Source organism: Streptomyces sp. NPDC005483 (assembly GCF_040606035.1).
GTDB lineage: Bacteria > Actinomycetota > Actinomycetes > Streptomycetales > Streptomycetaceae > Streptomyces.
Window position 1 is genome coordinate 169,853 of sequence record NZ_JBEXEA010000013.1, and the last position, 56,865, is coordinate 226,717.

A 56,865-nucleotide genomic window follows, 5' to 3' on the forward strand; every position below is an offset into this window, starting at 1 on the left:
CCGCCGCCCGGGTGCAGGCCCACCCCTGCTCGGTCAGCACGACCAGCCGGGCCCGCGCGTCCCCGGGATGCGGCCGCCGCTCGGCGTACCCCTTGCGCACGATCTCGTCGACCAGCTGACTCGCGGCCTGCTTGGTCACCCCCAGATGACCGGCGAGCTCCGTGACCGTGGCCCCGTCCGGCGCGAGCCGCGTGAACGCGAAACCCCAGGCGGGCCGCGCCTCGAACCCGCGGGCGACCACCCCGTCGTTGATGCGCTGGGTCAGGTCACCGGCGGCGGCGAGCAGGGCGGCGGCCAGGGCGAGGGCTTCGGAGTTCTGCACGCAGGCATTGAAACACCCTTGACGGATTGGTCAAGCAGCTTGACTATGGATGCATATAGTCAAGCTGCTTGACCATCTACGGTCCGGAGGTCCCGCATGCCCGTCGTCCGCTCGTCCGATGCCGTCACCCACGAGATCCACGGCGCCCGTTTCGTCTCGTACGCCACTCCCCTCACCGGCGCCCAGGAGCTCTGCGCCTGGCGCGGCGAGATCCCCGCGGGGACGAAGGCGCCGGCGCACACCGTCAACCGTGAGGAGATCTTTCACCTGCTCATCGGCGAACTCCTGATCACCCTCGACGACAGCACCCATCGGATCACCGCGGGCGACACGGTGATCGTCAATCCCGGGGTGACCTTCGCCGTCGAGAACCCCACCGAGCACACCGCGCTCACCTGGGTCACCACCTCCATCGGCCTGGAGGCGGAACTGGCCGACGGCACCCGCATCACTCCCCCGTGGGCCAACTGACCCCTACGCCGCCAGCGTCCCCGGCAGCACCGCGAGCGGTCCGAACCGGGCCCGGGCGCGGTCCGCGGCCTCCTCGATGCGGCGGAGCTTCTCGCCGGTGGGGTCGAAGAAGAGCTGGCGGGAGGCCTGTTCGGCGGGGCCGAGCCCCTCGGCGCGCAGGCAGACGGAGCGAACTCTGGCGCGCTGGAGACCGAGGGCCTCGTACATGCCGTAGGCCGCCCTGGTGAGGGCCGCCGAGTGGGCGGTGGGTTCGCCGAGGGTGCGACTGCGGGTGGCCGCGGTGCGGTCGGCGTAGCGGACGGTGAGGGTCAGGGTGCGGCAGACCTTGTCGAGGGCGCGCAGCCTGGAGCCCAGTTCCTCGGCGGCGGAGAGCAGGGCGCGGCGGTGCCGGTCGGGGTCCGACTCGTCGCGGGTGAAGGGGCGTTCGGTGGCGAGGATGGGGGTCCCTCCGCTCGAGCGAAGCCGAGAGTGGGGGAGGGAGACGCCGTTCGGGACGACCCGGCCGCGGTCCACGCCGTTCGCCTTCTCGTGCAGTTCGCGGCCGGCCTGGGCGCCGACCAGGCGCTGGAGCGTGGCCAGGGGTGCGGCGGCGACCCGGCCCAGGGTGTCGAGGCCGTACTCGCACAGGACGCGGGCGGTCGTGGCGCCGACGCCGGGGAGTACGGCGACGGGCCGGGCGGCGAGGAAGTCCGCCACCGTGCCCTCGGGAACCGCGCAGGTCACCCCGGGCCGGGCGTCCCTCAGTGCCATGCGGGCCAGCATCGGTCCGGGTCCGGCGCCGATCGCGCAGTCGACGCCGTGCAGGGCGAGGGCGCGGACCCGGATCACCGAGGCCAGTTCGACGGCGTCCCGCTTGAAGTACCGTTCGCCGCCCCGCAGATCGGCCGAGCGCGCGGTCCGGCGGCAGCGCCTCGACGACCGGGGTGAACTCCTCCAGGAGGCCGAGCAGTTCGGGCAGGGCCGTCTCCCGCGTCGGCGCAGCTGGAAACGTACGCAGAGGATGGTCATCCCGCACTCCCCGGACTCCGGTGCCACAACTTCCTTACCTGTGAGGTCTCTTGATCCGCCGATCGCAGTTCGGCCCACGGATGCAGTTCGTATCCCGTCGGCATTTGGATCTGCCGGCCGCCGGTCGGATCGCCACTCGCGTCACCAGCTCCGGTCGGCACCGGCTCGGCCGGCCGTGCCGCCACCGCGTCGAGGCCTTCGCCGTCCCGCGGTTCGACCAGTTCGGCACGGTTCCAGGCGGCAAGGAAATGCCGTACGCCATCCGTCGTCGATGCTCTGCTGCTCCGGCCGAGGAGCGGGTACGGCTGCCGGAAGCCCTGCGGGACATCCGGGCGGGAGCGTCTGGTCATGTGACAGGGATCGCCACCACCCCTGCTGCCCGCACCGCCTCCGTACCGAACCGGTCCCGGGCGCGATCGGCGGCGGCCTCGATACGGCGCGCCTTCTCGTCGGCCGACTCCAAGAGCAGTTGACGGGAGGCCCGTTCGGCGGCGATCAGATCGTCCGCTCGCAGGGGGACTGTTCGGACGCGGGCGCGCTGAAGAGCGAGTCGGCCATGGAGGTCATAGGCGAGTCAGGTGCTGGATGTCGCGGGCACGTCGGCCGCCGACGGCGCCGGCTCATCCAGGGTCTGCTGAGCACCGACAGCACGCAGGGCTCGACGCTCGTCCAGCAGCAGGACAGCGGCGGCGACAACCAGCGGTGGAAGCTGGTCCCGTCGGCCGAAAAGCGGCTTCTACGCGGACGTCGCGGGCGGGTCGACGGAAGACCGTGCGCGGTCATCCAGTGGCCGGTGGCGCCAACCAGGACTGACAACTCGTAGCTCTGTGACCCGCGTTCGAAGGGCCCGTACCGAGGCGGGTACGAGCCCTTCGGCATGTCCTGGTGGGAGGTCAGCCGAACAGGCGCCGCTGGATCTCCCGCCGGTAGTCCTCCAGCGTCCGGTCGAGGTGTACGGCCGTGGCCTCTGCGGCCTCGTCGGGCCGGCCGTCGCGAATGGCGCGGTAGATCGCCTCGTGCTCCTCGACCGCGGCCGCGGTGCCCTCGCCGAAGGTGTTGTGTATGCCGATCGCGCTGGACTGGCGCTGCAACCGGCGGGCATCGCGCACCGCGCTGCCGAGGAAGGTGTTGTGCGAGGCCGCGGCCAGTGCCGCGTGGAAGTCGTCGTCCGCCTGGTTGAAGACGTCGACCTCACCATGGAGGTACCCGTGCCGGCACTGCTGCATGGCGACCTCGATGGTGCGCAGTTCGGCGGGCGTGGCGCGGGTGGCCGCGAGTCTGCTGGCGGCCATCTCCTGAACCCTGCGGAACTCGAACAACATGAGCACGTGATCGAGGTCAACGGGCCGGAAGAAGCCCCCCCAGCGGCTGGTGATCAGCATGCCGTCGTCGTCCGCGACGAACAGCCCGCGCCCCTTGTGCGCCCGGACCCGGCCCAGCGCCGAAAGGATCTTCACGGCTTCCCGGACCACCGCGCGGCTGGTGTCCAGCTGCTGGGCGAGGTCGTTCTCCGTGGGCATCCGATCGCCGGGGACCAGGCGCGACTCGGCGATGAACTCGAGGATCCGCTCGGCCACGATCTCGTAACCGGGTCGGTAGTCACGCCGCTCGTCCGCGCCGTTCACCACTGCCGTCACGGCGGGCGTGTCCTTCATGTGTCCTGCCTCCGGGTGACTGCGACGACGGTGACCGATCGGCCCTGAAGCCGTGGTCATCGTACCCCAGGCCCAAATGAGTCGTACTCATTAGGGGGCCCTCGATCGCAAACTCAGAGGCAGATTGTCCGGTAAATGACTGTTTACCTGGGCTTATGACCCACAACTGTCGCCTTGACATGCACGCCATCCTCCGAAAAAAGACCTACACACCCCCTTGACTCATCCTTCGATATGGCGGCTAATTTCACCGCAGCGGTAACGCCAGAGCCGTCAGAAGCCCTCACGCACACCCAGTGGAGTCGCTCATGTCCGTCTACAAGCCTTCGGCCGCCCAGGAGACAGGGACCAGCGGGAGACGAGCCGCGTTGCTGGCCGGCTGTGCCGCCACCGTGCTCCTCATGACCGCCTGTGGCGGCGGTGGCGGCACCGCCGGCACGACGACCAAGGACGGATTCGCCCAAGCCACACAGAACGACGGGGCGTTGACGGTCTGGGTGGACGCGACCCGCATGGACGCCGCGAAGCTGTACCAGTCGCAGCACCCGGGCGTGAAGATGGACATCGTCAGCTACGACGGCGACGCCAACGGCTCCAACTACCTCCAGACGAAGGTCCAGCTGTTCAACCGCACGGGCAAGGGCTGGCCGGACGTCGTCTTCAGCTCCCAGAACAACGAGGCGAGCTGGGCCGTCGACGCGGGCTTCGCGGCGCCGCTGAACAAGGGTCTGATCCCTGACGCGACCCTGGGCGGGTTCGCCAAGGGCGCCAACGACGTCTGCACGGTCGACGGAACCCTGTACTGCCTGCGCAACGACCTCTCCCAGGCGGTGCTCTGGTACAACGCGCCGCTGCTGAAGAAGTTCGGCTACACGGTCCCGACGACCTGGGAGGAGTACCAGGCGCTCGGCGAGAAGGTCGCCAAGGAGCACCCCGGCTACCTCGTCGGCGACGCGGGCGACTCCTTCACCCCCGAGATCTACCTGTGGGCGAGCAAGTGCGGCGCCAACCACATCACCGGCCCCAAGGCCGTGTCGGTCAACACCACCAGCGAGGCCTGCACCAAGATGGCCAAGCTGATGGACGTGCTGATCAAGAACAAGTCGATGTCGATCAGCGGCGTCTTCAGCACCGACTTCGCCAAGAACGAGGCCGACAAGGTCCTGCTCATGCCCGGCCCGGCCTGGTACGGCGGCGCGGTGTTCAAGGACGGCCTCAAGACCCCTGCCAAGCAGATCGCGGCGGCGCCCATACCGCAGTGGCAGGGCGACGCCGCGCCGTCCACCGGCAACGTCGGCGGCGGCACCTGGCTGCTGTCCAAGCACTCCAGCCACCTCAAGGCGGCCACCGACTTCCTGAAGTGGGTCACCACCGACAACGCCTACCAGGGCGAGAAGGCCCCCGGCTTCCCGGCGTACGCGCCCGCCGCCGAGAACTGGCTGAAGGCGCAGGCCGCCTCCGGGTACTTCAACGGTGACCTCACCGCCCTCAAGGACGCCTCCTCGCAGGTGTGGTCCGACTGGGGCTCGGGCCAGTTCAGCCAGGAGGCGATCTGGGCCGCCACCGTCAAGCCCGGCCTGACGCAGGGCAAGACCGTCGAGTCGCTGCTGCCCGCGTGGCAGGACTCGATCGTCAAGTACGCCAAGTCCAATGGCTACAAGGTCTCCCAGTGACTGTCGCGCACTCCTCGGCCGGCTCTGTCCGGGGGCGCCCTCGTGGCACCTCCCGGCAGAGCCGGGCCGGCGTGGCTTTCGTCGCCGGTTACGTACTGCTGCTGATCGCCTTCGGCGTCCTTCCGACCTGCTACGCGATCTACTTCGCGTTCACCAACGCCGGAGGCGCCTTCACCGGCTTCTCCAACTTCGTCACCACGGCACAGGACTTCCGCTTCGTCGACTCCCTGGGCCACGTGGCCCTGTACCTGGTCTTCTGGCTCCTGTCGCTCGTGGTGTTCGTGGTGGTCCTGGCGCTGCTCCTGCACCGGCTGTCCGCCGGGCCGCTCAGCCAGGCACTGCGCTTCCTCTACTACATCCCCGGAGCCCTCGCCGGCGCCGCGAGCGTGCTGGTGTGGCTGTTCATGCTCGACCCGACGGTGAGCCCGGTCAGCTCCCTGCTGGAGGCGCTGGGGTTCCACACCTTCGGCGAGGTCATCGCTCCGGGCAACCTGGCGCTGCTGTTCACGATCGTCGCGTTCTGGACGGGGGCGGGCGGCTGGATCGTGGTCATGTACGGCGCGCTCAACAACATCCCCAAGGACGTCATGGAGGCCGCCCGCATCGACGGTGCGAACGGCTGGCAGACCGCCTGGCGGGTGCAGATCCCGATGCTCCGCAAGTGGATCGTGTACATGGTCATCCTGGCCTTCGCGGGCGGCGCGCAGCTCTTCGTCGAGCCGCAGCTGCTCTCCCTCGCCAGCACGGGCGTGGCCGGACGCGACTACTCGCTCAACCAGCTGACGTACGACTTCGCCTTCCAGATGAACAACATCAACGGGGCCGCCGCGGTCTCGGTCGAGCTCCTGGTCGTCAGCGTGTCGGTCGCCGGTGTCTTCGTCGCACGGTCGGGGTTCTTCGATGCCGACTGAGACACGACCGACTGAGAGTCGACCCACTGCCCTTGCCACCGCCCCACGCACGGAACGGGAAAAGAACGTCATGAGCCGAAGCCGGCACGGGGAACCGCGCCAGCGCCGCCGGCCCCCGCGGCACATGGCCTCTCGGCTGCTGGCGGGCTCGGTGCTCACCGTCTTCGTGGTGTTCTTCGTGCTGCCGGTGGTCTGGCTGCTGCTCGCGGCGACCAAGACCGACCAGCAGTTGGTCCACGACAACCCCTTGTCCTTCGGGTCCTGGCACGCGCTGACGGCAAACTGGCACGCGCTCACGGCCTTCCAGGACGACGCGATCCTGGTGTGGCTGCGCAACTCCGCCGTCTATGCCTCGATCTCGCTGGTCATCACGCTCTGCCTGGCCATTCCGGCCGGATACGCGCTGGCGATGACCGAGTTCCGCGGCCGGCACACGCTGCTGATCGCGACCCTGGTCGTGATGCTGATGCCGAACGCGACGCTGGTGGTGCCGCTCTTCCTGGAGATCAACGCGGTGCATCTGATCGGCACGATGTGGTCGATCATCCTGCCGTACTCGTTCTACCCGTTCGGGGTGTACCTGACGTACATCTACTTCACCACCGCCGTGCCCAGGGACCTCCTGGCCGCGGCACGGATCGACGGCTGCTCCGAGTTCGGCGTCTTCCGCCATGTGGCCCTGCCGCTGGCGACCCCCGTCATCGCACTGGTCGGGTTCTTCAGCTTCGTCGCCAACTGGACGAACTACTTCCTGCCGTACGTGATGCTCCCCGAGAGCGACCAGATGCCGATCCAGGTGGGCGTCGGCAGTCTCCTCAGCAATGTGCCGTCGTTCAACCCGACCGTCGGCAGCCTCGCGATCCAACGCCCGCAATTGGCACTGGCGACGCTGGTGGCCATCACACCGGTACTCGTCGTGTTCCTGTTCGCCCAGCGCTTCCTGGTCAGCGGAATGCTCGCCGGCGCCACCAAGGAGTGACCGCTCTCATGCCCTTCGACTCTCAACCCCACGCCCGCGACGAGGACACCCCGGCCCTCGTCCTCGATGTCCGGGCCACCGTGCCGCTGCTCGAACCCCCCGCCTGGGCCGTCGCCCAGCGCGCCCTGTTCGACCTGCTCGACCACGCCTGGCGCCGCTTCGAGCGCGCCTTCACCGGCCCCGACGGACGGCTCAACTACCATGACCGGCTGACCAGCCGCGACGGTGTCGACGACTTCTACGAGGTCTTCTTCAACTGGCCCCAGCTGTACCTCCTCGGCGGAGCCGATGACCTCCTGCCCGCCAGCGAGCGGCACTGGGAGGGCGTCACCAAGCAGCTGACCGAACTGGACATGCTGCGCGACGAGTACGAGCGCGGCTACGACTGGTTCCACCAGGGCGAGAGCCTGCTTCTGCTCTACTTCCTGTGCATGGCCGCCCCGGACCGCTGGGCCGAACGCGCCCTGCGCTTCGCCGAGTTGTACGTCGACCCCGCCAAGGGCAACTACGACCCCGGGCAGCGCATCATCACCCGCCCGCACAACGGCAGCGACCCCGAGCGCACCGGCCTGTTCGACGGCGACGTGTATCCATGGCTGCCGAAGGAGGCGGAGACCTACGGCTTCCCGCTCGACTGGCTGCCCGAGGCCCAGGAGGGCCCGTACCCGCTCTCGGCGGACCCGCGGCTCGGAGACCAGATGCGGGACCGGATGGGCGCCGGCGACACCGCGCTCAACCTCGCCGCGGCCGGACTGGTTCTCAACGCCTGGATCCTGACCGGCGAAGAGCGCTACCGGGACTGGATCGTCGAGTACGTGGGCGCCTGGCGCGAGCGCACCCGGGAACAGGGCGGCCTGATCCCGGACAACGTCGGCCCGGACGGGGTCGTCGGCAGCCTCCTGGAGGGGCGTTGGTACGGCGGCCACTACGGCTGGTCCTGGCCGCACGGCTGGCACAGCGTCGGTCACGCGGCCTGTGTGGCGGCGCTCGCGGCGGCGACGGTCACCGGCGACGACGACTACCTCTCCATGGTCGCCACCTCCCTCGACGCGCTCATCGACCGCGGCAAGGTGATGCCCAACACGGAGGCGGACTCGAGCCTTCCCTCCAAGTGGGTGGCGGAACTCGGTCCTGACTGTCACACGCCCACGCTCCACCTGCCGTTCCGGCACAACGACTCGGGCTGGTTCGACTACAACCCGGCCACGCCCCCCGTGCCGGTGGCCCTGTGGCACCACACCTCCTCGGAGGCCGACCGTGCCCGCCTTGAGCGGCTGCGCGAGGCCGACGGCATCGACTGGCGCACCGTGCGGCCGTTCCGTGCCAAGGAGGAGTCCGGTCACGAGAAGGCGTGGTTCGCCTTCCTCGCCGGTGACGACCCCGGCTATCCGGAGCGGATCCTCGCGGCGGCCCAGGCACAGGTCCGGCACCGGCTGCGGCGCATCGACCGCTACGGCGACCTGGACGTGCCCGAGGCCGACATCCACGTGTGGCAGCAGTGCAACCCGGTGGCCACCGAGGCCCTGGTGCAGCTGACCTGGGGCGGCCCGCAGGTGATGTACCAGGGCGGTCTGCAGCAGGCGCGGCTGCGCTACCACGACGCCGACGCACGCCGGGCGGGCCTGCCCGCGGACGTCGCCGCCCTGGTGACCTCCATCGAGCCCGAGGCGACCACCGTCGAGCTGGTCAATCTGTCCCCCGGCACCGACCGCACGGTCGTCGTCCAGGCCGGCGCCTTCGCCGAGCACACCATCACCGGCGTCCGGTACACCAACTGCGCGGACGACGGCTGGATCGGAGACATGTACGACTACGGCCACACGGAGCCGGTCGTCTCCGAGGCCGAGGTCCCGTGCGACGGCCCGTACCTCACGGTCCGCCTGCCCGCCTCCACACGCATCCGGCTCACCCTGCGCCTGGGACTGCGCACCCGCACACCCAGCTACCGCACGCCGTTCGACGGACCCGCCTCCGATGACACGACAGGGGAATCGGCATGAAGCGCATCGCCCAGACCATCAAGCTGCGTCCCGAGCACCGCGAGGAGTACCTGCGGCTCCACTCCGCCGTGTGGCCCGGCGTAGAAGCCGCCCTGCTCCGGGCGAACATCCGCAACTACAGCATCTACCTCCACGGTGACGTGCTCTTCGCCTACATGGAGTACACCGGCGAAGACTTCGAGGCGGACATGGCGTCCATCGAGGCCGATCCCGAGACCCAGAGGTGGTGGAAGCTCACCGATCCGTGCCAGGAGCCCTTCCCCGACCGGGGTGAGGGACGCCAGTGGACCGAGCTCCCCGAGGTCTGGCATCTGAGCCCGCCCGACGACGACGCCACCGCCTGACCCGGCCCCCCGACCCTTGGATCAACCGTGAACGCACCCGTCCTCGTCGACGCCCACCACCACCTGTGGGACCTCGCCCACCGTCCGCAGCCCTGGCTGGACGATCCCGACGTGGCGTCGATCCGCCGCACCTTCACCCCTGACGACCTGCGCACCACCGCCACCCGCCCCATCGCGGGCCGGAGGCTGCACGGCACGGTGGTCGTCCAGTGCATCGCGGAGGTCGCCGAGACCGAGGACCTGCTCGCGCTCGCCGAGCAGGAGCCCCTGATCCAGGCCGTGGTCGGCTGGGCCGACCTGACGTCCCCGGCCATCGGTGACGTGCTCGACCAACGGCTCGCCGGGCCGGGCGGCGGCTACCTGCGTTCCCTGCGCCACCTCGTCCAGGGCGAGACCGACCCCGACTGGCTGCAACGCCCCGATGTGGAACGCGGGTTGGGGGCGGCCCGGGATCGCGGACTGCGCTACGACGTGCTCGTCCGCGACCACCAGCTCGACCAGGCGACCCGGCTCGCGGAACGCTTCCCCGACCTTCCCCAGGTGCTCGACCACGCGGGCAAGCCGGACATCGCCCGGCAGAACACCGCGGACTGGGAACGCGGAATGCGGCGACTGGCCGCACACCCGCAGGTGGTCTGCAAGGTCTCGGGGCTGATCACCGAGGCCGACCACGCCCACTGGACCACCGCCGACATCCGCCCCGTCTGGGACGCTCTGGTCTCCGCCTTCGGCCCCGAGCGCCTGATGTTCGGCTCCGACTGGCCGGTCGCCAACCTCGCCGGCGGCTGGAACCGGTGGGCCGCCACCGTGGACGAACTGCTCACCGGCTGGAGCGACAGCGAAGTCCACGCGCTCCTCGCCGGCACCGCGACCGCGTTCTACGGCCTCGCCCCTCTCGCCGGGGAGGGCGACGCAGCCGCCCGGACGACCTGACCCCGCCGAACCGCACCCCGCACCGAACCCGCGCCGGACAGACCGCCACGGATGCCGACCTCTCGGCCGCCGCATGCTCCGATCCGCGCCGAAGGGACCCTGACCCCCATGACGCTAGCCGCCCGTTATCTGTCCGCCCGCACCCTGGACACGGCCCCCGCCCTCAGCGCGTCGCCGGGACCCGGTGAGGTGGAGCTGGCCCCCGCCTACGTCGGTATCTGCGGCACCGACCTGCACATCTTCCACGGCGACATGGACGCCCGCGTCCACACGCCCGCCGTCCTCGGACACGAGATGGCCGGACGTGTCGTCCGCGTCGGAGCCGGGGTCGAGGGCTGCCGGCCCGGCGACGCAGTCACCGTGATGCCCTTGCGCTGGGACGACACCTGCCCCGCCTGCCAGGCCGGCCATCAACACATCTGCCAGCACCTGGACTTCATCGGCATCGACTCCCCCGGCGCCATGCAGCAGCGCTGGACCGTGCCCGCCGCCGCCCTCGTCCACATCCCCGACTACGTGCCCCTGGAACGGGCCGCACTGATCGAACCCACCGCGGTCGCCGTCCACGACGTCCGCCGGGCCGGGGTGCGGCACGGCGAGCGGGTCGTCGTGGTCGGCGGCGGCCCCGTCGGCATCCTGATCGCGCTGGTCTCCCGGGACGCCGGCGCCGATGTACGGGTCGTGGAACTCAGCGCCCACCGGCGTGCACTGTCCGCGGAGCTGGGGCTGACCACCTGGGACCCGGCAGCCGACGACGTGAGCAAACTGCTCCACGAGTGGACCGGGGACGCGGGCGCGGACGTCGCCTTCGAGGTATCCGGCGCCGCGGGGGGCGTGGACACCGCGGTCGACGTGCTCGGCGTGCGCGGCCGGCTGTGCCTGGTCGCGATCCACCCCCGGCCCCGAGAGGTCAACCTGCACCGCTTCTTCTGGCGCGAACTCACCCTCGTCGGCGCCCGGTTGTACGACCGCGCCGACTTCGAGCGCGCCGTGGTGCTGGTCGCGGACGGCACGATCCCCGCCGACCGGCTGATCAGCAAGATCGTCCCGCTCACCGAGGCATCCGCCGCGTTCGAGGCACTGGAGGCCGGCGGAGACGTGATGAAGATCCTCGTCGACTGCACCGACAACGCCCAGGGAGCCGACGCATGACCGCCTTCGACCTCACCGGACGGCTCGCCGTCGTCACCGGCGCCCGGCGCGGTATCGGCCGTGCCATGGCCCGCGCGCTCGCCGAGGCCGGAGCGGACGTCATCGGAGTGAGCGCCTCGCTGGAGGAGTCCGGCAGCGCGGTGGAGAAGGAGGTCACCGCTGCCGGCCGCACCTTCGAGGCGATCCGCACCGACTTCGCCGACCCCGAGGCCGTCCGGACACTGGGCGCGGACCTCGCGGGTCGGGAGCGTCCGGTGGACATCCTCGTCAACAACGCCGGCACGATCCGCCGGGCCCCCGCGGCACAACACCCCGACGCGGACTGGGACCTGGTCCTCCAGGTCAATCTGAGCGCCCAGTTCGCGCTGGCCCGCGCGGTCGGCGCTTCGATGGTGGCGCGTGGCCGGGGGAAGGTCATCTTCACGGCCTCCCTCCTCAGCTTCCAGGGCGGCATAACCGTCCCCGGCTACACCGCCGCCAAGCACGGCGTCGCCGGTCTCACCAAGGCGCTGGCCAACGAGTGGGCGCCGCACGGCGTCAACGTCAACGCCATCGCGCCGGGCTACATCGCCACCGACAACACCCAGGCGCTGCAGGACGACCCGGCGCGCAGCAGGGCGATCCTGGACCGCATCCCGGCCGCGCGCTGGGGCAGCGCCGACGACCTCGGCGGCGCCACCGTGTTCCTCGCCTCGGACGCGGCCGGCTACGTCCACGGCACCGTCCTTCCGGTCGACGGCGGATGGCTGGGCCGATGACCGCCCACCTCACAGAGTTGCTCGCCGAGGCGCGGATCGTGCCGGTCCTGACCGTGCCGGACCCGACCACGGCCGGTTCGCTGGCCCGCGCCCTGGCGGCGGGCGGCGCGCGCTGCGCGGAGGTCACCTTCCGCACCCCGGACGCCGAGCAGGTGGTGAAGGCGATGGCCGCCGAGGGCGGTCTGGTCGTCGGCGCCGGTACGGTGCTGACCGCCGAGCAGGCGGAGCGGGCCGTCGCGGCCGGGGCACGCTTCCTCGTCTCGCCGGGCCTCGACGACGAAGTCATCGCCGCGGCAAGGGCGTTGGGCGTCCCGGTCGCGCCGGGCGTGGCAACGGCCACCGAGTTGATGCGCGCGGTCAAGGCGGGCATCGACACGGTCAAGCTGTTCCCCGCCGAACCGCTCGGCGGCCGGGCGATGCTGCGGGCGCTCGCCGCGCCCTTCCCCGGGGTGCGCTTCATGCCGACCGGCGGGATCGACGCCGCCGCCCTGCCCGGCTACCTCTGCGAACCGGCGGTCCTCGCCGTCGGCGGCAGCTGGATGGCCACCCCCGACCTCCTCAAGAGCGGCGACTACGCGGAGATCCGCCGATTGACCGCCGAAGCCATGGAGCGGAGCATGCCATGGCCGAGGTGATCGCCCTCGGCGAAGTCATGCTCCGCTTCGACCCCGGTGAGGGCCGGATCCGCACCGCCCGCACCTTCCAGGTCTGGGAGGGCGGCGGCGAGTACAACGTCGTACGCGGACTGCGCCGCTGCTTCGGACACCGCACCGCCGTCGTCACCGCCCTGGCGGACAACGCGGTCGGACGCCTCGTGGAGGACCTGATCCTCCAGGGCGGGGTGGACGCCTCCAGGATCTGCTGGATGCCCGACGACGGCATCGGCCGCACCGCCCGCAACGGCCTCAACTTCGTCGAGCGCGGCTACGGCATCCGTGGCGCGCTCGGTGTCAGCGACCGCGCCCGCACCGCCGTGTCCCAACTGCGCAAGGGCGACGTGGACTGGGACACGGTGTTCTCCGCCGGGGCGCGCTGGTTCCACACCGGCGGCATCTTCGCGGGCCTGTCGCAGACCACGGTCGACGTCGCCGACGAGGCGATGGCGGCCGCGCGCCGACACGGCGTCACCGTCTCCTACGACCCCAACTACCGCCCCAGCCTCTGGGCCGACCGCGGCGGACCCGAGCGAGCCCGCGAGATCGACCTGCGCCTGGCCCGGCACGCCGATGTCGTGGTGGGCGCCCTCGGCCTCGCGGGCGAGCATCCGGGCGCCGTGCGGTTCGCGGCCGACGAGGTGCCGGACGCGTTCGCCGCGGTGGCCGGCCTGCTGCCCGGTGCGGGGGTGCTCGCGACAACCCTGCGCGAGGTCCCCTCGGCGGATGTGAACGACTGGAGCTCGGCCGCCTGGTCCGCCGAGACGGGCTACGTCACCGGCCCCCGCATGCCCGGCCTGCACGTCCTGGACCGCATCGGCTCCGGCGACGGCTTCGCCGCCGGACTGATCCACGGCCTGCTCGCCGGTCACTCCCTGGAACGTGCCCTCGCCTACGGCACGGCCCACGGCGCCCTGGTCATGACCACTCCCGGCGATGTCTCCATGGCCACCCTGTCCGAGGTCGAAGCGCTCGTCGACGGCGGCTCGGCCCACGTCCGACGCTGACCGGCGTCCCCCACCCCTGTCCCCAGGAGCACGTCTTGCACCACCGGAAGATCCACCACACGCCGGTCGCCGTCACCGAGCTCGGCTTCGGAGCCTCGGTGATCGGCAACCTGTACCGGGTGACCGCCCCGCAGGCCGCGTCGGCCGCGATCGACGCCGCCTGGGACGCGGGCGTCCGCTACTTCGACACCGCTCCCCACTACGGCCTCGGCCTCTCCGAACGCCGGCTCGGCGCCGCCCTGCGCGAGCGGCCCCGCGACGAGTACGTCGTCTCGTCCAAGGTGGGCCGGCTCCTCGTCCCCAACGAACACCCCACCGGGGTCGACAGTGACGGGTTCGTAGTCCGTGACGACCTGCGCCGCCAGTGGGACTTCAGCCGTGACGGCGTACTGCGCTCCATCGAGGAGACGCTGGAGCGCACCGGCCTGGACCGCCTCGACATCGTCTACCTCCACGACCCCGACGATCACTGGGCCCAGGCCGCCGACGAGGCGATGTCCGCCCTGGCCGAACTGCGCGACCAGGGAGTGATCGGCGCGATCGGCGCCGGCATGAACCAGTCCGCCATGCTCGCCCGCTTCCTGCGCGAGACCGCCGCCGACGTGGTGATGCTGGCCGGGCGCTACACGCTGCTCGACCAGTCCGCCCTCGACGACGTCCTGCCCGCCGCGCAGGCCCACGGCAAGAGTGTCGTCGCCGTCGGCGTCTTCAACTCCGGTCTGCTCTCCCAGGACCGGCCCGCCGAGGGCATGAAGTACGACTACCAGGATGCCCCGACGGACCTGGTGCAGCGGGCCCTGGCCATCGCCGAGGTCTGCGAGCGGTACGACACCACGCTGCCGGCCGCCGCCATCGCCTTCCCCTTCGCACACCCCGCCGTCGTCAACGTCACCCTGGGCATGCGCTCCCCGGAACAGGTCCGGCGCAATGTCGAGCTGCACGCCCAGCGCATCCCCGACGGACTGTGGGACGAACTGCGTGCGCAGGGCCTGATCAGGGCCGACGTGCCCACCGCGGACGGCGACGACCGCCCGCCCGGAAACCCTCAGAGCCGAAGCGCTGAGTGATCCGCACCACCCCGTAACAACAACCCCCTGGACCGATCAAGCCCAGAGAACACCCCCGTGGAGCCGCACCATGTACACCAGGCCGAGCACCAGAACAACCAGGAGAGGCAGACACTCCGCCTCCCCCGTCCGCCGTCTCCTGCCGGCGGCACTCGCGGCGGCGGTCTCCGCCGCCCTGCTGACCTCCCTCACGACGCCCACCCCGGCCTCGGCCGCCACCCAGGCGACGTACTACGTCGCCCCCAACGGTGACGACTCCAACGCCGGCACTGTCTCGGCGCCGTTCAAGACCCTCCAGCACGCCCGGGACGTCGTGCGCACGGTCGACAGCAACATGACCGGGGACATCAACGTCTATCTCCGGGGCGGCACCTACCCGGTGAGCAGCACCGTCAACTTCACCTCGGCCGACTCCGGCACGAACGGGCACCGCGTCGTCTACGCCGCCTACCCGGGCGAGAAGCCGGTCCTGGAGGGGGGTGTTCCGGTCACCGGCTGGACACAGCAGAGCGGGAACATCTGGAAGGCCACCCTCAACCGCGACAACAAGCTCCGCTCCCTCTACGTCAACGGAAAGCGCGCCCAGATGGCGTCGAAGACCATCAACTCGGCCGGATGTTACGGGAGTTACACCGTCACGCAGAACCAGGCTCCGTGGGCCTGGGAGTCGGGCACGGAGTGCGACGGAGCCAAGTACAGCCTCTCCGACCTGCCTGCCATCGCGTCCGACCAGGACGACGTCGAGATCAAGTCGTCGACGACCTGGACCACGGCGATCGTGGGCGTGCGCCAGATCACCACGAGCTCGGACGGCGCCAATCGCGTGGCCCTGTTCCAGCAGCCGGGTGCGGCCATCGCCCAGGGGCCGCCGAACGGCAATTTCAACCCGAGCGGCAGCCAGACGTTCATGAACGCGTATGAGTTCCTGGACCAGCCGGGCGAGTTCTACTTCGACAAGACCACCCACACGCTGTACTACTACAAGTCCGGTTCCGACGACATGACGACGGCCAAGGTCTTCGCGCCGAACAACGTGTCCACTCTCATCAAGATCGCCGGCACGTCCACAACCGACCACGCGCGCAACATCACGTTCTCCGGTCTCACGGTCGAGCACTCCGACTGGAATCTGACCAACGTGGCGGGCTCCGTCTTCCGGCAGGGCCAGCAGGGCAACGCCAGCTCGAACGTGTACACGACGGGGAACTTCCACGTCTACACGTACCGCAACGTCGACCTGCCGCCGGCGGCCGTCCAGATCGAGAACGCCGACGGAATCGTCCTGCAGCGCAACACGGTGCAGCACACCGGCGCCGACGGGATCACACTCGCCAACGACGTGACGGACTCCCAGCTGACCGGCAACTACACGAACGACATCGCCGGTTCCGCCCTCACCGTCGGACACCCGCAACACGTGTACATAGGGGACTATACCCCGACGAACCACGAGAAGTACCCCGTGAACGTCGAGGGCGTCTGCAAGAACATCACCGTCACGGACAACTACCTCTACGACAGCGCGGTGCTGTTCCAGGGGTCCAGCCCTGTGTCGGCGTACTTCACCGACACCCTGGACCTGGAGCACAACCGGATCGAGAAGTCTCCGTGGGCGGGCATCACACTCGGGTGGGGATGGTGGAACTTCGACGGCTCGACGGGCTCGATCAATCCTGGGAATCCGACCACCACCGCGAAGAACAACACCGTCAGGTACAACGAGCTCATCGACACCATGCAGGTGCTCAGCGACTCCGCACCCATCTACACGCTGGGCAACCAGCCGGGCACCGAGATCAGCAACAACTTCATCCAGGGGGTGCCGGCGGGCCACAAGTACGGCATCCACCCCGATGAGGGCTCGGCCGACATCAACGAGCACGACAACGTCCTCGACATCGACCCGAACGTCAACTACGTCATCAACTCCGGCACCTGGGGCAAGCAGCACAACCTGACCATCACCAACACCTACGGCCCGGCCAACACGATCAACAGCAAGAGCGTCCCGAACAGCACCATCGACAATGTGCGCGTGTACGCGGACCGCGTGTGGCCGTCGCAGGCGTACGGCATCGCCGTGAACGCGGGTCTGGAAGACGCTTACGAGGACATCATCCCGGCCGGCAACACGACCCCGCAGGACTACGCGCTGCCCGCCGCCACGTTCACCGGCAAGGGTGTCGTGACCATTCCGGTGCGCAGCCCGGGAGACGCGACGAAGACACTCTGGCTGGCTCCCTCCGGTACGACGACGTTCGCCGCCGGTCCCACCATGACCAGCGCGAGCGGCACCGCGACCAGCATCAACGTCCCGCAGGCGGCCGGTGACTACCGCCTCTACGTCCTCGACTCCCAGGGCAACGCCTCCGCCGCGTCGAAGGCGCTCGTGCGGCAGCGCTGGAACCACGTCGACGACAAGGCGGCCGGCGTGACGTACTCCGGTACGTGGTCGAACTGGAACGACACCAAGGACATGAACGGGTCGGAGAAGTTCACGAGCACGGCGGGCAACTACGCCGAGTTCTCGTTCACCGGCTCGGGTGTCCGGTACCTCAGCATGACGCAGCCGAACATGGGCAAGGTGGACGTCTACCTCGACGGCTCCCTCGCCCAGGCGGGCATCGACGCCTATGCCTCGACGGTGACGAAGCAGGTGCCGCTGTTCGAGAAGACGGACCTCGCGGCGGGCCCCCACACGATCAGGGTGGTGTGCACCGGCACGAAGAACGCCGCCTCCTCCGGCACCGTCTGCGCGCTGGACGCATTCGCCTCCATCGCGTTCCCGGCGACGAACGCCAACTACAAGATCGTCAACAAGGGCAGCGCCAAGGCGATCGACGTGTCGGGCGGATCGATGTCCGCAGGAGCCAACGTCATCCAGTGGACCGACACCGGAGCCGTGAACCAGAACTGGGTCTTCTCCCCGGTGGGTGACGGCAGCTACGAGATCGTCAGCCGGAACAGCGGGCTGGTGATGGACGTCAGCGGTGGCGTCACCACGGACGGCGCGAACATCGTCCAGTCGTCCGACACCAACGTCGCGAACCAGCGCTGGACCCTGGTCGCCGCCGGAAACGGCTACTACAAGGTCAAGAACGTGAACAGCAACGATCTGCTCACCGTGTCCTCGGGAGGCACTCAGCTCGTCCAGTCGGCGGACACCGGCGCCGACAGCCAGCTGTGGAAGATGGTGAACGTGGACTGACACCCACCTGAACGCCTTCTTCGGGGGGCGCCCTGGGCGAGCCGGTCGGTCTCGATCCGGTCCGCGTACGGGTGCCGGCCCCGCTCGCCGAAGAGGTTCCGCAGCTGCTTCTGGGTGACCTCCTCACCCGGCGTCAGTCCGAGCCGGGCGGCCGTCGCCGACGAACGGTCTGGCGCGATGTGTTCCTCGTGGCGAGGACCTCCGGGTTTGACGAGAGGCGGGGAGCGCCGCTCATCGGGTTCACAGCCACGCGTCGAGGGCGGCCGCGAGGTCGTCCTGGCTCTGGAAGACGTGCCCGTTCATGCCGACCGCCTGTGCCGCGCGGACGTTCTCCTCGCGGTCGTCGACGAAGAGGAGGTCGGCGGGTGCGGACTGCAGGGCGGCGACGGAGTACTGGAAGGCGGCCGGGTCGGGCTTGGCCGCACCGATCTTCCCGGAGAACGCCACGTGGTCGAGATCGTGCAGCCAGGGCTGGGCGGCGAGGAAGGCGTCCGCGTGGTCCGCCGGGATGTTGGACAGCAGGGCGACCCGGGCGCGGTCCCGCAGGTCCCGTACGTAGGTGACCATGCGGTCGTCGACGCGGGACCAGCTGTCGATGTCGGTGAGCCGCAGCTCTTCGATCGTGTCGGCGTCGGCGGGTAGGGACAGCGAGTTCAGTACGTCGGTCCAGTACGCGGACGCGGTGTGCCGGCCGGCGTCGTAGGGCGGGCGGTGGGTCCAGTAGGCCGTGGTGAAGGCGTCGGTGGAGGTGTGGCAGCGGTCGGCCATCTTCTCCAGGGCACCCGGGCGTTGGTGGCGGGCTATGACGCCGAAGAGGTCGAAGAGCACGATGCGGCGGCGGTCGGTGGACATGCGGGTCTGTTCTCCTGGGGGTCCGGGGGCGTTCGGGTCAGTGCCGGTGCGGCAGAGCGCGGGCGAGGGAGTCGAGGGCGGCCAGGGGGGCGGGGCCCGCCGGGGCGAGCACGACGCTGGTCGCGCCGGCGGCGTGGCGGGCGTCGATCGCCGCGCGGGCCTGGGCCGGGGTGCCGGCGATGCTCAACGCACGGACCCAGTCGGCGGGCATCGTCTGGGCGAAGTGCCGGGCGTCGCTGCTGGCGGCGCGATGTGCGCGCAGTTCCTCGGCGAAGGGCAGGGGGTCGATGTGCGCGGCCCACTGCGGCTCACCGACCGACTCCAGGACGGCGCGGACACGGGCCAGGGCGGCTCCCTCGTCGTCGTCCACGGCTGCGGCGTCGTAGACGACGATCTCCCGAGGGTGCGCGGAGGAGCCCAGGTTGCGCAGGGAGGCGGTGAGTAGCCGGGGGCGGCGGGCTCGGCCAGGAGGAGGCCGTCGGCGACCTCGCCCGCGACGGCCTGCGACCTGGGGCCGCGGACGCCGAGAATCACCGGGGGGACGATGTCCGGGATCTCGGTGAGGACCACGCCCTCGCAGCGGACGTACCGGCCGTTCTCGGGGCCGGGCTTGCCGGCGATGAGCAGGCGGAGTGCTCTCGCGTACTCCTTGATGAGCGTCAGGGGGCTGGCGGGCCGGGAACCGACCTGGCGCATCCAGGCGGGCATGCCGTGGCCGATGCCCGCGATGAGCCGGCCGGGGTGGAGCTGGGCGAGGGTGGCCAGCTCCATCGCGGCGAAGGCCACGTTGCGGGCGCCGGCGGGCATGATGCCGATCCCGACGGTGAGGTTCGTGGTGGAGGCCAGGACCGTGGCCGCTTGGGCGACGCCGCCGCGCCGGCCGAGGTCCTCCACGACCCAGACCTGGTCGAACCCCAGCTCCCCGGCACGCCGGACATAGGGCAGCACCTCGCCGACGGGGAGGTCGAGCGGCAGCATGACACCGACGCTGCCGCGGGCGGGCACTGCGGGGGACACAGGCATTGGGGGCTCCTGCGGTCGGCTGAAGTCTGCTGAGGCCTGCTGAGGTCTTCCCTCCCGGTCCGTGGCGACCGGGGAGATCTGGGCTTGTGCGGCACGGTTGTCAGGGACCGTGCCGCACAAGCGGTCAGTGGGTGTCGGCTGCCGTCCCGCGCTTGCGGGTGCGGTCGTCCGCCCTCTCGCCCCGGCGGACGACGACGGGGTCGGTGCGCAGGACGCGGGCGCCCACGGCGGTGGTCACGCACAGCAGGGTCAACAGGACGAAGGCGTGGTCGAGGGAGACGAGGTGGGTCAGCCAGCCGATCGCGGCGGGGCCGGCGAGCATTCCGATGTAGCCGAGCCCGGCGACGCGGGAGACGTTGGCCCCGGCTGCGGAGGGGTCGACATGCCCGGCCGCGCTGAACAGCTGGGGGATGCAGCCGGACAGACCCAGGCCGAACAGCGCCCAGCCGGTGAACACGACCGTCATCCAGGGGCAGAGGATCACGAGGGTGATGCCGACGGCGGCCGTCGCCGCGCCGTACCGCAGGATCTCCGCGGGACCGAAGCGGGCGGCGAAGCGGTCGGCAAGCAGTCGGCCGACGGTCATGGCCGCGGCGAAGGTGCCGTACGCGAAGGCCGCCGTACTGGCGGGCGCGCCCAGGGCGTCCTTCAGGTGCAGGGCGCTCCAGTCGTTGGCCGCGCCCTCGCACAGCATGACCATCAGCGCAAGGACCGCCAGCAGCCAGACCCGGCCCGTGCTGCGGCGGCGTCCGACGGCCGGTGACGTGCCGGTCTCCTTCGCTGAGCCGGGGCGCCCGACGGCGGGAGCGGCAGGCAGCAGGGCACGTTTCGCGGCCAGGGCGACCACGACGCCCGCGGTCCCCATGACGGCCATGGTCGCTGCCGGGTTCAGGCCGATGCTCGCCGCACCCGCTCCGGCGAGCGCGGCGAGGACACCGCCGACGGAGAACGTGGCGTGGAAGCCGGACATGACGGGGCGGCCGTACGCCTTCTCCACGTGTACGGCATGGGCGTTCATGCTCACGTCCAGGCAGCCGTTGCAGAACCCGAAGACCAGCAGCGCGGCGGCGAGCGTCCACAGGTCCTGGGCGAGCGCGGGCAGGAAGAGGGTCGTGCCGCACAGTGCGCCGCCGGCGGGTACCACGGTGCGGGTGCCGAGGCGGTCGGTCAGGGGGCCCGCCACCTGCATGCCCACGAAGGCCCCGGCCCCGAGCACCACCAGCAGGCCGCCGAGCGTGGCGTGACTGATGCCGACGCGCTCCTCGATCGCGGGGATGTGCACCACCCAGGCGCCCATCAAGGTGCCGCACAGGACGAAGTAGACGTAGGTCGCCACGCGGGCGGCTCGCAGGGAACGTTCCATACCGAGCAGCGTAACGAACATTTCTAGCGTTCGGAAATAGCGCTAACGAACAACTTTGTTGTTCACTTCACGGTGGTGTTCAATCGCGGTATGAACAACGCAGACCGGCACGGGCTGATCGCCAAGGTGGTCAGGGACTCCGGGGGTGCCACGGTCCAGGAACTCGCGGAGCTGACCGGCGCCTCGGAGATGACCATCCGGCGCGACCTCGATTCCCTCGCCGCCCAGGGTGTCCTCGAACGCGTCCGGGGTGGGGCACGCACCCTGCTGCTCCGGGGCGAGGAGCCCCCCTTCGGGTTGCGCGCCCACGAGGCGGTCGACGCCAAACGCCGGATCGCCGCCGAGATCTCCGCGCTCATCGCCGACGGTGAGAGCGTCCTGCTGGACAGCGGCACCAGCTGTCTGGAGGTCGCCCGGCTCCTGCGCGAGCGGCCCGTCACCGTGATGCCCTTGTCGCTGCAGGCCATCCACCTGCTCGGCGAGGCACCCGGCCCGGCCACCCTGGTCGTGCCCGGCGGCCAGCCCCGCGCCGCGGAAGGAGCCCTCACCGGCCCCCTCACCCTCGCCTCCCTGGCCGCCCTGCGCTTCGACACCGCCGTCGTCGGTTGCTGCGGCCTGACCGCGGCCGACGGCCTGACCGCCTACGACCTCGACGACGCCGCGGTGAAAAAGGCGGCCATCGCCTCCTCCCGCCGCGTCATCGCCGCCGCCGACGGCAGCAAACTCGGCCACACCGCCTACGCCCACGTCGGCCCCGCGGCCCTGGTGCACACCCTCGTCACCGACGCCTCCGCGGCCGTCGGCGAGGTCACCGCACTCGAAGCGGGCGGAACTGTCGTCCGGAGCGTGTGACCTTGCACCCCGGCCGTCAGCCCGTTGACGCCCGGATGAACGAGGCGGCCCTCTCGCCGATCATGATGGCGGGGGCGTTGGTGCCGTAGGTCCGTTTCGGGCGGGTCGACGGTCCCGCCCGGCGTCGGCAAGCCCGTCGCGACCGTGCGCGAGGCGTGGACAGACGCCTGGACACCTACCTGGCGGCCGTCCGCCCCGAACTCCGGGCGGACACACAGGTCCTCGGCATCCATGTGTGGACCACGCTGCACGGCCAGCTGGTGCTGTGGCGCACCCTGCTCACCTGCCTGGGTGACAGCGAGGACATCCTGATCGAGCTGGAGGAGTCCCTGCTACGGCGGCTGCGCAGTCCCTCCGGGGCGATCGGCCCGGCATGCGCAAACCGTCCAGAAGTACGGCGAGTTGCCGGCCGGTGAGGTCGACGGCGGCCTCGCCCCCTGGAATCCGGGATGGCGGGGAGACCGTCATCAGGGCCAGGTCGTCGGTGTTCACGTCCGTTCGGAGCGCCCCCTCCCGCTGAGCACGGCCCACCAGATCCTCCAGATCCGCCAGCAGGGCGTCCCGCGCGGCGACCAGGGCCGGACCGGACTCAGTGGTGCGCCTGCGGGAGACAGGAAACCATCGCGCTGCCTCGACCTGGGTCTGACAGGGCCTGCGCACCTCGGCCGCTGGCCGGCGTCACCCTGCCCGACCCGGCACTACACGCTGGGATCCGCGAAGCGCCCCCGAGGAATGAGACGGGGAGTCGTCTGCCCGGTAATTCATATCCAGGGGACGATTTCTTCCCCCCCATCGCAAGTGGACATCACCCCGACACCGGCGAATCATGGTGCGCGGACCGCCAATCGGCGGAACAGGGGCGAAAAGGGGACAGGCGGCATGGTTGAGTCCGTTTCATTCAGGAACAAGGCAGTAGAAATCGCGGGACACCTTCACCTGCCGGACGACTTCGACGAAACAAAGAAGTACCCGGCCCTGGTCGGAATTCATCCGGCCGGCGGCGTTAAGGAACAGACCATCGGCCAGTATGCGAAGCGGCTGGCCGCCCACGGATTCGTCACCGTGGTCTACGACTCCTCCTGTCAGGGAGCAAGTGGTGGCGAGCCGCGTCTCCTGGAGGACCCCACCACCAGAGTGGAGGACGCCCGCTGTGCGGCGGACTTCCTCACCACTCTCCCGTACGTCGACACCGAGCGGATGGGCGTCTTCGGTATCTGCGCCGGCGGCGGTTACGCGATCAGCGTGGCGCAGACCGAACGTCGCTTCAAGGCGGTGGCCACCGTCAGCGCGGCTCCGATGGGCGAGGGCTCCAGAGGCTTCCTGGGGCACCTGTCCCCGGTGGCCGAGCAGATCGAGACCCTGGAACTGGTCGCCCAGCAGCGCACGGCGGAGGCGCGAGGAGCAGCACCCGCCTACGCTCCCTTCGTCCCGGAGACGCTGGAGGAGATCGACGACAACACGCCGGACCTCCTGCGTGAGGGATACGACTACTACCGGACTCCCCGTGGTCAGCATCCGAATTCCAAGGGCCGTTTTCTGCTGACCAGCATGGACAAGATGTACGCGTTCTCGGCGTTCGACCAGATCCCGGAATTGCTGACCCAGCCGCTGCTTCTCATCGCGGGAAGCAAGGCGGACACAAAAGTGTTCAGCGACCAGGCGTACGAGCTTTCCAACGGCCCGAAGGAACTGTTCGTGGTCGACGGCGCGACGCACATCGCCATGTACGACGTTCCGGAGTACATGGACCAGGCGCTCACCAAGATGGTGAAGTTCTTCGCCGTCCTTTAGTCCCGCCGAAGAAATCATTCAAGGAGAACAACCACCATGTCCCATCCCGGCGAGCCCATCGTCGCCATCGCCTTTCATTCGGGCTACGGCCACACGGCCGTCATCGCCGAAGCCGTGGCCCGTGGCGCCGCTGAAGCCGGCGCCGAAGTCGTCTCGATCCCCGTCGACACCATCACCGACGAACAGTGGGCACAGCTGGACGCCGCCGACGCGATCATCTTCGGTTCCGCCACGTACATGGGCACCGCCTCCGCCGCCTTCCACGCCTTCGCCCAGGCCAGCAGCAGGCGCTGGTTCCCGCACGCCTGGGTGGACAAGCTCGCCGCGGGCTTCACCAACTCCGGCGCGAAAAGCGGCGACAAGTCCTCCACCCTGGGCTACTTCGCCACCCTGGCCGCCCAGCACGGCATGCACTGGATCAGCCTGGGTCTGCAGCCGGGCTGGGATTCCACCAAGGGCAGCGAGGACGACATCAACCGGCTGGGCTTCTTCCTGGGCGCCGGCGCCCAGAGCCCGACCGACGCCGGCCCGGAGGCGGTCCACACGTCGGACATCGCCACCGCGGAGCACCTGGGTGCGCGCGTCGCACGCCAGGCCACGATCTTCCGCGCCGGGCTGGCCGCCCTCGCCGCCTGATCACAGGACCTCTTTTCCGCATCACCCACCCCCGCAAGGAGCACAGCATGTCCGACTCCCCGCACCTCGCCCTCATCCGCCGGGTCTACGAGTCCCGAATGGCACCCGAGGTCACCAAGGAGGTGATGGCTGCGGACTTCGTCTGGGACATCACCCCCGGCTTCCCGAACAGCGGCGTCTACCACGGCTGGGACAGCGTGGCCGCGGACTTCTTCGGCAGAACGATGTCGAACTACGAGTCCTTCGGGGCGGTGCCCGAGGAGTTCTACGCGGACGAGACCGGCCATGTCTTCGTCTACGGCCACTACCACGCCGAGACCACAACGGGAAACAAGGCCGACGTCCGGTTCATCCACCTGTGGACCGTCCGCGACGGCAAGGCCGTGAGCATGCGTCAGGCCGCCGACAGCCACGTCCTCCAGGAAGCCCTCAAGGGCTGACCCTCCCCTCATCAGGAGCTCCCCATGGCGAAGATCCTCTTCGTGATCACCGCGTCCGACCACTGGACCCTGGCCGACGGCACCCGACAGCCCGCCGGCTTCTGGGCCGAAGAGGCCATCGGCCCCTACCAGGTCTTCAAGGAGGCCGGATACGAGATCGCGGCCGCGACCCCTGCCGGCGTGCCACCTACCGCCGACGCCCTCAGCCTCACCGCCGAGTTCAACGGTGGCGAAGAAGGCGCCGAACGCATGCGCACCGCCCTGCGCGAGGCCACCGAGCTGGCGCATCCGATGCGCATCGAGGACGTGGACATCGACGAGTACGTGGCCGTCTTCTACCCCGGTGGCTGGGGACCGATGGAAGACCTGCCCGACAACGCCGCCTCCGGCAAGCTGCTCACCGACTGGCTCGCCTCGGGCAAGCCCGTCTCCCTGGTATGCCACGGCCCCGCCGCCCTGCTCGCCACCATCGGCCCCGACGGCACATCCCCCTTTTCCGGCTACCGCCTGACCGGCCTGTCCAACGCCGAGGAGAAGCAGAACGGTCTCGCGGACCGCGCGAAGTGGCTGCTGCAGGACCGCCTCGTGGGCGAACTCAAGGCCGACTACCGCGAGGCCGACCCGTTCACCCCGCACGTCCAGGTCGACCGCACCCTCTACACCGGCCAGAACCCCTACTCGGCCGTCCCCCTCGCCCAGGAACTCGTCAAAGCACTCAGCTGACGGGCTGACGCAAGCGCGGTCCTGACCCGGGTGAGTCCTCGGCTGCCGAGTTCTGTTGAGCCCGTCGCAGACCAACCCCAGCAACACGTCGTCCAAGCTCGCTGCATGCCGCTTCATGACGAGCCGGCTCTGCTGTGCGCCGGCCGCGTGGCGGCCTGCGGGGACGTCGATCATGCCCCTGCTCTGCTCGCCTATCGTCTGCCGATCCACAGGTGCCGGGGGAAGCTCACGAGTCGGCGTGTCGGCCTGGAGCGGCTGATCAGGCGGTCACCCGCTGTGGACCCGGCGAACCAATTCACATGCACACGCATACAACTATGGTGGACCCATGACCGCTTCTTCCTCCCTCTCCCCTCCCTCCTCCTCTCCGGACGGCCATCCCTCCCTCGACGACTGGGTCCGTGCCCTGCTCGACGGCAAGAACTACGCCACCGTCGCCACCATCGGCCCCGACGGGTCCCCGCAGAACTCGGTGGTCTGGATCAAGGGCGAGGGTGACACCGTGCTCTTCTCCTCCCTCGACCACCGCCAGAAGGTGCGCAACCTGCGCCGCGACCCCCGTATCAGTGTCTCGGTCTACGACCTCGCCAACCCCCACACCGCCGTCGAGATCCGGGGAACCGCCGAGATCGTCCCGGACGAGGGCAAGCGCCTCCTGAGCGAGCTCTGGCGCAGGTACCTCGGCGTCGACCTGCCTGCCGCGAAGCACGACGAGGACCGCGTGATCATCCGCGTCGTGCCGCGGAAAATCATCGGCGTTCCGGGGGCGTGAGTCTCCCACCCGAGGGGGCGGTACGGATGATGACGGAGTCCGGGAAGCCGGTTCCTGAGGCGTTCGAAGATCTGGGCATCCATCCACCGAGCAGAGCTTGCGCAACAGCCGCGGCGATCTACGGCCGGTCAGCCACCTCGTAGGAGCCAGCAGGGCCCGGACTCGGCCCGGTGCGCACGCGCGCCCTGGGCCACCGGCCGTTTGCAGGACCGACCACGGACTCAAGAGGATCCCCCTGGCCGATCAGCCAGGGGAGGAATCCGTACCCCCCACAAGATGCCGCGTTTGTGCCAGGCTGAAGGCCATGAACCGCAACCCTCATCTGAACGAGCTGGGTGAGTTCCTCAAGGCCCGTCGGGCCGAACTCACCCCCTCCGATGTCGGCCTCCGCGGCGGGCCACGACGGCGTGTGAAGGGGTTGCGCCGCGAGGAAGTGGCACTCCTCGCCGCGATCAGCACCGAGTACTACACCCGGATCGAGCAGGGCCGGCTCCAGGCGTCGGCTCCCCTCCTCGACGAGATCGCCCAGGCCCTGCGACTCAACGACGACCAACGCACCTACCTCTTCGACCTCGCGGCGAAGGAGAGGGTGCGTCCGTCCGTGTACCGCGAGCGCCAGCAGGTGGACCCGCAGCTGCAGCGCATGCTGAACGATCTCACCGCCTCCCCGGCCTTCGTCATCGGCCGGTGCACCGACATCCTCGGCTGGAACCGGCTCGCCGCCGCCCTGTGGACCGACTTCGGGCGCTACCCCGAGCAGGAGCGCGTGTTCGTCCGGTTGCTGTTCACCGAACCCTGGATGCGGGAGCTGTACGTCGACTGGGAAGAGGTCACACGGCTGGCCATCGCCCAGCTGCGCATGGAGAGCGCGCGCTACCCCGACGACCAGCCCCTCACCGCGCTGGTCGAAGAACTCTCCGCCCGTGACGCGCAGTTCCGGCAGTGGTGGACCGAACACGACGTCGCGATGCGGGGTCAAGGCGTCAAGAAGCTCCGGCACCCGGTGGTGGGCGAGCTGACGCTCGACTGGAACACGCTCACCTGTGGCACGGACCCCGACCAGCACATCATCGTGTGGAACGCCGAACCCGGCACCCCCTCCCACGACGGACTGCGCCTCCTCGCCTCCTGGGCCGCCGACCAGAAACCGACGGCGTCCGACGCGACGACCTGAACCCTGCCGTGGGGGGAGGATCCGTCCCGCCCCGGAGACCCCAGACTGCCGCACCCTGCGCGGGCCGGCCCGGTTCCGCGGTCCATGACGCCAGGAACAGCAGGATGGCGTCCCGCCGAGTGGTGTAGCCGATCAAGCTGACGGAATCCTCAGGTCGCGGCCTGAATTGCACGCGCCGGAGGCTCCGTTGAGGCTCCCGGGACCGGGACCAGCGGCGATCGCACGACGGCTGGCTGCGGCACGTACCGGACGGCTCCAAAGCGGAAGCGACGGACGGTGATCGGCTACACCACGACCGGGGACACGACCAACAGCAGCCCGTCGTGGGACGGGGTACCGGGATCGGCGGTCGCGACCACCAGCTTCTGCGTGGGGTCAGCGATGCAGGTCAGACTGTCCCAGTCGAGGGTGAGGTCGCCGACGATCGGGTGGTGCAGCCTCTTGGCGCCCATCCGCCGGCCGTTCATCTGGCGCCCCGCCCACCACTGCCGGAAGTCGGCGTCCGCGACGGACAACTCACCGACGAGCGCCGTCAGTCCGGGGTCGCCGGGGTACCGGGCGGCCTCCATGCGCAGATGGGCGACGCAGGTGCGGGCGTTCGTCCTCCAGTCGAGGCAGAGCGCTCGGAAGGCGGGGTCGGTGAACATCAGCCGCGCGTAGTTGCGCTTCCTTGCGGGCACATCGCCGAAGTCGGTGAGCAGAGCGGCCGCCAGGGGGTTCCAGGCGAGGATGTCGAGGCGCCGCCCGAGGACGAGTGCGGGAGTCGTGGTCAGCTCGTCCAGGATGCGTCTGAGCTGTGGGTGGACCCTCTACACCGCCCGGCGGCGCGGTTCGCACTCGCCCCTCGCCGCCAGCTCGAACAGGTGGTCGCGCTGGGTGTCGTCGAGACGCAGGACGCGGGCGAGCCCGGCGAGCACCGACCCCGACACGGAGGCGCGCCCCTGTTCCAGCCGCGCGTAGGTGCAAGTGCTGATCCCCACGAGTTGAGCGACTTCCTCTCGGCGCAGCCCCGGAACTCGCCGGGGCGTCCCGGACTCGGGCAGACCGACGGGCCGCGGGCTGAGCTGGGCCCGGCACACCTTGAGGAATTCTCCCAGTTCAGGGAATCGCACTTTGGTGTACATAACAGCGAGTGTCGCAGTATTCAGCCGAAATGTAAGGGGGAGATTTCTTTCCCGGGTTTGTCGTCCGTCCTTCGCCTATCGGCAGGGGGCGATGAGATGGACGTATATCAGCCGCGCTGACAGGACGTGAGCCCGCCGGGCGGACCGGTGGCCCGCGAGGCGAGGGCGCGCAGTCCGTCGTACGACGGTGTGCCCGGCTCCGCCGTCCAGACGACGAGTTCCTGATCGGGACCGCTGCCGCAGACGAGGGTGTCCCAGTCCAGGACGAGGTCGCCCACGAGCGGATGATGGAACCGCTTGACGCCCTGCCCGCGTGACGGCGCGCGACGGCTCCCCCACCATCGGCCGAAGTCCTCGTCCTCCACGGAGAGTTCGCCGACCAAGCTGATCAACCGCGGATCCTCGGGGCATTTGGCGGCCTGCCTGCGCAGATGGGACACGCAGTCACGGGCGACGGCCCGCCAGTCCGCGTAGAGCGTCCGCATGGCGGGATCGGTGAAGAGGATACGGACGCAGTTGCGCCTGCTTTCCGGCACCTTCGCGAAGTCGGTGAACAGGGCAGCGGCGAGCGGATTCCAGGCCAGGATGTCCATGCGGCGACCGAGCACCATGCCGGGACTCGCGGTGAGATCGTCGAGCAGGCGGCGCAGCTGCGGGTGCGCCTTCTGCGCGGCGGGCCGGCGGTGTCGTGCCCGTGGCCGGCCGACCAGCTGGAACAGGTGGTCGCGCCGGTGATCGGACAGGTGCACCACATGGGCGAGCGTGGCCGGCACCGAGGCGGACGGCTGGATGCGGCCCTGCTCCAGACGTGTGTAGTAGTCGGTGCTGATGGCGGCGAGCAGGGCGACCTCCTCCCTGCGCAGACCGGGCACCCGTCGGCCACCGGTGTCGGGCAGACCGACGGCGCGGGGGGTCAGCTCGGCCCTCCGCGTCTTGAGGATTTCTCCCAGCTCCTTCAGATGCGCGTCGCCGGTCATGGCGCCAGTGTGGCATCGCTCGGCCGCCGGGAGGGGGGTAAGGATTTCTCCCCTGGATAAGGGGTTCCCCGGATGGAATTCTCCCCTTGCAGGTTCCTGGGAAAGTGACACGCTCGGTGGCGTGACCGCGGGAAAGAATGATTTCCCGGATGTCACCGATATCCAGTATTCCCGTGGAAGGCGGAGGAGGCGAGGAGAAACAGTGCGGACGGCTGTCCCCTTCCTCGGCAACGCGCTGGCCTTCACCGGTGGCCCCCACACTCCGGACACCCCTGCCAGACGCCTCGAAAGCCACTCGTGCCACTCCTCCCGCCCTCGCCTCGATCCACGGTCCGCAGCCCACCCAGCCCCGGTCGACGGCCGGGCAGCGTGAAGCCCCCCCCACCCCACACCAGGAGCACCACCTCATGTCCGAACGGAAGAAGTTCGCGCCGCCGGCCATCCAGGAGTTCGCCCCCAAGCTCGCGGAGGTGACCGACACCGTCCTGTTCGGCGACATCTGGGAGCGGCCGGGCCTGTCCCCGCGCGACCGCAGCCTTGTCACCGTCACCGCTCTGGCTTCGCTGTACCGAGCCGACCAGCTCGGCTTCCACCTCGGCAAGGCGCTGGAAAACGGTGTCACCAAGGACGAACTGGTCGAGGTCATCACCCATCTGGCCTTCTACGCCGGATGGCCCAACGCCATGACTGCGATGACCCAGCTCAAGGAGATCGTGGACAAGGCCGACCGGTCCGGCTGACGCCTCTTCGCCGTGCGCCGGCACCACGCCCAAGAGCCGGCACGCCATGGATGCGCCCCTTGGCGAGGAGCGGCGGCACGGGGCGACGCCCGAACGTTTCACCGTCGACATCAGCGGCCCGCGTCACAGGCGCGCCCGCCTCTGACGGCACGACAGACACGACAAGAGCTGGGAAGGCCCATGCGAGCAACCATCATTCACTCGCCCGGTGACATCCGGGTGGAGAACGCCCCCGAGCCGAAGATCGCGGCGCCGACGGACGCGGTCATCCGCACCGTCGCCACCTGTGTGTGCGGCTCCGACCTGTGGAGCTACCGGGGCGTCCTGCCGGTCGCCGCGCCGCAGCCGATCGGTCACGAGTACGTCGGTGTCGTCGAGGAGATAGGCAGCGACGTGTCGACCGTCAGGCCGGGGCAGTTCGTCATCGGTTCCTTCGTGGCCTCCGACAACACCTGCCCCAACTGCCGGGCCGGCTACCAGACCTCCTGCCGGCACGCACAGTGGGTGAACGGCGCCCAGGCCGAGTACCTCCGCGTCCCCCTCGCCGACGGCACCCTGGTCGCCGTCCCGGAGCAGCCGGACGAGGAGCTGATCCCGAGCCTGCTGACCCTGTCCGACGTCATGGGCACCGGCTGGTACGCCGCCAGGGCCGCCGAGGTCGGGCCCGGTTCGACGGCCGTGGTCGTCGGTGACGGCGCGGTGGGCCTGTCCGGAGTCATCGCCGCGAAGGAACTGGGCGCCGAGCGGATCATCGCCATGAGCCGGCACGAGTCCCGGCAGAGGCTGGCCCTGGAGTTCGGCGCCACCGACATCGTCACCGAGCGGGGCGAGGAAGGCGTCGCCCGGATCAAGGAGCTGACGGACGGTGTGGGTGCCGACTCGGTCCTCGAGTGCGTCGGTACGCAGGAGTCGATGCGCCAGGGCCTGCAGTCCGCGCGTCCTGGTGGCAACGTCGGCTTCGTCGGCTTCCCGCACGGTACGCAGATCGACGGCCAGGAACTCTTCTTCTCCCACGTCGGCCTGCGCGGTGGCCCCGCTCCGGTGCGCGCCTACCTTCCCGACCTGATCGACCGCGTCTTCGACGGCCGTATCAGCCCGGGCAGGGTCTTCGACCTCACCCTGCCCCTGGACGAGGCCGCCGAGGGTTACAAGGCCATGGACGAGCGCCGCGCCATCAAGACGCTGCTGCGTCCGTGACCCGAGGGAACGGGACCGACAGCCTTGATCAGCCAGGCCATCACCACCGTCGAGGCGTACTTGGATGCCTTCGCCACCCGCGACATGGAGTGCATCCTCTCCCCCTTCGCACCTGATGCGCCTGGACGATCCGGCGGCATCACCCGCACCCACCTCGGTGAGCCCCTCACCACCACTCCGACCTGACGACGGGGTCTCCCCCACCGGATCACGAGGATGGGATCACACCGATGACAAGCTGGACAGGCGAGGAACTCGAGCGCATCGCCGAGGCAGACGAACTGGAGATGGCCCCGCTCCGGCGTGACGGCACGCTGCGCGCACCGGTGCCGATCTGGGTCGTCCGCGACGGTGACGATCTGTACGTCCGCTCCTTCCGCGGTACGCGCGGCGGCTGGTGGCGCACCGCCGTCGCGACCCACGCGGGCCACGTCCGCTCGGGCGGGGTCGACAGGGATGTCACCTTCGCCGAGGTGCCGGACCCGGGGACCAACGACCGCGTCGACACGGCGTACCGGAGCAAGTACGGCCGTTTCGGCGGCGCGTACGTCGATCCCATGGTGGCCGCGCGTGCCACGACGCTGCGGCTGCTGCCCAGATGACCAGGAAGATCCCCGTCGAACCCGCTGAGCCGTCACCGCCGGCCGGCCCAGCACCGGAGTAAGTGTCATGATCGGTCTCGAACTCGTCGTCGTCCTGGGTGCGGCCGTGCTGGCGGGGAACTTCCTGGGACAGCGCTTCCGGGTCGCCCCGCCCGTCGTGCTCCTGGTCCTGGGCGCACTCATCGGTCTCGTCCCGGCGGTCCGCCAGACCCAACTCCCGCCCGAAGTGGTGCTGTTGCTCTTCCTTCCCGTACTGCTGTACTGGGAGAGCCTGACCACGTCGATGCGCGAGATCCGGACCAACCTGCGCGGCATCGTCCTGCTCAGCACCGTGCTGGTGATCCTCACCGCGGGTGCGGTGGCGGTCGCCGGGCACGCGCTCGGGCTGCCGTGGGGACCGGCGTGGGCCCTGGGCGCGGCCGTGGCACCCACGGACGCCACAGCGGTGAGCGCCCTCGCCGGATCCCTGCCGCGCCGCCAGATCACGGTCCTGCGTGCGGAGAGCCTCGTCAACGACGGCACCGCCCTGGTGATCTACGGCCTGGCGGTCGGTATCACCGTGGGCGAGGAGCACCTCACCCTTCCGCACGTGGGCGCGCTGTTCCTGCTGGCGTACGGCGGCGGAGCCGCGGTCGGTGTCACGGTCGCCTGGGTCAACATGAACCTGCGCCGCCGCCTGGACGATCCCCTGCTCGGCAACCTCGTCATGATCCTCGCGCCGTTCACGGCATATCTGCTGGCCGAGCTGATCCACGCCTCCGGTGTCCTCGCGGTCGTGGTGAGCGGCCTGATCATGGCCCAGGTGGCGCCCAGCCTCATCCGCGCCGAGCACCGCCGCCAGGCCCTGGCCTTCTGGCCGCTGGCCACGTTCATCATCAACGGCGCGCTGTTCGTCCTGGTGGGAGTGGAACTGCAGTACGCGCTACGGCACTTGAGCCGGTCCGACCTCAGGGACGCCCTCATCGCGATCGCAGCGGTCAGCGTCGTCCTGGTCGCGGTCCGGTTCGCGTTCCTGTTCTCCTCCGCCTACCTGATCCGCGCCATCGACCGACGTCCCGAGCAACAACTGCGGAGAATAAGCAACCGGGCCCGAGTGGTCAGCGGGTTCGCGGGCTTCCGGGGCGCGGTGTCGCTGGCCGTGGCACTGTCCGTGCCGGAGACCCTTGACTCCGGTGCGCCGTTCCCCGGCCGGGCGTTCATCGTCTTCGTCACCTCGGGCGTCATCGTGGTGACCCTCGTGGTGCAGGGTCTGTTGCTGCCGGGCGTGGTGCGCTGGGCCCGGCTGCCGCGCGACACATCCGTCGACGAGGAGCAGATCCTCGCCGAGACCACGGCCACCGAGGAAGCCATCAAGGCGCTGCCCGAGCTCGCGGCCGAACTGGGCACCACTCCCAAGGTCATGGAGTGGCTGCGACAGGAGTACGAGGCCAACCTGGCGACGGTACGGGCACGGGGCGCGGGCACCGACGACGATCCCGCCCTGCTCCACAACCGCCACTACACCGACCTCCGCCTCGCCCTGATCTCCACGAAGCGCGCGACGGTCGTCCGCCTGAGGGACGAGGCGCAGATCGACGACACCGTGCTCCGCCGGCTCCAGGCGGCCCTGGACAACGAAGAGGTCCGGCTCGCCGGGGGCGAGCAGGTGGAGTAGCGGAAGCGACCACCTGGCCGCCACGTTCCAAGCCCACGAGAAGGAAGCTCGCCGCCATGGCCTCCTGCCTCATCGACGTCCACGCCCACCACCTGCCCGACTTCTACGTCCAGCAGGTGACCGCGGCGGGCCACGCCCACCCCGACGGCATGGATGGCTGGCCGTCGTGGTCCGTGCGGGACCACCTGGATCTGATGGACCGCAACGGCATCGACATCGCGATGCTCTCCCTTTCCTCTCCCGGCGTGCACTACGGCGACGACAAGGCGGCCCGCCTCCTCGCCCGCCGCGTCAACGAGTACACCGCCGAACTGGTCCGCGACCACCCCGGCCGTTTCGGCGCCTTCGCATCGCTTCCACTGCCGGACGTGGACGGCGCGTTGGAGGAGATCGCCTTCGCCTTCGACCAACTGGGCGCCGACGGCGTGGCGTTGCTGACCCACACCCACGGCGTGTACCTGGGCGACGCCCGCCTGGAGCCGGTGTTCGCCGAGCTGGACCGCCGGAAGGCCGTGGTCTTCCTGCACCCCACCTCACCCGTGTGCTGGGAGCAGTCCGCCCTCGGCAGACCGCGCCCGATGGTCGAGTACATCTTCGACACGGCCCGCACGGTCACGGACCTGGTGATGGTGGGCGTCCTGACCCGCCGTCCCGGCCTGCGGGTGATCGTGCCCCACTGCGGTGGCGCGGTTCCCGTCCTGGCCGACCGCATCAACGAGTTCATGAAGCTGTTCCTGCCCGCCGGGACAGCGCCCGCCCAGGACGCGGTGCAGCAACTACAGGGCCTGTACTACGACATGGCGGGCACGGCCTTCCCCCGCCAGGTTCCGGCCCTCCTGAAGCTGGTCGACCCCGACCGCGTGCTCTTCGGCAGCGACTACTGCTGGACGCCCGCGCCCCTCGCCGACGCCCACATCGCGGCGATCGACACGGCCGCCCCACCGACCGAAGACACCACGTGGCGCACGCTCACCACAGCCAACGCCTTGCGCCTCTTCCCGCAGGCACCCCCACGGTGATGACGAACGTCGAGTGACCCGATGTCCAAGGCCCGGTTGTCACCCCGGCGACTTCACGACGACGAGAGCGAGAAGCGTGTTGCCAGAGACCAGTGGTTCGCGGTGTCAGCGGTCAGCCAGAGCGGCTGGACGCACAGCCTCTGCCCCGAAGCGTCGACGGGCACGGTCGGCGGCGGCTTCGGCTGCGCGGGCACGCGCGTCACTGGGATCCAGAGAAAGCTGACGGTAGGCGTCGCCGGCCGGTAGCAGGTCGTCGGCGCGGAGCGCGAAGGCACGGACTCTCGCTCGCTGCAGCCCGAGGCTGGTCAGCAGACCCAGTGCGGCGGTGACGAGGGCGGGTGAGTGGTTGGTGGGTTCCGGCAGTGTGCGCGTACGCGTAGTGGAACTGCGGTCGGCGTAGCGCACGGTGAGGGCGAGCCGGCCGGCGATCTGGCTTTCGCCGCGGAGGCGTTGACCGATCTGGTCGGCGAGTCCCAGGACGGCTCGGTGATGCTGCACCGGATCGAGGCAGTCCCGTTCCAGCACGAGGTCGGCGACCAGATGCGACGTCGGCTCCGACGGAACGACTGGGCGGGGGTCATGGCCACGGGCGCGTTCGGCCAGCAGGCGGGCAGGGACTGCGCCGAGAAGTCGTTGCAGGGTTGCCGCGGGCAGGTCGATGACTTGCCCGATGGTGTGCAGACCGTACCTGCTGAGCGTCTCCGCCGTGGCACGGCCGATTCCGGGCAGCGCGGTGACCGGTCGCGGATACAGCCAGTCGGCCACTTGCCCGGCAGGAACCCAGGTGGCGTCGCCCGGTGCGGACGCGTCGGCCGCCATGGCCGCCAGCATGCGGTTGCCGGCGAGACCGGCGCTGCTGTCGATGCCGTAGAGAGCCTTCAGTCTCATCTTCGCCAGCTGGACCATGTCGTAGGGGGACAGGTCGAAGTATCTGAGCGCCGAGGTCAGGTCGAGCTGGACGGCGTTGGGCGGGACGGCCTGGACATGGGGCGTCACCCCAGACATCAGTTCGATTATGTCGCCGTACTGATCCTCGGTCAGCGAGGCGTGCAGGTGGAGGTGGGCGATGTGCCGCTGCCGTGTGGTCATCCGGCACTCCCCGGGCTCGTGTAGCCGAACTTCTTCAGGTCGGCGGAGCGGGTCCCAGCCGGCTGGAGGTCGGCGTAGGGGTGCAGGCGGGCGCCGGTGGTGCCGTTGGCCAGAGTCCGCCGCGGCTGGGCGGGGGTCGGGTGCGGGCGGCTCTCGCCGAGGAGCGCGAGGGCGGCTTCGGGGCCGTGGTCGCGGCGGGCGGCGGCGATCTCGTCCAGATCCCAGGCCATGGTGCCGACGACGGTACGACGGGTGCCGCGCACCTGGACCGTGCCGCGTACCAGCAGCAGCCCGCTGTGGAAGACGGTGTGCGCGCAGGCGGGGTGGGAGTCCTCGAAGAAGGCCAGGTCGACCAAGCCGGAACCGTCCTCCAGGGTGACGAAGATGACGCGCTTGCCGCTGGCGATCGGCGGGGTCTGGGTGGAGGCCCGTACGCCGGCGACGAGCACCTGCTGCCCAGCACGCATACCTGCCAGATGCGCCGCGTCGGTCGCGCCGATCTCGCGCAGCAGCCGGTGGTGGTGCTCCATCAGGTGCCTGGAGACGTCGATACCGAGGGTGCTCAGCTCGGCATTCAGGGCCTCGCGTCCGGTCATCTCCGGCAAGCCGCTCGGCTCCGCACCGCCGACGGCGCCCGCGTCGATGGGCAGTTGGCCGTTGCCTGCCGACCGGGTGCGGGAGGCCCGATGGAGTTCGGCGATCTGCAGCAGCAGGTCGCGGCGTGTGAGTCGTCCGTCGTGGAGGGAGTTCAGGGCGCCGATCTCCGCGAGGCGTTCGGCGACCGGTCTGCTGGGGCGGCCCCTCTGCCAGAGGTCCGACAGTGATCCGTACGGCTGCCCTTCCTCGATCCGGGCGCATTCCTCCTCGCTGATGCCGTGCACCGCGGACAGCGCGAGCCGCATGCCCCACTGATCTCCGTCGACCTTCTCCACGGTGTGTTTCACCTTGGAGTGGTTGATGTCTATGGGCAGAACCGGCACACCACGTCGGCGGGCATCGGAGACCAGGACGCGCTTGGGCCACATCCCGGGGTCGTGTTCGAGAAGACCGGCCAACAGGAACGCCGGATAGTGCGCCTTGAGCCAGGCGCTCTGCAGGGCCGGTACGGCGAAGGCGACCGCGTGGGCCCGGCAGAAGCCGTACGCGCCGAAGGCCTCGATGGTCTTCCAGACCTCGTCCCTCACCGCCGGGCTGTAGCCCCGGGCGTGCGCCTGGCGGTGGAACCAGTCCTTGATCCTGGGAAGCCGCCCCTTGTCGCCGAGCGCCCGCCGGGCGAGCTCGGCAAGTGCGTGGTCGCAGCCGGTCATCACCGAGAAGGTCTCGATGATCTGCTCGTGCCAGATGGTCACGCCGTAGGTGTCGGCCAGCACCGGCTCAAGATCCGGATGGGCATACGAGGGCGTGCCGCCATGGCGGGCGGCGATGTACCGCTCGGGCATGCCACCGGCGACCGGACCGGGACGGAAGAGGCTGATGTCGGCGATGACGTCCTGCGGATCGCGAGGCTGCAACCGAGACAAAAGATCTTGCTGACCGGGCGACTCGAGTTGGAACAGGCCCAGAGTCTGACTCTCCTGGATGAGCTTGAACGCGAAGACGTCGTCGAGCGGCACCTGCCGTGGATCGTCCAAGTCAATGCAGTTGCCGGTCGTCCGTTCGATCTCGGCGATTGCATGGGCCATCGACGACAACATCCGGACGCCCAAGACGTCCAGTTTGATATTGCCCAGATCCTCGATCTCCTCCTTCGCGGCCATGGCCATGGGGTAGTCGCCCTGCGGGGTGGGCTGCACCGGCAGCCGGTCGAGGAGGGTCGCGTCGCTGATGACCACACCGCAGGGGTGCATGGCCATGCCGTGGACCAGGGAGTCAAGGCCTTCGGCCAGCTCCCACAGGGGCCCGTAGCGATCCATCTCGCCCGCCAGCCGGCGCAGTTCGGGCAGTTCGGCGAGGGCGCCGGTGATATCGGAGGCCCGCAGGTGCGGGAAGCTCTTGGCGATCCGGTCGACGTCCGCGGGCGCGATCCCGAGGGCGAGGCCGGTGTCCCGCAGGGCGCGGCGGGCCCGGTAGGTCTCGGGCATCGCGGTGACAGCGACCCGTTCCTTGCCGAAGCGTTCGAAGATCGCGTCGTAGCACTCCAGGCGTCGGTCGGATTCCACGTCGATGTCGATGTCGGGCAGCGACCTGCGGCGCACGCTCAGGAAGCGTTCGAACAGCAGACGGTGGTCGAGCGGGTTGGCCGTGGCGATGTCCAGTGCGTGGCACACCATCGATCCGGCGCCCGAGCCGCGGGCCGCGACCCGGATGCCCTTGGCCCGGATGTCGGCGACGACCTGGCCGACGGCGAGGAAGTACGAGTCGTAGGCCAGCGTGGAGATCACCTCGAGTTCTTGGTCCAGCCGGTCGCGCGCCGCACGGTCGCGGTCGAGTCCGCGCCGGGCCATGCCGGCCTCGCACTGCCGACGCAGCAGCTGTGCGGCTCCGCCCGGCCCTGGCTCGGCGCCGAAGAGTGACGGTTCCGGGAAGTGTGGCGTGCCGAGCCCGAGGTCCGCTGCAGGGTCGACGGTGCACTCAGCCGCTGTGGCAGCGGTGTCCGCCATCAGACGGCGGGCCCGCCGGACATCCCCTCCGGCGCACTCGGCGACCATCTGCGCGATGACCGTCATCGCTTTGTCGTCCTTGAGCCAGCGTTGCCCGCTGTCCAGGCGGCGCCGGTCGATCGGGCGCAGCAGTCTCGCGGCGTCCAGGACGTCGGCGAGGCGGTGCTGGTCCTGATCTGCGTAGCGGACGGCGTTGGAGAGCACCGCGGTGATGTTGGCGCGGTCGGCCAACGCCAGGGTGCGGGCAGCCAGCCGCAGCGATCCGGGCCCAATGCTGAAACGTTTATGCACAACAGCTTCCAGTCTGACCCCACTCCCGAAAATCTCCTGCCACGGCGCCAGCAGCTTCATCGCGACGTCTTCCCGGCCGGCCGCCAAGGCGCGCACCGGCTCCGAGAGCGGCCCGAGCAGCACAGTCAGTCCGGGACCGCCGTACTCACGCAGCGCCTCCCACGACACCCTCACCGGGGCCGCACCGGACGCGGTGCCTGCGTGGGCGGCCGACGTGATCCGGCACAGCCGCGCCCACCCTTCCCGGTTCTGCGCGAGAAGTACGAACCGCAGCGGAGGCTCGACGACGTGCGCGCCACCGCGCGCCGGGGTGCGGCGGCGCTGGGCGGGCGGCGGGGGCACAAGGGCCTCCACCGCCAGGTCGACACCGAAGATCGGCCGGACTCCGGTCCCGGCGCATGCCCGCGCGAACCGGACCGCTCCGGTGACCGTGTCCCGGTCGGTGAGCGCGAGTACAGCCATGTTCCGCTCGGCCGCCCGCCGGACGAGGTGCTCGGGGTGGGCGGCGCCGTAGCGAGCGGAGTAACCGGACGCGACGTGAAGATGGCCGAAGCCCGCCATGCCGCACCTCCATCACTCCACCCCTTTTCGGCCGAACGCCCGATATGTTCATCGTACTCTCGTTCGATTACTCTAACCCCATCAGCCCCGGTCAGCGACTAGATTCGAACACAATAACGATTCTGCGGTGACGTGGCGGGTGGCCGAATGAGGGCCGCCCCGTCACCTCGCCGACCCGACAGATCGGCTGGGGGAAACCGTTCCCAGGCCCCACCGCGCCCGGCGTCAGTCCGACGCTTCACACCAGCACCGGATCTGCCTCCCCTGTGTCAAGGGCCACACCCCAGGAAGCAAGGAGTGCTCCCCATCGGTCGAACACAGGGAACAAGGCCTCGGGAACGAGGCCGCACTCACGCGCGATCCGGTCCACTTCGATGCAACCGCGACCGAGCGCGGAGTCCGTGTGCGCCACAAGACAGAGGGCGGTCAGCCGCAAAGCCGGGTCGTCGGCGCTCGTGGATGCTGGGCAACAGCCCACCGTTGAGGATCTGGGCGACCAACCCGCTGTCGGCAGAGTCCGGGGCAGCCGGTCCTCTGCGGAGACATCGCGACTGCTCCAGTTCACTCCAAGGAAGCGGACCGCGGCTCAGGCGGAGACTGCGCAGGACCCCGGCCGGCAATCCGACCTGGCCGTCGGTGTTCACGCGCAGGGCGCACTGCACGCCGAGCAGTCGGGCTGCAGCCCCGACATGGCTCAGCAGGGCTGCGGCCAGGCAGCTGAGCATCTCCCGAAACCCGGGCCTGGTCGCCCGGCCCTTCGGGTTGTCGTTACGCCGCTGCGAGGCACCGCCGGCGTCCTGGTCACGCGCAGGAAGGTTTCCGGGACCACGGCGGCCTGCACCGTCACCGAGGCACAGGCCGTGCAGGCACCGGCGAGCCTCCAAAGCCGTCCTCCCCGCTCGCGGGTGAGAAGAGGTCGAACAGGGCCGGCGCAGCCGCGGTGACGGGGATGCCGGCGGCAGCCCCGTTCGTGGCACTGGCAGGTGCGCAGGTACGACGGCAGAACGCCGCGCCGGGCATGCCCGGCCAGATGGTCGTGTGCCGCCTCAGCGCATGCCCGCCGCATCGAGCAGGGTGGCCACCGTGGGCGCGATGAGCCCGGCCGGGGTGTCGGCCTTGATCCCCGCGCGGGCACTGACGCCGTCGAAGACCAGGATCAACTGCCGGGCCAGCAGGTCGGGGTCGTTCGCCCCGCCCTGTTCGGCCGCGGCGCGGAAGAAGGTCGTCAGGTTGGCCTTGACCCGGTGGGCCACCTGACTCGCGGGGTGGTTCTGGTCCTTGAGCTCGATCTGGACGGTCAGGTATCTGCAGCCCAGGAAGTCGGGCGCACCCGCCTGCGACTCCAGTTGGCCGAAGACGTACAGGATCCGCTCGCGAGGGGAACGGCCGTCGTCCGCCGCGGGCAGAAGTCCGGCCACGAAGGCGGCGGCCCGCTCCTCCAGGCTCGCCGCCAGCAGTTCGTCCTTACTGTCGAACAGCTGGTACATCGAGCGCTTCGACACCCTCGCCGCCTTGCACAGAGCGTCGACACCGATGCCGACACCGTCTCGGTAGGTGAGGGTGGCCGCCGCCTCCAGCAGGCGCTCCCTGGAACTTGCTTTCACATCGGTGGTCATACCGCGAGGTTAACTCGATTCCGGCAAAAAGAAAACCGATCGGTTTACGGTGTCGGTCACAGTGCCCGCGCCCACCGTGGCCGGCATGCGGCGGGGACGGGTGCATCGGCCCCCGTCCCCGCAACGCCCCGGCGGAACCAGGATCAGTGCGCGATCACGGGCTCGCCCTCCGACGGCGCCAGAGCCCGATTCGGGATCAGGAACGCCGCGAGCACCGCACCGACCACGAAGATCCCGGCGCCCCACGCCAGGGTGGCCGTGTAGCTCTCGACCCCGGCCTGCGCCACGGTCAGCGCGCCGGGCTTGTGCGAGGACAGGTAGTCGGTCGCGGCCGACGAGGCAACCGTGGTCAGCAGCGCCGTGCTGATGGAACCGCCCACCTGCTGGCTGGTGTTGATCAGCGCCGAGGCAACCCCCGTGTCCTCGTGGTGCACGCCCGCGGTCGCCCCCTGGAACGCGGTGGTCATCACCGCGCCGATGCCGAGACCCAGCAGGATCATGCCGGGCATGATGTGGGCGACGTAGGTGCTGTCCAGTGCGAGCCGGGTCAGCAGAGCCATGCCGGAGGCGGCGACCAGGAAGCCGGCGGTGATCACGACCTTCGGTCCGACCCTGGGCAGCAGCAGCGAAGGCGCCGTGGTCGACGAGGCGACGATGCCCCCGACCATCGGCAGGAACGCCAGACCGGCCTCGATCGGTGAGTAGCCGATGCTGGCCTCCAGGTAATAGGTCAGGAACAGGAAGATCGAGAACATCCCCATGCCCAGGACGAACACCGCCAGGAACGAGCCGCCGCGGGTCCGGTCCAGCACGAGGCGCAGCGGCAGCAGCGGATGCGCGGCCCTGGACTCCAGCCACACGAACACCGCGAGCAGCACCACGCCGCCGATCAGGAAGGCGAGGGTGACAGGGTTGGTCCAGCTGGTGGATTCGACGTGCGCGAACCCGTAGACGATGGCGAACAGCGCGGCGCTGACCGCGAGGGTGCCCGGGATGTCGATGGTGGGCCGCGCGGTGATCGCGGGCTTGGCCAGCAGCAGCGCACCGAGCAGCGCGACGGCCGAGAAGACGACGTTCACATACATCACCCAGCGCCACGACGTCCATTCGGTGAGCATGCCGCCGAGCAGCAGCCCGACGGCGGCGCCGGCACCGGAGAGCGCACTGAAGATGCCGAACGCCTTCGGCCTCTCGGACGGTTCGGTGAAGGTCACACTGAGCAGCGAGAGGGCGGCGGGCGCGAGCAGCGCGGCGAAGAGGCCCTGGGCCACCCGTGCCGCGACGAGGATCTCGAAGCTGCCGGCCGCGCCACCGACGACCGACGCGGCCGCGAAACCGATCAGGCCGGTCACGAAGGTGGTACGTCGGCCGAACAGGTCACCCAGTCGGCCACCGAGCAACAGCAGGCTGCCGAACGCGAGGGCGTAGCCCGTGATGACCCACTGCCGGCTGCCGTCGCTGAAGCCGAGGTCATGCTGCGCCGCGGGCAGCGCGATGTTCACGACGGTCGCATCGAGCGTGACCATGAGCTGCGCCGTGCCCAGCACGACCAGCACCCACCAGCGCACGGCGTGTGAGCCGCGGCGGCCCGGGTCTTTCTTTCCTGAGGCGGGCGCCCCGCGGTCGAAGGTGGTACTCACTTTTCCCCTTTGTCGCTGGTCAGGAGTGGCCGAAGACCGATCGAAAACCGATCTGTTTCCACTCAGGAAAACAGATCGGTTTCCGCAGCGCAAGCGAGAGGGTGCCACCTCCGGCCGCCATTCGCATGCAATCCGGGTGCCATTCGAGCAATGGGCACGCATGGCGCTTGCGTATGGAAACCGATCGGTTTACGCTACTGGAAACCGGCCGGTTTCCCCCTGTGGCCCGCCGGACGTACCCCCGTCCCCAGCAGTTCCCACACCAGGAGTCGGCGAGATGCCCAGTCAGGATTCACGCCCCACGATCAACATCCCCGGGACCACCAGCCACACCATCGCCCCGCGCGCCGGGCGAAACAGCCGCGAGGGCGCGCTGCGCTACCTCAAGGCGGGCACCGGTGCCCCGCTGGTCCTGCTGCACACCGTGCGCACCCAGGCCGAGCACTACCGCTCGCTCATCCCGTTGATCGCCGACCGGTACACGGTGTACGCCCTCGACCTGCCGGGGATGGGCTACTCCGAGATCGTGCCCGGGGCGTCGTACGACGAGCCGGCCATGCGCGCCGGCGTCGAACGGCTCCTCACCGAACTCGACCTCACCGACGTGACGTTGGTCGGGGAGTCCATGGGAGCGGTACTCGCCCTGACCACCGCGGCCGACCTGCCGGAGCGGGTACGGCGCGTCGTCGCGGTGAACGCGTACGACTTCCGCGACGGCATCGCCCGCTCCAGCCTCCTCGCCCGCGTGGTGGTCAGCGGCGTCCTCACGCCCGGCGTGGGCCCGGTGATCGCCGGAGTGGAGCCCAAGCCCGCCCTCCGCAAGATCCTCCAGGGCGGCCTCGGCGACAAGAGCGCGCTGCGGGACGACTACGTGGACGAACTCCTCCAGGTGGGGAAGCGCCCCGGCTACCCGAGCGTCGCCCGAGCCGTGTACCAGAGCCTGCCCAGCCTCATCGCGGCTCGCTCGCGCTACCCCGAGGTCAAGGCGCCCGTCCACCTCGTCTACGGCGAGAAGGACTGGTCCCGCCCCTCGGACCGGCAGGCCGACAAGGAACTGCTGCCGGCCGCCGACTTCACGCAGGTGCCGGGAGCCGGCCACTTCATCGCCCTGGAACGGCCCGACGTACTGGCCGACCTGCTGAACGCGGTGGCCTGACCGTCCCAAGTCCTCTGCGGCCATCCGCGCGGCGGTGGTCGAAGCAGAAGAGGAAACCGGCCGCCCCGATCTCCAGATGCTCGCCCGCGGAGGTGCACTTGACGGTCCAGATCACCCCGCCCCGGACGAGCACGCCGTCCCGCTCGACATAGAGGGCGGGGGGCCACCGGGCGCGGAACTCGCCTGCTTCGTAGAACTCGGTGCTGAACGTGGCGTCTACAGGGGCAGTTCGCCGGTGCGGGCGGGAGGGTCACCGCCCGCCCGCCCACCGAACTGTCGTACCACTCGCGGTGGTTGGTGTCCCAGCGGTGGATGTACATGCCGGTGCAGGGGGACGTGGGACGGCCGCCCTCGCCCCAGCCCCGCAGAACGCCGCCGGCCGCGGAAGTCCAGGGGCGCAGGAAACACGAGAGTCCCGCCCCCACACAGGGGGCGGGACTCCACGCGGCACCGGACCGGCCGTCAGCCGATCGACGCACCCGTCGCCGACAGCGCCTCCGTCACCGGCTGGAAGAACGTCTCCCCACCGGAGGTGCAGTCACCACTGCCACCGGACGTCAGCCCGATCGCGCTGCTCCCCGAGAACAGCGAGCCGCCGCTGTCCCCCGGCTCCGCGCACACATCGGTCTGGATCAGCCCGTTCACGATGTCGCCGTTGCCGTAGTTCACCGTCGCGTCCAGGCCGGTGACCTTCCCGGAGTGCACCTGCGTCGTGGACCCGCTCCGCGTCACCGACTGACCGACGGTCGCCGACGCCGCCCCCGTGATCGCCTGCGCGGACCCGTTGTAGAGGTCCACCTCACTGGGATGGGCGACCCCGGCCGCGTACTTCACCAGCCCGTAGTCGTTGCCCGGGAAGCTCGACACCTCGTTGGTCCCGATCCTGTTCCCGCTGGAGTCCGACCACGTCGAGATCGCCTCGGTGCAGTGCCCGGCGGTGAGGAAGTACGGCTCCCCGCCCTTGACCACGTTGAACCCGAGCGAACACCGTCCACCGGACCCGCTGATCGCGTCACCACCGGCGACGAAGGGCTTGAACTCCCCCTTCGTCCGCTGGAGTTCGGCAACCGGTCCGAGCCCGTCGACCACCTTCGTGAGCCTCGCCCACTCGGCGGCGGAGACCGTACGGTCGGCGGTGACGACGACCTTGTTGGTCGTGGGGTCGGTCACCCAGGACGTCCCCGGCACGGTCGCGTCGTCGGCGAGCGTCGTACGCGCACTCCTGAGCTCGGCAAGGGAGTGGGAGACGACTCTGGCCGAGGCCCCGGCCGCCGAGACGGTCCGCGCCGCGTCCTCGTCGAGCACGTTCACCACGAGACTCCTGGTCTTCGCGTCGTAGAACGTCCCCGCCGCGTCCGCGCCGAGTTCCGCCCCGAGCGTCGAGGCGAGCTTTCCGGCCGCGACGGCCGAGAGGGTTTTGACTTCTGGCGAGGCCGGCGTCTCGCTGGCGTTCGCAGTCTGCAAGGTGACTCCCGCGGCGACCAGCGCGGTGATGCCCGCACCTGCCACGACGAACCGCCGCCCGGGTATGCGTCGGTGCTGCAACTCGCGTCCTCCTGTGGGGGGTCGGCCCGGGAGATTGTGGGGATCCCGTGGGCCGGAAGGCTGGTTGACGAGCCCTTACTCTTCCGAACCCCCCAGGGAGCGCACAAGGGTGACTTCCGGACGCGCGTAGAACGCGGTTGCGCGCCCCCTTCATTTTTGACGGTCCACGGTCAGCCCAGGCCGTTCACGCTGCAAACACTACGAGCGAGTAACACCTCATCAGCCTGTGAGGTCTAGTCCTGGCCTGAATTCGCCTCTTCGGGATCCGCATCCGGCCGGGGCTCAAGAGACGGACGTTGCTCCTGCACCGGTTGCTGCACCGGCTGTTGCACTGGTTGCTGCACCGGCTGTTGCACCGGCTGCTGCGCCTTCTCCAGGAACCGCAGCAGCTCGACGGGAAACGGCAGCACCAGCGTCGAGTTCTTCTCCGCCGCCACCGCCACCACCGTCTGCAGCAACCGCAGTTGCAGCGCGGCCGGCTGCTCGGACATCTCCTTGGCCGCCTCGGCCAGCTTCTTCGACGCCTGGAGCTCCCCGTCCGCGTTGATGACCCGGGCCCGCCGCTCCCGGTCCGCCTCGGCCTGCCGGGCCATGGACCGCTTCATGGTCTCGGGCAGGGAGACGTCCTTGATCTCGACCCGGTCGATCGTCACGCCCCACTCCACCGCGGGACTGTCGATCATCAACTCCAGCCCCTGGTTGAGCTTTTCGCGGTTGGACAGCAGATCGTCCAGCTCGCTCTTGCCGATGATCGACCGCAGCGAGGTCTGCGCCATCTGCGCGACCGCGAACCGGTAGTCCTCGACCCGGACGACCGCCTCGGCCGGCGAGGTCACCTTGAAGTAGACGACGGCGTCCACCCGCACCGTGACGTTGTCCCGGGTGATGCCCTCCTGCCCCGGCACCGGCATGGTCACGATCTGCATGTTGACCTTCCGGAGCTTGTCGACGACCGGGACGATCATCGTGAACCCCGGCCCGCGCACGTCCGGCCTGAGCTTTCCGAGGCGGAAGACCACGCCCCGTTCGTACTGCTTGACGACCCGCGCGGCCGCCATCACGTACACCGCTCCGGCGGACACGAGCGTGACGCCCGCCGCCACCAGCTCCTCGACCATCGCGACCCCCAGGGTCCGAACCAGGCGCTCAAGGTGTGTACTTCGACGGTAACTCCGCTGTGTACACAAAGGGAGACGGAGGACACGGGTGGTCCACGGCATCAGGACGCGGGACGGCCGCCGGCTGACGGTCGAGGAGTACGGCGACCCGGACGGCACACCGGTGGTACTGCTGCACGCCACCCCGGGCTGCCGCTTCGGCGTCGTACCCCGGGACGTCGTGACCGCGCACCCGCACATCCGGTTCATCGCCTACGACCGCCCCGGCTACGGCGACTCGGACCGGCTGCCGGGACGCCGCGTGGCCGACGCCGCCCGGGACGTGGCGGAGCTGGCCGGCGCCCTCGGGCTCGGCCGTTTCTCGGTGCTCGGCCACTCCGGCGGCGCCCCGCACGCCCTGGCCTGCGCCGCGCTGCTGCCCTCCCGGGTACGGCGGGCGGCGGCGCTGGCGTCCCCCGCACCCCCGGACGCGCGGGACCTGCGCTGGTTCGACGGCATGGCCGCGTCCCGGGTCGAGGAGTTCACCCGGGCGCTCACCGACCCGCTCGCCTTCGCCGAGCGCCTCGCCGCCCGCGCCGCCGACATCCGCCGCGACCCCGCGCAGCTGCTCGTCTCGCTGCGCGACGGGCTCACGGACTCCGACCGGCGGATCGTCTCCGCCCCGGCGGTCGGCGAGATGCTGCTGCGCACCTACCGGGAGGCGCTGCGCGGTTCGTCGTACGGCTGGCTCGACGACGAACTCGCCCTGCTCAGCGGCTGGGGCTTCGACCCGGCGGCCGTCACCCGGCCGGTGCTGCTGTGGCACGGCGCCCAGGACACGTTGTCCCCGGTCGGCCACTTCACCTGGCTGGCGGACCGCATCCCCCGTGTCCGCCCAGTCCTCCAGCAGGACACCGGGCATTTCGGGGCTCTGGAGGCCCTGCCGGCCGTACTGGACTGGCTGTGCGCCGCCCAGGGACGGACCGCGCCCTGACCGCAGTGAGCCCCCGTACGACTGACGCGTACGGGGGCTCACCGGATGCCGGCTGCGGCAGAAGCCGCTCCGGGTCTAGAAGACGCTCACGCCGTAGGCGCTCAGCGCCTCGGTGACCGGCTGGAAGAAGGTCGTGCCGCCGGAGGAGCAGTTGCCGCTGCCGCCGGAGGTCAGACCGTAGGCGATCCCGCTGTTGGAGTAGAGCGGGCCGCCGGAGTCGCCGGGCTCGGCGCAGACCGTGGTCTGGATCAAGCCGTAGACGACGTCACCGCCGCCGTAGTTGACGGTCGCGTTCAGCGCGGTGACCCGGCCGCTGTGGATGCCGGTGGTGGAACCGCGACGGTAGACCGTGGTGTTCACGGACGGGGTGGCGGCGCTGGTGATGTCGACGCTGCCGACGGTGCCGGAGATCGACGAGGTCGGATAGCTCGACGAGTACTTGACGAGGCCGTAGTCGTTGGTCGGGAAGCTGGACCCGGCCGTCGAGCCGAGCGTGGTCGTGTGCCCGGAGTTCGACCACCAGGTGCCCGCGCCGTCGGTGCAGTGACCGGCGGTCAGGAAGTAGTAGGTGCTCCCGCTGCGGACGTTGAAGCCGAGGGAGCAGCGCCAGCTACTCGCATAGATGGCGTCGCCGCCGGAGATCAGCTTGTTGAACTTGCCCGGGGTCCGCTTGATCGTGAGCGCGTCGGCGTTGCTGCCCGCCTGCTCCTTGATCTTGGCGATCTCGGCCTGCGAGACCGTGCTGTCGACGGTGACGACCACACGGTTGGTCTTGCTGTCGACGGCCCAGGCGGTACCCGGGATGTCGGCCTTGAGCACCGAGCCGCTGGCGCTCTTGAGTTCGGCGGAGCTGAACGGGGTCGCAGCGGTCGCGTTCGCGCTGGGGACCGCGATCGCGGCCGCGGCCACGAGGCCGGTGGTACCGGCGATCAGCCGAGTCCGTCTCGTGATGCCACTGCGGGGGTTGGTGCGCCTGATCCTCACGTTTCGTTCCCTCCCAGGGGAATTCGGGGGCCCGCGTGGGGTCGGGGCCCGTGAGGCGCAGTCAGCGGCACGGCCGTCCGGTTTGCGAACACGCCGTGCTCCTGACAAGCGCTGAGGGGGAGTATTCGGCCGAACGGACGGTCGGCGCAAGGGCGCCTTTCGGCCGTCAAGCTTTGAAAGACCTTTGTCCTTCAGAGGGAACGGGCATGCCTCGAACCACGTCCCGCTCCCCCGCCGCGACGGCGCCGCCGAGGGCGTTCCCCGGCGGCCGAAAGCGGCGGACACGGTGGTCGGCGAAGGTGCGGGGCGTAGGCGTGCCCCGGTCGAAGCCGACCGTCGTACCGCCGTCGGCGCCCGGCACGGACGCGTACGGACGGGTACGGGAACCGGAATCGGCGGCTGCCGAGCCCACGCGCCGTATCGCCGAAAACCGCCCACCGCGAGCCACCCCGCACGGCGCCCCGCAACGCCGGCTCCCGCCCATCGGGACCTCGGCTGCACATCGTCCCGGCCGGTGCCGGCGCCAGGGAGGCAGGCGGCCGGACGCATCCGCTCGCCGGCTCATGGCGCTCCCCCGGCCGCGGCGCACTGGTTGGCGGAACGGGCGAGGCCCAGGTGCTCCCGGAGCGTGCTGCCCGGATAGAAGGTGCGGAACAGCCCGCGGTGCTGGAGCAGCGCCACCGTGCCGTTGACGAGCCGTTCCAGGTCGCGCAGCGGTTCGGCGGGCGTGAGGTGGAAGCCGTCCACGATGCCGTCGCCGTGCCAGGTGGCGATCAGTTCCGCGAGGTCGACGGGGCCACCTCGGTACAGCGGCCCCTGCGCGGTCTGGCGGGGACCCCCTCCACCGTGCCCCGGCGCGGCCGCGTGCTCGCCGTCGCCGAGGTCGACGAGGAGGCGAGCGAGGATCCGCGGTTCGCCGGGGCGGCGCCCGAACTCGGCTGCCATGGAACAGAGTTGGTCTCGTAGGGAGGCTGCCTGCGCGGCAGTCGCGGCGTGGACGAGGGCCACGTCGGCGTACCGGGCGGCGGTCTCGAGGGCGGGCCCGTCGGTGACGTCGACCACGCGGACCGGGTTGCCCCGCGGGGGTTGCGTGACGATCGCGGGCCCTGTGACGGAGAGGGACACGTCCGGCATCCCGGCGTGGCCCTCCAGGCGCCGGTGGCCCACGAGAGGGGCCTCGCCCTCGGTGGTCGAGACGTCGATGCGCCAGCCGGCCCGGCCCCGGCTGACCCGGTCGAGGCTCGCGACGGCGGCGTGGACGAGGAAGGGCCCGGGGTGCGGGGCCGTGACGGTGGGGACCAGACCGATCCGGCCGGTGGCGGGCGCGACCTGGGACAGCACGGCGAGCGCGTCGAGGCCGAACTGGGCGAAGGTGTCGTCCAGGGTCACGAAGTCGAGCCCGCCGCGTTCGGCGAGCAGTGCCGCCTCGACGTAGGGGCGCGCGTCGTACGCCGACGGCTGGTCGAGGGCGGCGGCGAGGTGCACCAGCCCCCGGCCGTGCGAGGAAGCCATGAAGGGGGAATCCTTTCTGGGGAGGGAAGGGGCGGATCCAGCCGCCGCGGCGGTGGAGGACGAAGTCGGCCCGCGTGCGGTGCCAGGACGGCCGTCACTGAGCTCCGCGGCACCCCACGGGACGTGGGTCGGCCGCTCGACCACCCGGCTCGCCGAGTTCGCCGAGGAACCGCAACGCGGCCCGCGCGGTCGCGTCGTTCTGCCGGAACGCGGGCCCGCCGGTGCGCGGCCGGGTGAAGGCGCCCGGTGTACGGCCGTCGGTGTGCGGCCCGAGCGCGAAGCGCCGTGGGTGCGGCCGGCCGGACCGGTCCAGGAGCCGTCCGTCGGCACGGTCCACCCGCAGGAGTCCGTCCGGGCTCTCGGCGACCCCCTCGGCGTGCAGCTCGCGCAGCAGCGGATCGAGGGTCCGCCGGACCGTCGGCTCGGGCAGCCGGGCCTCGACCAGCGCCCGCGCCTGGACGGAGCGGCCCGGCACGGTGGGGCTCGACGCCCGGAACACCCCGTCCTCGGCACGGACCTCCATGTCCGCCCCGACGAATCTGAGCACTCCGGCCCTGGACAACGCGAGCAGCTGCCGCAGCCGGGGTCCGGGCGGCCCGGAGGCCAGATAGCTGAAGAACCCGTGCCACCAGCCACCGATGTCCCCGAGCCGGACCAACTGCCCGTACACGGAGAGCAGTCCGAGGAACACGGCCAGGTCCGGGCTGTACCGCGGATCATGGCGTCGGCTCAGGTCGGCCTCGACGTACTCCCGCAGCCCCTCCTGGAACTCCTCGTGCGTCGCGTACCGCACACCCCCCAGCGGCCGGTCGAGCCGGGCGAGGTCGAGCCGGTCCCGGGGATCGGGCACGGCGGAGGCGACCAGCGCCTCCCGTTCGACGGCGTCCTCGATGACCGCGTACTTCTCCTCGAAGTCGGCCCAGGCCATCGCGGTCCGCTCCGGATGCACGGTGAACAGCCGGTGGTAGTGGGCGAATCCGAGCTCCTTCTCCACCAGGGGCCACACGTCCCGCCGGAAGTCGAAGCCCTCCGGCCGGGCGAGCAGCCCGTCGATCTCGGCCGGGCCCAGGAAGCGGGGCAGCGGCGGCCGCTCGCCGGTCCAGTCGTAGCCGATCTTCGAGTGGTACGGCACTCCGCGGCGCGATCCGACGTGGAGGACCGGCTCCCGCCCGGACGGGACGTAGGTGTCCCCGTCGTACCGTCCGCCCCGGCCCTCGGTGAGCAGCGCCATCAGGTCGACGAAGGCGAGCCCGAACCCGCGGACCAGGACCGGTTCGCCGGGCGCGAGCGCGGACAGGTCACTGTCGGCGGTGAAGTCGGGGGGCAGGTGGACAAGGCCGTGGGTGTCGGCGTAGGCAGCCAAGTCCCGCTGTTCGGTGTCGAGTTCGGCGTCGAGGTGGCCCATGGTGAGGACGACCAGGTCGGCGAGGAGCGGGCGCGGGCGGCCCTCCAGCCAGACCTGCTGGCGTCCCTCACGCGGTCCGCTCACCCGCAGGGCGCGCCGTGGGTGGTGGTGGACGGACACGGACGGCGGCAGCGCGGCCACCGCCCGCTCGTGCACCCAGCGCAGATACGCGCCCTGGAGCTGTCGGTCCGCGAAGGTGCGGCCGTCGATGCCGGCCCACTCGTGCAGGGTGGGCCCGGGGCGCACGGGTCCGGCCATGTCCACCGTCTCGTCGGTGAACATGGTGACGTCCTCGGCGTGCGAGTTCATCCACAGCAGCGGCGACTGCGCCTCGCGCCAGATGCGTCCGGCGCCGGGCGCGTGCGGATCCACCAGGTGCAGGTCGAGGCCCGAACCGTCGTACAACTCGGGCGCGTTGGCGGCGATCCGCTCGATCAGGCCGGTCCCCCGCGGTCCGGCTCCGACGATCACCAGTGAGCGCCTCACCGGGTGCGCTCCGAACCACGTGCGCTGCGGGACGGTGGGAAGCGGGTCCGCGTGTTCCGGTGTGTCCGGTGCGGCGGAAGCGTGGGCGAGGGTTTCGGAGGACATGCGAAGGCTCCGTGACGAGTGGGGCCCCTCCCGCTCGAGCGAAGTCGAGAGTGGGGGACGGTCGAACTCGGATGGATGCCTTCACACGCATACGGCAGACGCGGCCGAGCCCCTCAGCAGGACCGCATCCGCCGAGACTACGGTGCGGTTTCCCCACACTGTCAAGGCCGTCCACACTGTGAGCCGTACGTCTCAGGTCGGTTGACGCCCCACCGAATGCCTGTTCCACTTGCCCCATGCATCCACAGCAGTGGCTGGTCAAGCGCTCCCACATCGACTTCGGTCGCGTGTGGTCCTCTTCCTGTTGAGCTGACCCACTGCGCGCCCCGCTTCCGCGGGGCGCCTTTCTCGTTCTCCTTCCTCGCCTTCACACGCGCCCTCCCTCACCCGGCGTTCCTCGCTTCCAGGAGACCCCTTCGCCGTGCGCACGTACGCCGGCCCCGAAACCGGACGACACCGCGGGCCGGCGCGGTCGCCGGGGCAGGGGCACGAGGCCGTGACGGCCTACGGCCCCGCCTCGGCCTCTCGGGCAAAAAAAGAACCATCACCGGCCTGATCTGCCATCAGAACCGATACGCGCAAGCCGACCGCGATCGGGCCGGCGAATCCCGCCACGGTGATTCCCCTGTGGCCGGTACGACGTTGAGCAGCGGGTTCGTCCCGGCCGCTCCGTTCACCCGGACGCTCCAGCCCTCACCCGTACGCCGTGAAGAATCATATTTCACTCACAGTCAGCAGCCGTATGGGAAACGACCCTTGGGGTACCTGGGCTCTCGACGTATTCGCTGTGCACCAGTACCGTCACAAACCCCCCGCGCGGCGGCTATTCACTTGGCGCGCGATCCGCATCATGGATGACCATAGGGATACAGAAGCAAGAGAAACTGCTGTGAGAGGAGGCGTCCATGGGATCGGTGCGCAAGGCGAGTGCCTGGCTGGGCCTCGTTGACGACAACGATGACGAGCGTTACTACGACGACGACGGATACTCCGAAGGGACCGAGCCCGGGGATGCCTGGGTCACCGACCCACGGGTCAAGGTGGCCTCGGATGTCGCCGAGGAGAAGGGCCGTCGCATCGGCACGGTGACCCCGGACAGCTTCCGGGACGCCCGCGCGATCGGCGAACTGTTCCGTGACGGAGTTCCCGTCATCATGAACCTCACCGCGATGGAGGCCGGTGACGCCAAGCGCGTCGTCGACTTCGCGGCCGGGCTGATCTTCGGACTGCGCGGCTCCATCGAGCGGGTGTCCACCCGGGTGTTCCTGCTGACCCCCGCCAACACCGAGATCGTGAACGGCGATCCCGCGCAGCACCGCACGGACGGCTTCTTCAACCAGAGCTGAGGCAGGGCCGCTCGCCGGCCCTGCCCCAGGCAGGCTTCACCGGAAGGCGTCCAACCCGGTGAGCGCCTTGCCCAGTACCAATTGATGCATTTCGACGGTGCCCTCGTACGTCAGCACCGACTCGAGGTTCGTCGCGTGCCGCATCACGGGGTATTCGAGGGAGATCCCGTTGGCACCGAGGATCGTCCGTGCCGTACGGCAGATCTCGATGGCCTCGCGGACGTTGTTGAGCTTGCCGAAGCTGACCTGCTCGGGACGCAGGCGGCCGGCGTCCATGCGCCGCCCCAGATGGTGGGCGAGCAGAATCCCCTTGTGCAGTTCGACCGCCATGTCGGCGAGTTTGGCCTGGGTGAGCTGGAAGCCCCCGATCGGCCGCCCGAACTGCTCCCGTGTCTTCGCGTAGTCGACGGCGGTCTCGAAACACGACCGCGCCGCCCCCATCGCGCCCCACACGATCCCGTACCGGGCGTGCGAGAGACAGCTGAGCGGGCCCTTGAGCCCGACGACCTCCGGCAGTACGGCGTCGGTGGGCAGCCGTACGTCGTCGAGGACGAGCTCACTGGTGACGCTGGCCCGCAGCGACCACTTGTGCTTGATCTCGGGCGCCGAGAATCCCGGCGCGTCGGTCGGCACCACGAACCCGCGGATCCCGTCGTCGGTCTGCGCCCACACGACGGCGACGCCGGCGACCGACCCGTTGGTGATCCACATCTTGCGCCCGTTCAGGACCCAGTCCGTGCCGTCCTTCTTGGCGTACGTCCGCATGGCGCCGGGGTCGGAGCCGTGGTCGGGTTCGGTGAGCCCGAAGCAGCCGATGACCTCACCGGCGGCCATCCGCGGCAGCCAGGTCTGCTTCTGATCCTCGCTGCCGAACCGGTGGATCGCGTACATGGCGAGAGAGCCCTGCACGGAGACGAGGGACCGGATCCCGGAGTCGGCCGCCTCCAGCTCCAGGCAGGCGAGCCCGTACTGCACGGCGGAGGCGCCGGCGCACCCGTAGCCGCTGAGCGACATCCCGAGGGCGCCGATCTCCCCGAGTTCCCGCGCGAGTTCCCTGATCCCCGGCAGCTCGCCCTTCTCGTACCAGTCGGCGACATGGGGCAGGACGCGGTCGGCGGCCCAGGTCCGCACGGTCTCGCGGATCGCGAGGTCCTCCGGCTCCAGCAGGTCGTCGATGCCGAGAGGGTCGGCGGGGTCGAACGGTGGCATGGCACATCCTCCGGCAGAAGGGCTCCAGCGGGCGGGCGACTGGAAACTAGCACCGCTAATTTAAGCTTCCGCCGCCGACGTTACAGCGCGCTCCGCCGCACTTCCAGACGCCGGTCAGGCGGAGACGCGCGACTCCGCGACTTCCCTGGGCGCCGGGAGCTCGACCCCCACGGGGGCCTCACCGCACTGCATCGTGCGCGGCAGCCGCAGCGCCATCACCGCGCCCAGCAGCAACAACCCCGCACTCACCAGCAAGGTCACGTGCAGCCCGTGCACGAAGGAGTCCTGGGCGGCCCGGCGCAGGGCCACACCCGCGGGTCCGCCGAGGCGGCCGGCGACCTCGTAGGCCTCGCCCAGGGAGTGCCCCGCCGACCGGGACGCGGACTCCGGGACACCGGACACGCCCGAGAGGCCGGGCGTGTACGCCGCGTTCATCACGCTGCCGAGCAGCGCGATCCCGATGCCCGCCCCGAGCTGGTACGAGGTCTCGCCGATCGCAGCGGCCCCGCCCGCCTGCTCCGGCGGTGCCTCGCTGAGCATCGACTCGTACGCCCCGAAGAGCGTCGTCTCCAGGCCGAACCCGAGCAGCACGAACCCGCACACCAGCAGGCCCGTGTTGTCCGCGTCGCCCATCGCGGTGAGCAGCAGCACGGCCACGGCCGTGAGGCAGAACCCGGCGCTCACCATCCGGCGCGGCCCGAACCGCCGCAGCAGCCGCGCCCCGGCCAGCCCCGCCGCCATCGCGGCGATCGTCAGCGGCAGCAGCCGTAGACCGGTCTCCAGCGGGGACAGGCCGAGAACCAGCTGGAGGTACTGGGCCGCGATCAGTTCGAGCCCCACCAGCGCGAGCATCGCCAGGACGATGCAGCCGACCGAGGTGGTGAACGCGGAGCGCGCGAACATCCGCAGGTCCACCAGGGGATGCGTGAGCCGTCGCTGCCGTCGCACGAAGAGGACCAGCAGTACCCCGCCCACGACCAGCGGCACCGCCGTGAACACGTCGAGCTCCCCGCCGCCCAGCCGCTTCACGCCGAGCACGAGGGCGAACAGCCCGGCGGCGGCCAGCAGTGCGCCGACCACGTCCCAGGGGCCCTTCCCGTCGCCCTTCGACTCGGGCAGCAGCAGCCGTCCGATCGGCAGACTGATCAGCATCAACGGGATGTTGACGAGGAAGACCGACCCCCACCAGAAGTGTTCGAGCAGGAACCCGCCGAGCAGTGGCCCGACCGCCGCGCCGACCGCGGCGACCGCGCTCCAGATACCGATCGCGAGCGCCCGCTCACGCCGGTCGGGGAAGACCTGGCGGAGGATGGACAGCGTCGCGGGCATGATCATCGCGCCGCCGACGCCGAGAAGCGCCCGCGCGAGGATCAGCACCTGGGCACTGTCCGCGAAGGCGGCGGCCGCGGAGGCGACGCCGAACAGGCCGTAACCGAGCAGAAGAACCCGTCTGCGGCCCACACGGTCGCCGAGTGTGCCGAAGAGGATCAGCAGCGAGGCGCAGACAAGTGGATAGACATCGACGATCCAGAGCAGCTCTATCGCGCCGGGCTTGAGGTCCTCGGTGACGGCGGGCACCGCCACGTGCAGCACGGTCGCGTCGAGGGCGACCAGGAGCAGGCTGACGCAAAGGACGACGAGGACGACCCAGCGGTTTGCACCGGCCCCGGCCGCCCGACGGCGCAGCGCATCGGCGGCCGTGGTCGTCCCGGACATGTACGTACCTCCCAGATGTTCCCTGGCGTTCGGCGGGCACACGGGGTGGGGACTCCCCATGATCTCGGCCGGAGAGGAGCGGCGGTCTCCGGCCCGCGCAGCGAACGGCGGGTGACTCGCCAGCGTACGCGAGTTCCCGCGTCGGCCCAGTGGCGGACCTCTCAGACTTCGCACCGAACGCGTGTGGCGTGCGCCACTTTCCCTGCCTGTCGCCCGACCCCTGCGGCCGGGCGGGTACGGCGGCCGGTCGATAATCGGACCCGTGACCGATCTTGGACCGCGCATCGAACCGGCCCTGCGCCGAGCCGCCCCGGCGCTGCTCGGCTATGCGGCCGTCCGTGCCCTGGGTCTCCTCGCGCTGGCCCTGTGGAGCGCGGCGCGTGACAAGAGCGCGTACACCCTGCTGACCGCCCGCTGGGACGCCCTCTGGTAC

General features: G+C 70.2%; 49 protein-coding genes and 4 pseudogenes (2 of these 53 only partly in view). 31 read left to right on the forward strand and 22 right to left on the reverse strand.

Features of this window, described 5'->3' with window-relative positions; genetic code table 11:
* Positions 1-322: the 5' portion of a MarR family winged helix-turn-helix transcriptional regulator gene (locus ABZT06_RS25335; protein WP_355745072.1), read on the reverse strand. Its footprint begins 122 nt before the window's first position; only the first 322 of its 444 coding nucleotides appear in the window; it begins with the start codon at positions 320-322; the stop codon falls past the left edge of the window.
* Between the two features lie 96 nt (positions 323-418).
* On the opposite strand from ABZT06_RS25335, the gene ABZT06_RS25340 reads away from it, so the two are divergent.
* On the forward strand, positions 419-793 hold the full coding sequence (locus ABZT06_RS25340; protein ID WP_355745075.1) for a cupin domain-containing protein: 375 nt from the start codon (positions 419-421) through the stop codon (positions 791-793).
* A 3-nt stretch (positions 794-796) separates the two neighbouring features.
* Here ABZT06_RS25340 and ABZT06_RS25345 read toward each other — a convergent pair.
* The 3 genes and pseudogenes from ABZT06_RS25345 to ABZT06_RS25355 form a co-directional block, all read right to left on the reverse strand.
* A pseudogene (locus ABZT06_RS25345) lies at positions 797-1,801 on the reverse strand (hypothetical protein).
* Positions 1,798-2,043: pseudogene (locus ABZT06_RS25350) on the reverse strand (hypothetical protein); the annotation flags it as partial. The pseudogenes ABZT06_RS25345 and ABZT06_RS25350, both read right to left, overlap by 4 nt.
* Positions 2,044-2,694: 651 nt before the next feature.
* Complete coding sequence (locus ABZT06_RS25355; protein WP_355745078.1) at positions 2,695-3,456, reverse strand: FCD domain-containing protein; 762 nt, start codon at positions 3,454-3,456, stop codon at positions 2,695-2,697.
* A gap of 308 nt (positions 3,457-3,764) precedes the next feature.
* On the opposite strand from ABZT06_RS25355, the gene ABZT06_RS25360 reads away from it, so the two are divergent.
* The 12 genes from ABZT06_RS25360 to ABZT06_RS25415 all read left to right on the forward strand — a co-directional run bounded on the left by ABZT06_RS25360 (position 3,765) and on the right by ABZT06_RS25415 (position 18,141).
* Positions 3,765-5,129, forward strand: a complete 1,365-nt coding sequence (locus ABZT06_RS25360; protein ID WP_355745081.1) for an extracellular solute-binding protein — start codon at positions 3,765-3,767, stop codon at positions 5,127-5,129.
* Entirely contained in the window at positions 5,126-6,040 is a 915-nt protein-coding gene (locus ABZT06_RS25365; protein WP_355745084.1) for a sugar ABC transporter permease, read from the forward strand. Before ABZT06_RS25360 ends, ABZT06_RS25365 begins: the two co-directional genes overlap by 4 nt.
* A gap of 124 nt (positions 6,041-6,164) precedes the next feature.
* A complete protein-coding gene (locus tag ABZT06_RS25370) occupies positions 6,165-7,019 on the forward strand; it encodes a carbohydrate ABC transporter permease (RefSeq protein WP_355745087.1) in 855 nt (284 codons plus the stop codon).
* Between the two features lie 8 nt (positions 7,020-7,027).
* A complete protein-coding gene (locus tag ABZT06_RS25375; protein ID WP_355745089.1) occupies positions 7,028-9,019 on the forward strand; it encodes a hypothetical protein in 1,992 nt (663 codons plus the stop codon).
* Positions 9,016-9,363 (forward strand): L-rhamnose mutarotase, encoded by a 348-nt coding sequence (locus ABZT06_RS25380; protein ID WP_355745092.1) that lies wholly within the window; start codon positions 9,016-9,018, stop codon positions 9,361-9,363. The genes ABZT06_RS25375 and ABZT06_RS25380 overlap by 4 nt, the downstream gene beginning before the upstream one ends.
* 27 nt (positions 9,364-9,390) lie before the next feature.
* A complete protein-coding gene (locus ABZT06_RS25385) occupies positions 9,391-10,296 on the forward strand; it encodes an amidohydrolase family protein (protein ID WP_355745096.1) in 906 nt (301 codons plus the stop codon).
* Between the two features lie 108 nt (positions 10,297-10,404).
* On the forward strand, positions 10,405-11,448 hold the full coding sequence (locus ABZT06_RS25390; RefSeq protein ID WP_355745099.1) for an alcohol dehydrogenase catalytic domain-containing protein: 1,044 nt from the start codon (positions 10,405-10,407) through the stop codon (positions 11,446-11,448).
* Complete coding sequence (locus ABZT06_RS25395) at positions 11,445-12,206, forward strand: SDR family oxidoreductase (RefSeq protein ID WP_355745102.1); 762 nt, start codon at positions 11,445-11,447, stop codon at positions 12,204-12,206. The genes ABZT06_RS25390 and ABZT06_RS25395 overlap by 4 nt, the downstream gene beginning before the upstream one ends.
* Positions 12,203-12,841: a bifunctional 4-hydroxy-2-oxoglutarate aldolase/2-dehydro-3-deoxy-phosphogluconate aldolase gene (gene eda / locus ABZT06_RS25400; RefSeq protein ID WP_355745105.1), complete on the forward strand. Its 639-nt coding sequence runs from the start codon at positions 12,203-12,205 to the stop codon at positions 12,839-12,841. Before ABZT06_RS25395 ends, eda begins: the two co-directional genes overlap by 4 nt.
* Positions 12,829-13,866: a sugar kinase gene (locus tag ABZT06_RS25405; protein WP_355745108.1), complete on the forward strand. Its 1,038-nt coding sequence runs from the start codon at positions 12,829-12,831 to the stop codon at positions 13,864-13,866. Before eda ends, ABZT06_RS25405 begins: the two co-directional genes overlap by 13 nt.
* Before the next feature lie 35 nt (positions 13,867-13,901).
* Positions 13,902-14,933: an aldo/keto reductase gene (locus tag ABZT06_RS25410; RefSeq protein WP_355745111.1), complete on the forward strand. Its 1,032-nt coding sequence runs from the start codon at positions 13,902-13,904 to the stop codon at positions 14,931-14,933.
* A gap of 70 nt (positions 14,934-15,003) precedes the next feature.
* Positions 15,004-18,141, forward strand: a complete 3,138-nt coding sequence (locus ABZT06_RS25415) for an RICIN domain-containing protein (protein WP_355745114.1) — start codon at positions 15,004-15,006, stop codon at positions 18,139-18,141.
* 240 nt (positions 18,142-18,381) lie between these two features.
* Here the strand turns inward: ABZT06_RS25415 and ABZT06_RS25420 are convergent, their stop codons facing one another.
* The 4 genes from ABZT06_RS25420 to ABZT06_RS25435 form a co-directional block, all read right to left on the reverse strand.
* Positions 18,382-18,993, reverse strand: a complete 612-nt coding sequence (locus ABZT06_RS25420) for an HAD family phosphatase (protein WP_355745117.1) — start codon at positions 18,991-18,993, stop codon at positions 18,382-18,384.
* 37 nt (positions 18,994-19,030) lie between these two features.
* A complete protein-coding gene (locus ABZT06_RS25425) occupies positions 19,031-19,204 on the reverse strand; it encodes a hypothetical protein (protein ID WP_355745119.1) in 174 nt (57 codons plus the stop codon).
* Complete coding sequence (locus ABZT06_RS25430) at positions 19,177-20,016, reverse strand: LLM class flavin-dependent oxidoreductase (RefSeq protein ID WP_355745122.1); 840 nt, start codon at positions 20,014-20,016, stop codon at positions 19,177-19,179. Before ABZT06_RS25430 ends, ABZT06_RS25425 begins: the two co-directional genes overlap by 28 nt.
* A 124-nt stretch (positions 20,017-20,140) precedes the next feature.
* Positions 20,141-21,379, reverse strand: coding sequence for an MFS transporter (locus tag ABZT06_RS25435; RefSeq protein ID WP_355745125.1), 1,239 nt, complete (start codon positions 21,377-21,379; stop codon positions 20,141-20,143).
* Positions 21,380-21,469: 90 nt separating this feature from the next.
* Between ABZT06_RS25435 and ABZT06_RS25440 the strand changes: the two genes are divergently transcribed.
* Positions 21,470-22,231 (forward strand): DeoR/GlpR family DNA-binding transcription regulator, encoded by a 762-nt coding sequence (locus ABZT06_RS25440; protein WP_355745128.1) that lies wholly within the window; start codon positions 21,470-21,472, stop codon positions 22,229-22,231.
* Positions 22,232-22,386: 155 nt separating this feature from the next.
* On the forward strand, positions 22,387-22,647 hold the full coding sequence (locus tag ABZT06_RS25445; RefSeq protein ID WP_355745353.1) for a hypothetical protein: 261 nt from the start codon (positions 22,387-22,389) through the stop codon (positions 22,645-22,647).
* Between the two features lie 19 nt (positions 22,648-22,666).
* Here ABZT06_RS25445 and ABZT06_RS25450 read toward each other — a convergent pair.
* Positions 22,667-22,891, reverse strand: a pseudogene (locus ABZT06_RS25450) (hypothetical protein); the annotation flags it as partial.
* Positions 22,892-23,029: 138 nt separating this feature from the next.
* On the opposite strand from ABZT06_RS25450, the gene ABZT06_RS25455 reads away from it, so the two are divergent.
* The 6 genes from ABZT06_RS25455 (at position 23,030) to ABZT06_RS25480 (ending at position 27,767) form a co-directional block, all read left to right on the forward strand.
* A complete protein-coding gene (locus tag ABZT06_RS25455) occupies positions 23,030-24,022 on the forward strand; it encodes an alpha/beta hydrolase (protein ID WP_355745131.1) in 993 nt (330 codons plus the stop codon).
* Between the two features lie 36 nt (positions 24,023-24,058).
* Complete coding sequence (locus tag ABZT06_RS25460; protein WP_355745134.1) at positions 24,059-24,658, forward strand: flavodoxin family protein; 600 nt, start codon at positions 24,059-24,061, stop codon at positions 24,656-24,658.
* Positions 24,659-24,705: 47 nt separating this feature from the next.
* Positions 24,706-25,098 (forward strand): nuclear transport factor 2 family protein, encoded by a 393-nt coding sequence (locus ABZT06_RS25465; protein WP_355745137.1) that lies wholly within the window; start codon positions 24,706-24,708, stop codon positions 25,096-25,098.
* Between the two features lie 24 nt (positions 25,099-25,122).
* Positions 25,123-25,821: a type 1 glutamine amidotransferase domain-containing protein gene (locus tag ABZT06_RS25470; RefSeq protein ID WP_355745140.1), complete on the forward strand. Its 699-nt coding sequence runs from the start codon at positions 25,123-25,125 to the stop codon at positions 25,819-25,821.
* A gap of 328 nt (positions 25,822-26,149) precedes the next feature.
* On the forward strand, positions 26,150-26,593 hold the full coding sequence (locus ABZT06_RS25475) for a PPOX class F420-dependent oxidoreductase (RefSeq protein ID WP_355745143.1): 444 nt from the start codon (positions 26,150-26,152) through the stop codon (positions 26,591-26,593).
* Positions 26,594-26,897: 304 nt separating this feature from the next.
* Complete coding sequence (locus ABZT06_RS25480) at positions 26,898-27,767, forward strand: helix-turn-helix transcriptional regulator (RefSeq protein WP_355745146.1); 870 nt, start codon at positions 26,898-26,900, stop codon at positions 27,765-27,767.
* A gap of 284 nt (positions 27,768-28,051) precedes the next feature.
* Here the strand turns inward: ABZT06_RS25480 and ABZT06_RS25485 are convergent.
* Positions 28,052-28,891, reverse strand: a pseudogene (locus tag ABZT06_RS25485) (helix-turn-helix transcriptional regulator).
* Between the two features lie 107 nt (positions 28,892-28,998).
* Positions 28,999-29,868 (reverse strand): helix-turn-helix transcriptional regulator, encoded by an 870-nt coding sequence (locus ABZT06_RS25490; protein WP_355745148.1) that lies wholly within the window; start codon positions 29,866-29,868, stop codon positions 28,999-29,001.
* 407 nt (positions 29,869-30,275) lie between these two features.
* Between ABZT06_RS25490 and ABZT06_RS25495 the strand changes: the two genes are divergently transcribed.
* The 6 genes from ABZT06_RS25495 to ABZT06_RS25520 all read left to right on the forward strand — a co-directional run bounded on the left by ABZT06_RS25495 (position 30,276) and on the right by ABZT06_RS25520 (position 35,080).
* The gene (locus ABZT06_RS25495) at positions 30,276-30,608 is read left to right on the forward strand and encodes a carboxymuconolactone decarboxylase family protein (RefSeq protein WP_355745151.1); all 333 of its coding nucleotides are present in this window, start codon (positions 30,276-30,278) and stop codon (positions 30,606-30,608) included.
* Between the two features lie 180 nt (positions 30,609-30,788).
* Complete coding sequence (locus ABZT06_RS25500) at positions 30,789-31,805, forward strand: zinc-dependent alcohol dehydrogenase family protein (protein WP_355745154.1); 1,017 nt, start codon at positions 30,789-30,791, stop codon at positions 31,803-31,805.
* Positions 31,806-31,829: 24 nt separating this feature from the next.
* The gene (locus tag ABZT06_RS25505; protein ID WP_355745157.1) at positions 31,830-31,991 is read left to right on the forward strand and encodes a hypothetical protein; all 162 of its coding nucleotides are present in this window, start codon (positions 31,830-31,832) and stop codon (positions 31,989-31,991) included.
* 44 nt (positions 31,992-32,035) lie between these two features.
* Positions 32,036-32,407, forward strand: coding sequence for a DUF2255 family protein (locus ABZT06_RS25510; RefSeq protein ID WP_355745160.1), 372 nt, complete (start codon positions 32,036-32,038; stop codon positions 32,405-32,407).
* 67 nt (positions 32,408-32,474) lie between these two features.
* On the forward strand, positions 32,475-34,061 hold the full coding sequence (locus ABZT06_RS25515) for a Na+/H+ antiporter (RefSeq protein WP_355745163.1): 1,587 nt from the start codon (positions 32,475-32,477) through the stop codon (positions 34,059-34,061).
* A 56-nt stretch (positions 34,062-34,117) separates the two neighbouring features.
* Positions 34,118-35,080 carry an amidohydrolase family protein gene (locus ABZT06_RS25520; RefSeq protein ID WP_355745166.1) on the forward strand — a complete coding sequence of 321 codons (963 nt, stop codon included), beginning with the start codon at positions 34,118-34,120 and terminating at the stop codon, positions 35,078-35,080.
* Positions 35,081-35,185: 105 nt separating this feature from the next.
* Here the strand turns inward: ABZT06_RS25520 and ABZT06_RS25525 are convergent, their stop codons facing one another.
* From ABZT06_RS25525 to ABZT06_RS25540, 4 genes are all read right to left on the reverse strand, one after another.
* Positions 35,186-36,169 carry an ImpB/MucB/SamB family protein gene (locus tag ABZT06_RS25525; protein ID WP_355745169.1) on the reverse strand — a complete coding sequence of 328 codons (984 nt, stop codon included), beginning with the start codon at positions 36,167-36,169 and terminating at the stop codon, positions 35,186-35,188.
* Entirely contained in the window at positions 36,166-39,621 is a 3,456-nt protein-coding gene (gene dnaE, locus ABZT06_RS25530; RefSeq protein WP_355745172.1) for a DNA polymerase III subunit alpha, read from the reverse strand. The genes ABZT06_RS25525 and dnaE overlap by 4 nt, the downstream gene beginning before the upstream one ends.
* A 1,046-nt stretch (positions 39,622-40,667) precedes the next feature.
* Positions 40,668-41,237: a TetR/AcrR family transcriptional regulator gene (locus ABZT06_RS25535; RefSeq protein ID WP_355745175.1), complete on the reverse strand. Its 570-nt coding sequence runs from the start codon at positions 41,235-41,237 to the stop codon at positions 40,668-40,670.
* 143 nt (positions 41,238-41,380) lie between these two features.
* Positions 41,381-43,039: an MFS transporter gene (locus tag ABZT06_RS25540; RefSeq protein ID WP_355745178.1), complete on the reverse strand. Its 1,659-nt coding sequence runs from the start codon at positions 43,037-43,039 to the stop codon at positions 41,381-41,383.
* 115 nt (positions 43,040-43,154) lie between these two features.
* Between ABZT06_RS25540 and ABZT06_RS25545 the strand changes: the two genes are divergently transcribed.
* Positions 43,155-44,033: an alpha/beta hydrolase gene (locus ABZT06_RS25545; RefSeq protein WP_355745181.1), complete on the forward strand. Its 879-nt coding sequence runs from the start codon at positions 43,155-43,157 to the stop codon at positions 44,031-44,033.
* A gap of 462 nt (positions 44,034-44,495) precedes the next feature.
* On the opposite strand, the gene ABZT06_RS25550 is transcribed toward ABZT06_RS25545, so the two are convergent.
* A complete protein-coding gene (locus tag ABZT06_RS25550; RefSeq protein ID WP_355745184.1) occupies positions 44,496-45,578 on the reverse strand; it encodes a S1 family peptidase in 1,083 nt (360 codons plus the stop codon).
* Positions 45,579-45,811: 233 nt separating this feature from the next.
* The gene (locus ABZT06_RS25555) at positions 45,812-46,696 is read right to left on the reverse strand and encodes a slipin family protein (protein ID WP_355745187.1); all 885 of its coding nucleotides are present in this window, start codon (positions 46,694-46,696) and stop codon (positions 45,812-45,814) included.
* Between the two features lie 88 nt (positions 46,697-46,784).
* Between ABZT06_RS25555 and ABZT06_RS25560 the strand changes: the two genes are divergently transcribed.
* Positions 46,785-47,669: an alpha/beta hydrolase gene (locus tag ABZT06_RS25560; RefSeq protein ID WP_355745190.1), complete on the forward strand. Its 885-nt coding sequence runs from the start codon at positions 46,785-46,787 to the stop codon at positions 47,667-47,669.
* A 75-nt stretch (positions 47,670-47,744) separates the two neighbouring features.
* On the opposite strand, the gene ABZT06_RS25565 is transcribed toward ABZT06_RS25560, so the two are convergent.
* The 3 genes from ABZT06_RS25565 to ABZT06_RS25575 all read right to left on the reverse strand — a co-directional run bounded on the left by ABZT06_RS25565 (position 47,745) and on the right by ABZT06_RS25575 (position 52,056).
* Positions 47,745-48,653: a S1 family peptidase gene (locus tag ABZT06_RS25565; protein WP_355745193.1), complete on the reverse strand. Its 909-nt coding sequence runs from the start codon at positions 48,651-48,653 to the stop codon at positions 47,745-47,747.
* Between the two features lie 561 nt (positions 48,654-49,214).
* Positions 49,215-50,165, reverse strand: coding sequence for an LLM class flavin-dependent oxidoreductase (locus ABZT06_RS25570; RefSeq protein ID WP_355745196.1), 951 nt, complete (start codon positions 50,163-50,165; stop codon positions 49,215-49,217).
* Positions 50,166-50,259: 94 nt separating this feature from the next.
* Complete coding sequence (locus ABZT06_RS25575; RefSeq protein WP_355745335.1) at positions 50,260-52,056, reverse strand: FAD/NAD(P)-binding protein; 1,797 nt, start codon at positions 52,054-52,056, stop codon at positions 50,260-50,262.
* A gap of 1,010 nt (positions 52,057-53,066) precedes the next feature.
* Between ABZT06_RS25575 and ABZT06_RS25580 the strand changes: the two genes are divergently transcribed.
* On the forward strand, positions 53,067-53,507 hold the full coding sequence (locus tag ABZT06_RS25580) for a cell division protein SepF (protein WP_164428030.1): 441 nt from the start codon (positions 53,067-53,069) through the stop codon (positions 53,505-53,507).
* A 36-nt stretch (positions 53,508-53,543) separates the two neighbouring features.
* On the opposite strand, the gene ABZT06_RS25585 is transcribed toward ABZT06_RS25580, so the two are convergent.
* A complete protein-coding gene (locus ABZT06_RS25585; protein ID WP_355745200.1) occupies positions 53,544-54,716 on the reverse strand; it encodes an acyl-CoA dehydrogenase family protein in 1,173 nt (390 codons plus the stop codon).
* A 114-nt stretch (positions 54,717-54,830) separates the two neighbouring features.
* Positions 54,831-56,432, reverse strand: coding sequence for an MFS transporter (locus ABZT06_RS25590; protein ID WP_355745203.1), 1,602 nt, complete (start codon positions 56,430-56,432; stop codon positions 54,831-54,833).
* Between the two features lie 262 nt (positions 56,433-56,694).
* Here ABZT06_RS25590 and ABZT06_RS25595 point away from each other — a divergent pair, with 262 nt between their 5' ends.
* On the forward strand, positions 56,695-56,865 hold the beginning of the coding sequence (locus tag ABZT06_RS25595; RefSeq protein ID WP_355745206.1) for a mannosyltransferase family protein. It continues 1,098 nt past the right edge of the window; the window shows 171 of its 1,269 coding nt (coding positions 1-171); the start codon lies at positions 56,695-56,697; its stop codon lies beyond the right edge, outside the window.

What these genes read in the sequence shown, in the direction of transcription:
- ABZT06_RS25460 (WP_355745134.1), top strand. Translation starts at nt 24,059, where the DNA reads ATGTCCCATCCCGGCGAGCCCATCGTCGCCATCGCCTTTCATTCGGGC.
- ABZT06_RS25510 (WP_355745160.1), top strand. Translation starts at nt 32,036, where the DNA reads ATGACAAGCTGGACAGGCGAGGAACTCGAGCGCATCGCCGAGGCAGAC.
- ABZT06_RS25395 (WP_355745102.1), top strand. Translation starts at nt 11,445, where the DNA reads ATGACCGCCTTCGACCTCACCGGACGGCTCGCCGTCGTCACCGGCGCC.
- ABZT06_RS25430 (WP_355745122.1), bottom strand. Translation starts at nt 20,016, where the DNA reads ATGCCTGTGTCCCCCGCAGTGCCCGCCCGCGGCAGCGTCGGTGTCATG.
- ABZT06_RS25555 (WP_355745187.1), bottom strand. Translation starts at nt 46,696, where the DNA reads ATGGTCGAGGAGCTGGTGGCGGCGGGCGTCACGCTCGTGTCCGCCGGA.
- ABZT06_RS25415 (WP_355745114.1), top strand. Translation starts at nt 15,004, where the DNA reads ATGTACACCAGGCCGAGCACCAGAACAACCAGGAGAGGCAGACACTCC.
- ABZT06_RS25535 (WP_355745175.1), bottom strand. Translation starts at nt 41,237, where the DNA reads ATGACCACCGATGTGAAAGCAAGTTCCAGGGAGCGCCTGCTGGAGGCG.
- ABZT06_RS25540 (WP_355745178.1), bottom strand. Translation starts at nt 43,039, where the DNA reads ATGCGTGCCCATTGCTCGAATGGCACCCGGATTGCATGCGAATGGCGG.
- ABZT06_RS25525 (WP_355745169.1), bottom strand. Translation starts at nt 36,169, where the DNA reads ATGACCACACGGCAGCGGCACATCGCCCACCTCCACCTGCACGCCTCG.
- ABZT06_RS25500 (WP_355745154.1), top strand. Translation starts at nt 30,789, where the DNA reads ATGCGAGCAACCATCATTCACTCGCCCGGTGACATCCGGGTGGAGAAC.
- ABZT06_RS25380 (WP_355745092.1), top strand. Translation starts at nt 9,016, where the DNA reads ATGAAGCGCATCGCCCAGACCATCAAGCTGCGTCCCGAGCACCGCGAG.
- ABZT06_RS25545 (WP_355745181.1), top strand. Translation starts at nt 43,155, where the DNA reads ATGCCCAGTCAGGATTCACGCCCCACGATCAACATCCCCGGGACCACC.
- ABZT06_RS25520 (WP_355745166.1), top strand. Translation starts at nt 34,118, where the DNA reads ATGGCCTCCTGCCTCATCGACGTCCACGCCCACCACCTGCCCGACTTC.
- ABZT06_RS25465 (WP_355745137.1), top strand. Translation starts at nt 24,706, where the DNA reads ATGTCCGACTCCCCGCACCTCGCCCTCATCCGCCGGGTCTACGAGTCC.
- ABZT06_RS25435 (WP_355745125.1), bottom strand. Translation starts at nt 21,379, where the DNA reads ATGGAACGTTCCCTGCGAGCCGCCCGCGTGGCGACCTACGTCTACTTC.
- ABZT06_RS25390 (WP_355745099.1), top strand. Translation starts at nt 10,405, where the DNA reads ATGACGCTAGCCGCCCGTTATCTGTCCGCCCGCACCCTGGACACGGCC.
- ABZT06_RS25475 (WP_355745143.1), top strand. Translation starts at nt 26,150, where the DNA reads ATGACCGCTTCTTCCTCCCTCTCCCCTCCCTCCTCCTCTCCGGACGGC.
- ABZT06_RS25405 (WP_355745108.1), top strand. Translation starts at nt 12,829, where the DNA reads ATGGCCGAGGTGATCGCCCTCGGCGAAGTCATGCTCCGCTTCGACCCC.
- ABZT06_RS25375 (WP_355745089.1), top strand. Translation starts at nt 7,028, where the DNA reads ATGCCCTTCGACTCTCAACCCCACGCCCGCGACGAGGACACCCCGGCC.
- eda (WP_355745105.1), top strand. Translation starts at nt 12,203, where the DNA reads ATGACCGCCCACCTCACAGAGTTGCTCGCCGAGGCGCGGATCGTGCCG.
- ABZT06_RS25590 (WP_355745203.1), bottom strand. Translation starts at nt 56,432, where the DNA reads ATGTCCGGGACGACCACGGCCGCCGATGCGCTGCGCCGTCGGGCGGCC.
- ABZT06_RS25580 (WP_164428030.1), top strand. Translation starts at nt 53,067, where the DNA reads ATGGGATCGGTGCGCAAGGCGAGTGCCTGGCTGGGCCTCGTTGACGAC.
- ABZT06_RS25420 (WP_355745117.1), bottom strand. Translation starts at nt 18,993, where the DNA reads ATGTCCACCGACCGCCGCCGCATCGTGCTCTTCGACCTCTTCGGCGTC.
- ABZT06_RS25340 (WP_355745075.1), top strand. Translation starts at nt 419, where the DNA reads ATGCCCGTCGTCCGCTCGTCCGATGCCGTCACCCACGAGATCCACGGC.
- ABZT06_RS25425 (WP_355745119.1), bottom strand. Translation starts at nt 19,204, where the DNA reads ATGCCCGCCGACTGGGTCCGTGCGTTGAGCATCGCCGGCACCCCGGCC.
- ABZT06_RS25470 (WP_355745140.1), top strand. Translation starts at nt 25,123, where the DNA reads ATGGCGAAGATCCTCTTCGTGATCACCGCGTCCGACCACTGGACCCTG.
- ABZT06_RS25480 (WP_355745146.1), top strand. Translation starts at nt 26,898, where the DNA reads ATGAACCGCAACCCTCATCTGAACGAGCTGGGTGAGTTCCTCAAGGCC.
- ABZT06_RS25370 (WP_355745087.1), top strand. Translation starts at nt 6,165, where the DNA reads ATGGCCTCTCGGCTGCTGGCGGGCTCGGTGCTCACCGTCTTCGTGGTG.
- dnaE (WP_355745172.1), bottom strand. Translation starts at nt 39,621, where the DNA reads ATGGCGGGCTTCGGCCATCTTCACGTCGCGTCCGGTTACTCCGCTCGC.
- ABZT06_RS25515 (WP_355745163.1), top strand. Translation starts at nt 32,475, where the DNA reads ATGATCGGTCTCGAACTCGTCGTCGTCCTGGGTGCGGCCGTGCTGGCG.
- ABZT06_RS25355 (WP_355745078.1), bottom strand. Translation starts at nt 3,456, where the DNA reads ATGAAGGACACGCCCGCCGTGACGGCAGTGGTGAACGGCGCGGACGAG.
- ABZT06_RS25495 (WP_355745151.1), top strand. Translation starts at nt 30,276, where the DNA reads ATGTCCGAACGGAAGAAGTTCGCGCCGCCGGCCATCCAGGAGTTCGCC.
- ABZT06_RS25490 (WP_355745148.1), bottom strand. Translation starts at nt 29,868, where the DNA reads ATGACCGGCGACGCGCATCTGAAGGAGCTGGGAGAAATCCTCAAGACG.
- ABZT06_RS25570 (WP_355745196.1), bottom strand. Translation starts at nt 50,165, where the DNA reads ATGGCTTCCTCGCACGGCCGGGGGCTGGTGCACCTCGCCGCCGCCCTC.
- ABZT06_RS25585 (WP_355745200.1), bottom strand. Translation starts at nt 54,716, where the DNA reads ATGCCACCGTTCGACCCCGCCGACCCTCTCGGCATCGACGACCTGCTG.
- ABZT06_RS25360 (WP_355745081.1), top strand. Translation starts at nt 3,765, where the DNA reads ATGTCCGTCTACAAGCCTTCGGCCGCCCAGGAGACAGGGACCAGCGGG.
- ABZT06_RS25440 (WP_355745128.1), top strand. Translation starts at nt 21,470, where the DNA reads ATGAACAACGCAGACCGGCACGGGCTGATCGCCAAGGTGGTCAGGGAC.